This window comes from Terriglobus sp. 2YAB30_2 (genome assembly GCF_052114765.1).
GTDB lineage: Bacteria > Acidobacteriota > Terriglobia > Terriglobales > Acidobacteriaceae > Terriglobus.
The window spans coordinates 57,672-115,342 of sequence record NZ_JBFRFJ010000013.1 but is presented as its reverse complement, the minus strand read 5'-3'; the positions used below and the strand labels follow the sequence as shown (position 1 = coordinate 115,342).

The 57,671-nt window shown below is 57.3% G+C and carries 38 protein-coding genes and 1 pseudogene (2 of these 39 cut by a window edge); 18 read left to right on the top strand and 21 right to left on the bottom strand.

From position 1 onward, the window contains the following. On the top strand, positions 1-653 hold the 3' portion of the coding sequence (locus tag AB4Y89_RS18320; protein WP_442302383.1) for a sugar phosphate isomerase/epimerase family protein. Its footprint begins 109 nt before the window's first position; 653 of the gene's 762 nt are visible here — the last part of the coding sequence; its start codon lies beyond the left edge, outside the window; the stop codon is at positions 651-653. A 157-nt stretch (positions 654-810) separates the two neighbouring features. Here the strand turns inward: AB4Y89_RS18320 and AB4Y89_RS18315 are convergent, their stop codons facing one another. The 4 genes from AB4Y89_RS18315 to AB4Y89_RS18300 all read right to left on the bottom strand — a co-directional run bounded on the left by AB4Y89_RS18315 (position 811) and on the right by AB4Y89_RS18300 (position 7,573). Beyond that, positions 811-2,865, bottom strand: coding sequence for a hypothetical protein (locus AB4Y89_RS18315; protein ID WP_442302382.1), 2,055 nt, complete (start codon positions 2,863-2,865; stop codon positions 811-813). Continuing rightward, positions 2,850-5,318: a glycoside hydrolase family 31 protein gene (locus AB4Y89_RS18310; protein ID WP_442302381.1), complete on the bottom strand. Its 2,469-nt coding sequence runs from the start codon at positions 5,316-5,318 to the stop codon at positions 2,850-2,852. The genes AB4Y89_RS18315 and AB4Y89_RS18310 overlap by 16 nt, the downstream gene beginning before the upstream one ends. Continuing rightward, positions 5,318-6,667, bottom strand: a complete 1,350-nt coding sequence (locus AB4Y89_RS18305; protein ID WP_442302380.1) for an MFS transporter — start codon at positions 6,665-6,667, stop codon at positions 5,318-5,320. The genes AB4Y89_RS18310 and AB4Y89_RS18305 overlap by 1 nt, the downstream gene beginning before the upstream one ends. A gap of 81 nt (positions 6,668-6,748) precedes the next feature. Further along, the gene (locus AB4Y89_RS18300; protein ID WP_442302379.1) at positions 6,749-7,573 is read right to left on the bottom strand and encodes a phytanoyl-CoA dioxygenase family protein; all 825 of its coding nucleotides are present in this window, start codon (positions 7,571-7,573) and stop codon (positions 6,749-6,751) included. Positions 7,574-7,629: 56 nt separating this feature from the next. Between AB4Y89_RS18300 and AB4Y89_RS18295 the strand changes: the two genes are divergently transcribed. Both AB4Y89_RS18295 and AB4Y89_RS18290 read left to right on the top strand, forming a co-directional pair. Then, positions 7,630-8,478 (top strand): helix-turn-helix domain-containing protein, encoded by an 849-nt coding sequence (locus AB4Y89_RS18295; protein WP_442302378.1) that lies wholly within the window; start codon positions 7,630-7,632, stop codon positions 8,476-8,478. A gap of 93 nt (positions 8,479-8,571) precedes the next feature. Then, entirely contained in the window at positions 8,572-10,749 is a 2,178-nt protein-coding gene (locus AB4Y89_RS18290) for a tetratricopeptide repeat protein (protein WP_442302377.1), read from the top strand. Here AB4Y89_RS18290 and AB4Y89_RS18285 read toward each other — a convergent pair. The 4 genes from AB4Y89_RS18285 to AB4Y89_RS18270 all read right to left on the bottom strand — a co-directional run bounded on the left by AB4Y89_RS18285 (position 10,737) and on the right by AB4Y89_RS18270 (position 15,110). Then, positions 10,737-11,786: a glycosyltransferase gene (locus AB4Y89_RS18285; RefSeq protein ID WP_442302376.1), complete on the bottom strand. Its 1,050-nt coding sequence runs from the start codon at positions 11,784-11,786 to the stop codon at positions 10,737-10,739. The two genes, AB4Y89_RS18290 and AB4Y89_RS18285, sit on opposite strands and share 13 nt — an antisense overlap. Next, positions 11,783-12,571 (bottom strand): tetratricopeptide repeat protein, encoded by a 789-nt coding sequence (locus AB4Y89_RS18280; protein WP_442302375.1) that lies wholly within the window; start codon positions 12,569-12,571, stop codon positions 11,783-11,785. The genes AB4Y89_RS18285 and AB4Y89_RS18280 overlap by 4 nt, the downstream gene beginning before the upstream one ends. Positions 12,572-12,593: 22 nt before the next feature. Beyond that, positions 12,594-13,946 (bottom strand): hypothetical protein, encoded by a 1,353-nt coding sequence (locus AB4Y89_RS18275; RefSeq protein WP_442302374.1) that lies wholly within the window; start codon positions 13,944-13,946, stop codon positions 12,594-12,596. Positions 13,947-14,057: 111 nt separating this feature from the next. Next, positions 14,058-15,110 carry a hypothetical protein gene (locus tag AB4Y89_RS18270; RefSeq protein ID WP_442302373.1) on the bottom strand — a complete coding sequence of 351 codons (1,053 nt, stop codon included), beginning with the start codon at positions 15,108-15,110 and terminating at the stop codon, positions 14,058-14,060. Between the two features lie 192 nt (positions 15,111-15,302). On the opposite strand from AB4Y89_RS18270, the gene AB4Y89_RS18265 reads away from it, so the two are divergent. Then, positions 15,303-17,228: an alpha-L-fucosidase gene (locus tag AB4Y89_RS18265; protein ID WP_442302372.1), complete on the top strand. Its 1,926-nt coding sequence runs from the start codon at positions 15,303-15,305 to the stop codon at positions 17,226-17,228. A 164-nt stretch (positions 17,229-17,392) separates the two neighbouring features. On the opposite strand, the gene AB4Y89_RS18260 is transcribed toward AB4Y89_RS18265, so the two are convergent. After that, positions 17,393-17,974: a CGNR zinc finger domain-containing protein gene (locus AB4Y89_RS18260; protein WP_442302371.1), complete on the bottom strand. Its 582-nt coding sequence runs from the start codon at positions 17,972-17,974 to the stop codon at positions 17,393-17,395. 111 nt (positions 17,975-18,085) lie between these two features. Here AB4Y89_RS18260 and AB4Y89_RS18255 point away from each other — a divergent pair, with 111 nt between their 5' ends. After that, positions 18,086-19,516, top strand: coding sequence for a pyridoxal phosphate-dependent decarboxylase family protein (locus AB4Y89_RS18255; RefSeq protein ID WP_442302422.1), 1,431 nt, complete (start codon positions 18,086-18,088; stop codon positions 19,514-19,516). Between the two features lie 9 nt (positions 19,517-19,525). Here the strand turns inward: AB4Y89_RS18255 and AB4Y89_RS18250 are convergent, their stop codons facing one another. Continuing rightward, complete coding sequence (locus tag AB4Y89_RS18250) at positions 19,526-21,424, bottom strand: alpha-L-arabinofuranosidase C-terminal domain-containing protein (protein WP_442302370.1); 1,899 nt, start codon at positions 21,422-21,424, stop codon at positions 19,526-19,528. Between the two features lie 500 nt (positions 21,425-21,924). On the opposite strand from AB4Y89_RS18250, the gene AB4Y89_RS18245 reads away from it, so the two are divergent. After that, positions 21,925-25,110 carry a carboxypeptidase regulatory-like domain-containing protein gene (locus AB4Y89_RS18245; protein ID WP_442302369.1) on the top strand — a complete coding sequence of 1,062 codons (3,186 nt, stop codon included), beginning with the start codon at positions 21,925-21,927 and terminating at the stop codon, positions 25,108-25,110. A 58-nt stretch (positions 25,111-25,168) separates the two neighbouring features. Here AB4Y89_RS18245 and AB4Y89_RS18240 read toward each other — a convergent pair whose 3' ends face one another. After that, positions 25,169-26,032, bottom strand: a complete 864-nt coding sequence (locus AB4Y89_RS18240; protein WP_442302368.1) for a FadR/GntR family transcriptional regulator — start codon at positions 26,030-26,032, stop codon at positions 25,169-25,171. A 90-nt stretch (positions 26,033-26,122) separates the two neighbouring features. On the opposite strand from AB4Y89_RS18240, the gene AB4Y89_RS18235 reads away from it, so the two are divergent. From AB4Y89_RS18235 to AB4Y89_RS18200, 8 genes are all read left to right on the top strand, one after another. Continuing rightward, positions 26,123-27,841: a GH39 family glycosyl hydrolase gene (locus tag AB4Y89_RS18235; protein WP_442302367.1), complete on the top strand. Its 1,719-nt coding sequence runs from the start codon at positions 26,123-26,125 to the stop codon at positions 27,839-27,841. 12 nt (positions 27,842-27,853) lie between these two features. Beyond that, positions 27,854-29,137 carry an MFS transporter gene (locus AB4Y89_RS18230; RefSeq protein WP_442302366.1) on the top strand — a complete coding sequence of 428 codons (1,284 nt, stop codon included), beginning with the start codon at positions 27,854-27,856 and terminating at the stop codon, positions 29,135-29,137. Beyond that, positions 29,134-30,306 carry an L-rhamnonate dehydratase gene (locus AB4Y89_RS18225; protein ID WP_442302365.1) on the top strand — a complete coding sequence of 391 codons (1,173 nt, stop codon included), beginning with the start codon at positions 29,134-29,136 and terminating at the stop codon, positions 30,304-30,306. Before AB4Y89_RS18230 ends, AB4Y89_RS18225 begins: the two co-directional genes overlap by 4 nt. 3 nt (positions 30,307-30,309) lie before the next feature. Then, complete coding sequence (gene araD1, locus AB4Y89_RS18220) at positions 30,310-31,317, top strand: AraD1 family protein (protein WP_442302364.1); 1,008 nt, start codon at positions 30,310-30,312, stop codon at positions 31,315-31,317. 13 nt (positions 31,318-31,330) lie between these two features. Continuing rightward, positions 31,331-32,323 (top strand): NAD(P)-dependent oxidoreductase, encoded by a 993-nt coding sequence (locus AB4Y89_RS18215; protein WP_442302363.1) that lies wholly within the window; start codon positions 31,331-31,333, stop codon positions 32,321-32,323. Between the two features lie 699 nt (positions 32,324-33,022). Beyond that, positions 33,023-37,042: a right-handed parallel beta-helix repeat-containing protein gene (locus tag AB4Y89_RS18210; protein ID WP_442302362.1), complete on the top strand. Its 4,020-nt coding sequence runs from the start codon at positions 33,023-33,025 to the stop codon at positions 37,040-37,042. Between the two features lie 379 nt (positions 37,043-37,421). Then, entirely contained in the window at positions 37,422-39,482 is a 2,061-nt protein-coding gene (locus tag AB4Y89_RS18205) for a DUF1800 domain-containing protein (protein WP_442302361.1), read from the top strand. Positions 39,483-39,500: 18 nt separating this feature from the next. Then, the gene (locus AB4Y89_RS18200; protein ID WP_442302360.1) at positions 39,501-40,841 is read left to right on the top strand and encodes a DUF1501 domain-containing protein; all 1,341 of its coding nucleotides are present in this window, start codon (positions 39,501-39,503) and stop codon (positions 40,839-40,841) included. 182 nt (positions 40,842-41,023) lie between these two features. Here AB4Y89_RS18200 and AB4Y89_RS18195 read toward each other — a convergent pair. After that, a pseudogene (locus tag AB4Y89_RS18195) lies at positions 41,024-41,892 on the bottom strand (putative bifunctional diguanylate cyclase/phosphodiesterase). 131 nt (positions 41,893-42,023) lie between these two features. After that, a complete protein-coding gene (locus tag AB4Y89_RS18190) occupies positions 42,024-43,898 on the bottom strand; it encodes a PAS domain-containing protein (RefSeq protein ID WP_442302359.1) in 1,875 nt (624 codons plus the stop codon). Positions 43,899-44,161: 263 nt separating this feature from the next. On the opposite strand from AB4Y89_RS18190, the gene AB4Y89_RS18185 reads away from it, so the two are divergent. Then, a complete protein-coding gene (locus AB4Y89_RS18185; protein ID WP_442302358.1) occupies positions 44,162-45,217 on the top strand; it encodes an alginate lyase family protein in 1,056 nt (351 codons plus the stop codon). 77 nt (positions 45,218-45,294) lie between these two features. Here the strand turns inward: AB4Y89_RS18185 and AB4Y89_RS18180 are convergent, their stop codons facing one another. The 6 genes from AB4Y89_RS18180 to AB4Y89_RS18155 all read right to left on the bottom strand — a co-directional run bounded on the left by AB4Y89_RS18180 (position 45,295) and on the right by AB4Y89_RS18155 (position 53,202). Beyond that, complete coding sequence (locus tag AB4Y89_RS18180) at positions 45,295-48,597, bottom strand: carboxypeptidase regulatory-like domain-containing protein (RefSeq protein WP_442302357.1); 3,303 nt, start codon at positions 48,595-48,597, stop codon at positions 45,295-45,297. Positions 48,598-48,989: 392 nt separating this feature from the next. After that, entirely contained in the window at positions 48,990-50,315 is a 1,326-nt protein-coding gene (locus tag AB4Y89_RS18175; protein WP_442302356.1) for an enolase C-terminal domain-like protein, read from the bottom strand. 15 nt (positions 50,316-50,330) lie between these two features. After that, a complete protein-coding gene (gene fucP / locus AB4Y89_RS18170) occupies positions 50,331-51,659 on the bottom strand; it encodes an L-fucose:H+ symporter permease (RefSeq protein WP_442302355.1) in 1,329 nt (442 codons plus the stop codon). Between the two features lie 2 nt (positions 51,660-51,661). Continuing rightward, entirely contained in the window at positions 51,662-52,567 is a 906-nt protein-coding gene (locus AB4Y89_RS18165; protein WP_442302354.1) for an amidohydrolase family protein, read from the bottom strand. A 4-nt stretch (positions 52,568-52,571) separates the two neighbouring features. Next, positions 52,572-52,955, bottom strand: a complete 384-nt coding sequence (locus AB4Y89_RS18160; protein WP_442302353.1) for an RbsD/FucU domain-containing protein — start codon at positions 52,953-52,955, stop codon at positions 52,572-52,574. A gap of 4 nt (positions 52,956-52,959) precedes the next feature. After that, a complete protein-coding gene (locus tag AB4Y89_RS18155; RefSeq protein ID WP_442302352.1) occupies positions 52,960-53,202 on the bottom strand; it encodes a hypothetical protein in 243 nt (80 codons plus the stop codon). Positions 53,203-53,301: 99 nt separating this feature from the next. On the opposite strand from AB4Y89_RS18155, the gene AB4Y89_RS18150 reads away from it, so the two are divergent. The 3 genes from AB4Y89_RS18150 to AB4Y89_RS18140 all read left to right on the top strand — a co-directional run bounded on the left by AB4Y89_RS18150 (position 53,302) and on the right by AB4Y89_RS18140 (position 55,826). After that, the gene (locus tag AB4Y89_RS18150; RefSeq protein ID WP_442302351.1) at positions 53,302-54,072 is read left to right on the top strand and encodes an SDR family NAD(P)-dependent oxidoreductase; all 771 of its coding nucleotides are present in this window, start codon (positions 53,302-53,304) and stop codon (positions 54,070-54,072) included. A gap of 9 nt (positions 54,073-54,081) precedes the next feature. Continuing rightward, complete coding sequence (locus tag AB4Y89_RS18145) at positions 54,082-54,867, top strand: SDR family oxidoreductase (protein WP_442302350.1); 786 nt, start codon at positions 54,082-54,084, stop codon at positions 54,865-54,867. Between the two features lie 155 nt (positions 54,868-55,022). Beyond that, positions 55,023-55,826, top strand: a complete 804-nt coding sequence (locus AB4Y89_RS18140; protein ID WP_147647462.1) for an IclR family transcriptional regulator — start codon at positions 55,023-55,025, stop codon at positions 55,824-55,826. A 131-nt stretch (positions 55,827-55,957) separates the two neighbouring features. Here the strand turns inward: AB4Y89_RS18140 and AB4Y89_RS18135 are convergent, their stop codons facing one another. Continuing rightward, a complete protein-coding gene (locus tag AB4Y89_RS18135; RefSeq protein WP_442302349.1) occupies positions 55,958-57,130 on the bottom strand; it encodes a glycoside hydrolase family 88/105 protein in 1,173 nt (390 codons plus the stop codon). Between the two features lie 150 nt (positions 57,131-57,280). Further along, positions 57,281-57,671: the 3' portion of an alpha-L-fucosidase gene (locus AB4Y89_RS18130; protein WP_442302348.1), read on the bottom strand. 965 nt of this gene lie beyond the right edge of the window; only the last 391 of its 1,356 coding nucleotides appear in the window; its start codon lies off the right edge, out of view; the stop codon is at positions 57,281-57,283.

Here is a 57,671-nt window from a genome sequence, read left to right as displayed (position 1 = left end):
CGCGGGTGAACGTGCCTGAGGATGCTGTCCGTGTTGCGCAGGAGGCCCATCTGATGGGGCTGGAGTGCCTGACGCTGCACGTGGGCTGGGGTCTGGAAGACGACGATCAGGCGGTGCGATTGATTGAGGCCGTACTGAACGCTTCGGCGAAACATGCCGTTCCGATGTATGTGGAGACACATCGGGCTACGCTTTTTCAGGACATGTGGCGTGCAGTGAGCTTTCACCGGCGGTTTCCCGCCCTGGAGTTCAACGGAGACTTCTCGCACTGGTACACCGGACAGGAGATGGTCTACGGAGGCTTCGAGACCAAGTTTGCGTTCATCAAACCATTGCTGGAGTGTGTGCGGTTCATGCATGGACGGATCGGCAATCCAGGATCGATCCAGGTCGGTCTCGGCTCGGGAGACCCAGCGGAGCATCCATACATCGACCACTTCAAGGCGTTGTGGACACACGTCTTTGCCCGCTACCTGCGGGCAGAGACGGTGAAGCAGGAGTTCTTCACGTTTACGCCGGAGCTGCTCGCTCCCGACATCTACTACGCACGGACCTTCCAGGGAAAGGAAGAGAGCGACCGCTGGCAGCAATCGTTGCTGCTGCGCACGATCGCTCAGCAGTGCTTTGCCGAGGCGGCAAAGTCCGCGAAGTAAACGGCCCGGGATGTGCAATCCGGAGTGCATGGTTCCGTCTAGCGGACTAGAGCATTTCTCTGTTGCTGGGTATCCCAAAAGGGCGTGCAGCGGCGTTTTCATTGCGGAAAACGCCCATAGATGCGGAAGCCCTACCCTACACCTACAGGGAAATGCTCTATGGTTTGGCAGGTTCGCCGGCTCCGGGTTGTGCATCGCCATAGGCGACTGGACCGGCTTCAGGCTCGATGCCTGCCTGTTTCATGACCTCCTGCGCCTCCTCGGGCCACTGGCCGTTGGTGATCAGATGGTCGTTGAGAATCAGGTCGTTCTGATAGTTGGTCCACATGCCGCCGATCTTGGTGCCGTCGTGCCAGTTGGAGTCGGCAGTGTTGTCGGGTGAGATGCGGAGCGGGTAGGCGGCTCTAACAGTGTTGATGTTCAGCCATTCGCTGTCGGGGTCCTGCACGACGTTCCGGCGAACCGTAATGTAGCGAGAACCCTCATCGAGATAGAGACCGATCATCTTGCTGTTGTCGAAGATGTAGTTTTCGGTGATCAGCGTACCAGGGCTGGCGGAGAGGTTATAGATGGCTCCCCCGTCGTGGAAGAAGCGCTTGGCTCCGTGGACACGGTTGCCGGCGACGACGGTGTCACGATGCGTGGTTGGCGTAGCGTAGACGAGATTGGCCTTCCAGTCATAGCCGTGCATCCGCACGCGGTAGTTGGGGTTTCCGCCGGCATCGTGCATCCCCCAGCCGTAGCCGATGTCGATGGCATCGTAGGGCACCTCGGAGATGTCGTTGTGCAGAATGATGGCCTGTGTGATGTAGGTGCTGAGAATCGCACTGTTGTCGCGGAAGGTCTTGCTGACCAGACGGATGCGATTGTTGCGGATGATGAGCTGGCGGTTCACCATCTCCGGGCGCCGAGGATGGTGAGCGTCGCGGCGAACGCCACCGGCAAGAATGGCGCCTCCGCCAAGGTCGGTGAAGACATTTGCGGTCACCGTAACATCGCCGGTTCCTAGGCCAATGCCGCTCAGCATGGCGTCGGCGTCGTTACCGATGCCAAGGGCGTATTGGCCGAGATGCGCGAAGACATTGCCATCGAAGGTGATGCGTTCTGCTGCAGAGACCTGCACGCTTGCCGGCATCTGCTGCCATTCGTTGCGTACGCTCTCGAACTCGGTGCAGCCGAATCTGCAGGTGCTGAGCGGATCGGCAGGATAGGCGATGGCGCGGCCCGTCAGGTACGAACCGCTCTGCTGGCTGGCATAGCCCTCGGAAGAAGAGGGACCCATCCAGGTAGTGTGCGAGAAACGAATGCCGCGGAAGCTCAGATTCCTGACCGGTGTGTCATAGCTGCCGCTGATGGAGAGCAGGACTGTCACCAGGGGAAGTTCGACATCGGCCTTAGCGACGTCGACGCCGGCTGCGGGCTTGAGATACAGCTTGCCTCGACGTGGATCGACGTCCCACTGCCCAGGCTCGGAGAGAAAGGCGAATGCATTGCTGAGATAGAGATGCGCAAGTTCCGGATGGTAGGGGAAGGCAAGGCTGTCGTATCCCCATAGGTTGTTGTCCCACGCAGGCTGCTGCATGACGATCTTCATCCCGTCAATGCGTGCAACCGGAGAGAAGCGTTCGGTGAAGAAGCCGGTACCGCTGACGAGAATGCGGGATGGGTCGGGAAGAGCGGCCAGATAGTTGTATTTGGCGTCGCGTAGCGTCAGCCCTTCGCGCGTAAACGTGACATCGGCTCTTGGAAGTTCGACGCGTGCGCGGGGCGCCAGATGGCCATCGACCCATAGATCGCTGCTGTCGGTTCCCACGGGTACGTCCGCAACCCAGATGTTTTTGGCGAGGTCGAAGACCTTCCATCCGGTAACTGCGATGCCGCCGGAGATCACAGGCTTTGCATCTTTCGATGCACGCCACACTACCTGATGGTCATTCTGCCCGCCATCCGCGGCATGGAAGACCAGCGGCTGGGTGATGCGGTACATCCCATCGCTTAGTTCCACCACGACATCGTGTTGGAGGTTGATCTCGCGTACGGCTGCCTCTGCGCGTTCGAAGGTACGGAACGGCTTGCCGGCTGAGCCGTCATTGCTGTCGTTGCCGTTCGGCGCGACGGAGAGAATGACGGCATCGGGAGCCAGCTTTTGAGCCAGGGCCATCGGGGCGCCTGCGGTCAGCAACAAGGTGATGGCGGTTATGGTTCGGTGCATCGTATGTGGACCTCTGCGCCGTCGTAGCGCACTGTTTCTGTTTTCATACCCGCATCGGTGTAGATATGAATCGTCAACTCGCGGGAAGCAGTCATCGTGGGGAAGCTTCCCTGGCGAGGCAAAATGGTCAATTGTTGTTGCGACTGATCCCAGCGGAGGCGGGTGAGGGCATACTCGCCGCGCTCGTAGGCGTAGCCATCGCCTGCATCTTCATAGAGCGTGAAGGTTCCATCGGCGCCGGGATAGACATGGACGGTGTATGGCGCATCAGAGAACTGGCCGACGAACTGCCGTACCGGACCCAGCACAAGGATGGAGCCGGAACGGACAAAGACTGGAATCGTCTCAAGCGGTGCATCAGCGTTGACCCACATTCCACCCGCGTAGGGCATGCCTGTCCAGAAGTCGAACCAATCGGACGGTGCGGGCAGATAGACCCGGCGGGTATGCCGGCGTCCTTCAAGTGGCCGCGATGAACGGTCGTAGTACATCGGCTCAGTTACCGGAGCAACGAGAAGGCAATCTCCCAGAAGGAAGGTATCGTCCACCTGTCGAGTAATAGGATCATCGGGGAACTCCAATGCAAGCGGGCGAAGCATCGGTGCACCGGTGCGGCAGACGGCAGCCATCAGGGAATAGAGATGGGGTACAAGGCGAGAGCGCAGCTGGATGATCGCTGCCAGCGCGTCATAGAAAGGTTCGCCCGGTTCGCCGAAACGCCAGATCTCACGCGCGGCATCGGTGCCATGAGAACGCATCATTGGAAGGAAACAGACATACTGCATCCAGCGAACGTAGAGCTCCCAGAACCCCTTATCGCGGCAGCCGGTGTCAGCGACGTCAGGCTGCAGAGTATCCATGGGAGTGAGGCCACGGCAGCCGTCGTTGTAATCGCCTCGCCAGAACCAGAGAGTGGGATCGTTGGCGACAAAGAACCCTCCAACGTCAGTCGTCCAGAAGGGCTCGCCGGTCGCGCAGAAGTTCACGCCTTCAGGGATACACCGCCGTAGCGTCTCCCAGGTGCCGCAGATATCGCCGTTCCAGGTGACGGTGCCATAGCGATGCTGGCCGGCGTAGGATGACCGCGTGAGGTTGAGTACGCGGCGATCTTCCGTGGCATTGCGCTGGCCATCGTAGATGCCTTGCGAGTGCAGAAGAGAAAAGCTATTGATGCGGGCTTCGTCGATGTATTTCTTTGCGGCATCAGTATTGATGCGCAGTCGGGTATGCGGTTCGGGTTTTACAGCGCCTGCCCAGTCCGCTTCAAAGGGTTCGGTACAGTCGCACCACCATGCATCGACGCCATGATCGAAGAGTCCACGTTTGGCCTGCCGCCAGTAGGTGGCTCGTGCCTCGTCGTCGAAAGCGTTGTAGGTCGATTGATTGCCGAGCACCTGGCCATTCTGCTGTAACTCGATCTGGTTATCGCATCCGCCGGTCATGATGGGCCAGATGGAGGCCATCAGTCGCACATCCATGTCGTGCAGCGCCTTGGTCATGCCGGATGGATCAGGGAAACGAATTGGGTCAAAGCTCTTCTGGCCCCAACCGGAGCCGTTGGGCCAGCTCTTCCAGTCCAGCACGATACAGTCGAGAGGAATCTCGCGTCTGCGGTATTCTCCGGCGACATCGAGGAGTTCTTCGGCATTAACGTAGCGTTCCTTAGACTGCACGTATCCCAGAGCCCACTTTGGCAGCATTGTGGGCTGGCCGGTTAGGGCGTAGTACTGCCCATAGAGCTTTTCGAGGGTGTCTCCGCTGAAGATGTAGTAGTCCAGTTCTGCGACGGTCTCCGCCCACCAGTAAGAGCCCAGGGCATCGTCGTGGAAGGTCATCAGCGATTCGCAGTCGAGCAGGACTCCGTATCCCCGCGATGAGATCAGTACCGGGACGACCGCCTTCATATTCTGCTGATACAGCTCGCGGTAACGGCCGCGAAGATTGCCGTATCCTTCTTCGTGCGATCCCAGACCGTACAGCGCTTCGTCGTCGGCGAAGGAGAACTCCAGCTTGGCCTCAAAGGCTTCGCGGTCGAAGAGGGTCTCGAAGGATTCCGCTGCTGCACGCGCGCCGTCGATGCTTTGGTCAGTGGCGATTGATTGTGTCGCGGAGAAGAAACTGCGATAGACCTTTTTGCGCGTCAGCCACTTGCCGCCCCGGCCAGGCTCTTTGAGAAGAACTTTGCCCCGGGAATCCGCTACTGTTAGAGCTCCGCTCGCTTTCGCGATCAAGACCTCGATCGCGTTTGTGGAGAGACGATAGAGCTCCTGCTCCTCCGCAATGTTGAAAGACACATCTTCGCGGGCTATGACGATGGCGGAGGTGCGCTCGGCAAAGGCGCTGTCTTCCGTGTACGTGACGCGGACCGTGGCTTCGGTCGGGAAGCGCAGACGAAGGCGGTGTGTGCCCGAGACGAAGATGGCATCGCCGTAATGGCGTTCAAACTGAAACATCAGATACCCGCACTCATGGCTACGGCCGCGGCGCGGCGCAGCTCAAGATCTTTGCGGATCTGCGGTTCCAGCCGCTCATACCGCTGGTAGAAGAGAACCGGAATGGTCGCCAGGGCATAGGCTATTGCCGGCAGCCATACAAAGCTGAGGCTGATGCCGTGCAAAGACGCTGCCGTCTGCTGGGCGTGCGGGATGTAGTGATAACGGTCCAGAATCCACGCGGGAATTGCACCACCAAGACCGCTACCCGCCTTCAGGCAGAAAGAGAAGCCGATAGCTGTAAGAAAGCCGGTTGCCCGAATGCCGCACCTCCATTCGCCGTAATCAACACTGTCGGAAAGAATGGTGAAGGGCATCGCCATCGCCGCGCCGCTGGCAAAGAAACCAAGCCCCCAGCCGGTCAATATGAGGGGTACGGAATGTGCGTGTGCTCCGGCTGCAAGCAGGAGTTGTCCTGCGACGCAGCCAAGCAGCCCTGCGGCCCACAAGTTGCGTTTCGATGTTTTGCGGCAGAGCCATGGAAGCAGGAAGACTGTTCCCAGAGAGACAAAGTCCAAACTGTTGGCGACGGAGATGAGGTCGCGGCGATGCAGCGTGTATTCAAAGAAGTATGGCGCGGCCGAGATGCGGGCGATGAAGGCGATCCAGAAGAAGAGGCCACTTGCGAAGGTGATCAGCCATGGATGGTTGCCACGGATCGCGCGCAGGCTTTCGCGCAGGGCGATCTTCCTGTGTTCTTCTACGACGGTCTCCCGCAGATTCCGAAATGCGGTCAGATAAAGTAGCACGGAGCCGATGGCGTAGAGGGACATGACAATCAAAAATCCCTTACGGTCATTACCGCCTCCAGCCCGATCCACCAGGCGCAGGACGGTCAGATTCACGAACAGGACAGCGAGCTTTGAGCCGAACATGCGGAAGGTGGTAAGCGTGACCCGCTCGCGGGATTCCGAAGTCAGCCCGGAGAGGATCGATGTGACCGGCGTATTAATACCCGTGTACAGGATGCTGCAGATGGCATAGGTAACACCCGCGTAGAGAACCTTCGCCGTTCCGCTGAGATGCGGCGTGAGGAAGGTAAGCACGCCAAAGATGGCGAACGGCCCACACAGCCATAGGAACCACGGCCTGCTCTTTCCAAGCGGACTATGGGTTCGGTCAAAGAGGATGCCCCACAGCGGCGCGTCCACCGCGTCCAGGCATCGGGTTGCCAGCAGAATGGTTCCCGCCGCAGCCGCGGAGATGCCGTACACATCGGTATAGAACTTCAGCAGGTAAAACGAGACGACGCAAAAGATGAGCTGGCCCGCGACTTCGCTGGCAGCATAACTTAGACGTGTCTTCAGCACACCCTTCTCCCTTTTCTTCTAGCGGCTACAAAGCATAAAGGCCGCTGACGGAGATTCGCCAGCGGCCCTTTATGCCGAAGACTAAGCTACCTTTTCCTTCGACGATTCGGGGAAGGGGCCGTATTGTTCCGGGGTATCGTCCGCGTGGTCGTAGATGTTTTTGCCATCCTTCAGAAATGGAGTGGCCATGGCCCAGGGCTTACCGTCCGGACGGTCGATCGGTGTTGCGCTGTACTGCGGCAGATAGATCCGCCGCATGTTGTTCGTCCTGTTCGGCCCGCTGCGATGGAAGACGTAGCTGTCGAAGGCGACGATGCTTCCGGCGGGCACGATGACTGCATCACCGGGGTCGTTGCCGGTATAGCCGATCAGGTCGTTGGTGCCGTCTTCTTTGGTGTGGTCGATGATGCTGTGCTGGGTTCCGCCACGCGAGTGGGGCAGCAGGTAGACGGTGCCGTTTTCTTCGCTGACGTCGTCCAGCGTGCACCAGCAGGTCACGTAGGGCTTGTGCTGGGTCGTCGGGTTGTACCACTTCACGTAGCCGGAGTCCTGGTGCCAGGCGAACTTCATACCCTGTTCGGCGCCCTTTACCACCCATTGTTCGTGGAAGAGATAGGCGTCAGGACCGACCGTGGCCGCTGCCACTTGTGCCATCAGATCGCTGAAGACGAAACGCCACAGGCGGGAGCTGAGACGGTAGCGGTTATTGATGAAGTATCTCTTGCCGCGGTGGCTGATGTTTTCCGTCTGAACGCCCTTGGCGTCCATCATGGAATCGTAGTAACCGAGGTAGTAAGAGCACTCCTCACGCAACATGCTCAGCATCTCCGGAGGAATGACTCCGGGCAGGATCATGTAGCCTTCTGTGCGGTACAGTTCGCGTTGTTGTTCCGTAATGATCGCCATACGCATTGCAATCTACGTAGTAGAGATTACCTTTGGCTTCTCATTTTTGAAATTAGTTGTTATCGTATTTTGTCGTAGCGATCACTGTCATGCGCGAGCGCCTGCAAATTCGTCCGGAATTCGATGGAAACGTCTGGCTGTACCACAACCTGGGCTGGACTAACCGGCGGCACCACCATGCCGAGCTGGAGCTCAACATCGTCACCCGGGGAACGGGCAGTTATCTTCTGGGGAGCCGGAAATATCAGATTCGGAGCGGCGATCTGATCTGGCTGTTCCCGACGCAGGAGCATGTGCTCTTTGAAGAGTCGGCAGATTTTGAGATGTGGATTGCTGTCTTCAAGCGGCGCGCCGTCAAGCGTTTCGCAATCGACGAGTTCAGTGCCCCGTTGCTGAAACTCACCCGCGAGGGCGAGTGCTGCCGCCGTCTGACATCGCAGGAATTGTCGCGTATGGAGGCCCATTGCGCCGATCTGCTGGCAGGAGCAAAGCAGCCCGGATTTCTGAATGCCGGCCTCAGCTATCTGTTGCTTTACGGCTGGCAGTGTTTTGAGCGGGCGGGCACGGTGCCGGTACGTGACGTGCATCCCGCTGTGGAGCGGGCCGCCCGCCTGCTGCGCGACGAGGACAATACGTTGAACCTCGATGAATTGGCGCGGCGGTCTGGACTTTCGGCGGCACGGCTCAGCCGCTTGTTTAAGCAGCAAACCGGCTTTGCGATGGTTGATTTCCGCAATCGTCAGAGGATCGATCGTTTTCTGGATATCTATGGTAACGGGCAACGGCAGACGATGCTCGACGCCGCCCTGGAGGCTGGGTTCGGTAGCTATCCCCAGTTTCATCGCGTCTTCCGGCGAATCATGGGGTGCGCTCCAGGAGAATATCGCCGTGGTGATGCGAGCTGACAGACGGCAGGTAGCCAACGGTTCCTGACGGCATTGCACTGTTCATCGTGATGGCCAAGCTGGCACAATGGTGCTGTCTGAACCGACCTTGCAATGGCAGAGAACTCCGGCTCAACCTTGTCCCGCTTGACGCATAGGCTTTTGCTGGTTGCCCTACTGGCTGTGGTGACCGCGACCTACGCGAACCACTTTCACAACGGCTTCCACTTCGACGACGCTCACGCCGTTGTCGATAATCCCTCTGTCCGCAGTCTTACCAATCTGCCCCGTTTCTTCAGCGATGCAACCACGTTTAGCGTATTGCCGGCAAACCGTACCTACCGCCCGTTTGTTTCGGCATCGCTGGCTTTGGACTACGCGCTTGGCCGCGGGTATGTGCCCTTCTGGTTCCACTTCTCTACCTTTATCGTCTTCCTGCTGCAGCTTACGGGAATGTATCTGTTCTATGTAGCCGTACTAAGGCGGATCCGGCCTGCGGCGGAGTATGAGACCGGCAACCGGATCGCATCCCTTCTGGCGGTAGCCTGGTATGGACTTCATCCCGCGATTGCGGAGACTGTTAACTACATCATTCAGCGGGGCGATGTCTTCAGCACTGCCGGAGTTGTGGCGGCACTTGCCCTCTATGCTCGTTTTCCAAGGATCCGCAGGCGCGGGCTGTATCTGCTCCCGTTCGCCATCGGACTTCTCAGTAAGCCACCGGCCGTTGTCTTTCCGTTTCTGCTATGGCTCTATGTAGCATTCTTCGAGCCAGCCCGCGAACGCAGGTTGTATCGCTCTTTCCTGGCCGCTCTTCCATCGCTGGCGGTCTGTATCGTGCTTCTGATCTTCGAGTCGTTGATGACACCGAAGAGCTATGCACCTTCGATCCTGTCGGCAGCCGACTACCGGATGACGCAGCCGTTCGTACTGCTGCGTTATTTCGGTTCGCTCTTTCTACCGCTTCATCTGAATGTCGATACCGATCTGACGGCTTTTCATACCTTTAATGCGGCTGCCCAGGCTGGCTTTCTGTTTGTCATCGCGATTTTTATTGCCGGTTGGCTTGCTGCGCGAAAAGAATCGACACGGCCGATTGCGTTTGGACTTTTCTGGTTCCTGATCACCTCCGTGCCCACCTCGTTCTATGTCCTGTCAGAGGTGGAGAATGACCATCGGATGTACTTCCCCTTTGTGGGACTGGTGTTTGCCGTTGTCTGGTCGCTCTGGCTGGCATTTGAGTCTCAGCTGCAACGTATGTCGCAGCTTCAGGCCACCCGTCACGTTGCGTTTGCCGGTGTCCTGGTGCTGCTGGCGGCGTATGCATTCGGAACATATCAACGGAACAGGGTCTGGCGTACCGATGAGTCTCTCTGGAAAGATGATGTTGCGAAGAGTCCTCACAATGGCCGCGGGCTGATGAACTATGGGCTTACGCAGATGGCCAAGGGCGCCTATCCCGAGGCCCTGGATTCGTTTCAGCGAGCGTTGCTCTATACGCCTGATTACTCGACGCTGGAGATCAACCTGGGCGTACTCTATGGCGTCATGTTCCAGGCGAAAGAAGCGGCGCAGCATTTTCAACGAGCGATTCAATTGGCCCCCGGTAGCGATGAGTCTCATTATTTCTATGGGCGCTGGCTCTATCAGAGTGGAGATCTGCCGTCTGCCGTCCGCGAATTGGAGACCGCAACGCGCTTGAATCCATCCAGGCAGGCTGCGCAGTCGCTGCTCACGGTTGCACAGGCGACCGGCAATACGGTGAACTACTGGGTGGATGCATCGCTCTATCAGTATCGAAGCGGTAATTACGCGGCATGCATTGCAGATGCCCAGAAGGCGTTGGACATCCAACCTAATACGGCGCCGGCGTATAACAATATCGGCGCAGCCTATGCTGCGCTACAGCAATGGGATCTCGCTATTCAGAATGAGCGTGAAGCCTTGCGCATCGATCCTTCGTTCGCCGTGGCGAAGAATAATCTAGAGGCCTACACGCGGCAGGTCGCACCGTCTTCTCCCAAGACGGCTGAGGATTGGCTGAATCTTTCGCTGCATGACAATCAAGCCGGCCTCTTTCAGAAGAGCATTCAGGATGCGCGCGAGGCGCTCAAGCTACGTCCAGATTATGCGGAAGCGTACAACAATATCGCGGCAGGGTACGAGGGACTCCACGACTGGGACCGTGCGATTGAAGCTGCGCAGAAGGCAGTGAGCCTGAAGCCCGATTTTCAATTGGCAAAGAACAATCTCGCCTGGGCGCAGCAACAACGCAGTGTTCAGCCGCGTTGATCGTTTCCGAAGACAAGCAGCCGCTGTGCTGAGAAGCTCAGGAGAAAGAGCACACTCTCGACAAGGATCTTGGTGAGGACGACGTTCCAGCCAAACCCCTCAGAGAGTCCACGAATGCCTTCATACGAGATGGCTGCCAGCAGAATCGCCAGAAGGTAGTAGCGCCACAGAGTCGAGGCGACTGATCGATGGCTCTGAAAGACGAGCTTTCGGTTCAATGCAAAGTTAACGAGAGAACTCAGCCGTCCGGCGATCATGGCAGTGAGCACGTTGTGTGTCAGCCAGAAAGCAAAGGTAAAGAACACCAGATCGAGACCCGCGGAGATAAGCGACGACGCGAAGAAACGCAGCAGCACAAAATAGATGCGCATCGAATCGCGAAGAGGCTGAAAGCTGGAGGAGCGATTCCCGTCGATATAGATCGTTTGAATCGGGATTTCGACAGGGTAAATACCTTTTGAGCTCAGGTGAGCGAGCACGGTCATCTCGTATTCGTAACGCTCCCCTGGAAGAGCCAGAAGCTCGGGCAGCAGTGCCGAGGAAAAGGCACGTAGTCCGGTCTGTGTATCGGTGACCTTGTGCCCGCTGAAAAAATGAAAGACGACTCGGGTCAAACTATTGCCTAATCGGCTGCGAAGCGGAACATCGCCGGCGAAGGCGCGGCAGCCCAAAACCGCTGTTCGCGGACGAGTGCCCAGGGCCTCTGCGACGCGCACAATGTCGCTTACCGTATGCTGGCCATCTGCATCGGCAGTAATCAAGCCTGAGAAGCCGGTCAGCTTGTCGAGAAAGAAGTTGATGCCTGTCTTCAGGGCTCGTCCTTTGCCAAGATTGACGGCGTGGCGCAGGAGATGAACCTGAGGGATCTGCTGCAACGCAGCGAAGGCGGGATGGTCCGTGGCGGACATGCCGTCATCGACGACAATAATCGCCCCAAACCCCGCTTCGCTGAGTTCGTGAATCATGGGGGCAAGACCAGGCTCCAGCCGGCGCGCGGGTACAAGGACAGCCATCTGTGTAAGATCGGCCGCGGTCATTTGGTCTCGGGTTTCCTCGGTGTGGGCGTTTGCCGTTGTTTCGCAATCTCCTCATTTGCCCATGCGATGTTGTTCTGTGCGAGGGCGAGGGTGGGATTCAATTGCAAGGCCTTTCTGAACCAGTCCAGCGCCTGCTTCGGGTCGTGCTGGAACATGTAGGCGGTACCAATATTGTTGGCAGCCAGTGGACCCTGTGTGTCATGTGGAGGAACGCGCCGCCACGCGGCGATGGCCTGAGCGTAGTCGCCGAGATGGAGCAAATTGAGGCCCTCTTCCAGATAGAAAGCTGAGTCTCTTTTGGCAGGCGCGGTCTGCTCCTGATCGGCCAGAATCTTTTGCGTTTTACGAACCTCACCTTGCGCCCATGCGAGATTATTGCGAGCCAACTGGAAGTCCGGTTGTATGGCGAGCGCTTTTCCGCAGTCCTGGATGGCAATGTTGTAAGACATCAGCATCGTGTTGGCTGCGCAAAGATTGTTCCAGGCGACGGCATTCCGCGGATCTGATGCGACCACTGATTCCAGGAGAGGAATCGCCTTACCGGGCTGATTGGCTTGGATCAGGTGAAGGGCCTGGTCGATGCGAGCAGCGACGGATTCAGACATTGGATCGGTGGGAGCACTCTTTGGCGCGAGACGGAGTTCCTGGGTTGAAGCCTGTGTCCGGTCTGGGAAGAGGTAATAGCCGGTGAGGTAGTATGCCGGCCATACGAGTAAGACAGCGGCCACGGCGAGAGCACGCAGCCACTCGGAGTTCCACGAACCGAATTTGCCGGGTGTGTTCATATCCGAGGGAACGTTGCCATCCTTATCTTGGATTGGAAGCGGCAGGCTGAGCCGGAGGCTCGCCGAGAACCGGTCTCAACGCGAGGTCCTGCATCCCTGTATTGAGCAGGGAGTCGCGGGCGAAGTTTACGTCGCGTAATGCTGCTACTCCGAGGACGACACTTAGGATGCCCCATGCAAGCGGACTGCCGAGCGGTCGCATCATGCGATGGAGCTGTACGGTTATCCAGCCGCATCCTGCACCGGAAAGCGTACAAAGCGCGGAGTAGATGGGAGCGGTGTACCGCAGGTTCATCCGCTCGGAGACGATCTGTGCCAGCAGCAACACGATGCAGTATCCCGCGAGTACCAATGGCAGACCTGCCGCGCTCAGGCTTCGGAACGTTACAGCGCGGTAGATCGCGATCACCATACCTGCAAGTGCGCCGAGAGCCACCAGGGGGCAAACTCGAACGATGGCTGCGGGCAACATCCAGGCTGGACCCACGCTATAGGTTTGGTCGTATACATTCATGGCGGAGACGTTCTCTGCAATCCGCTGAAGGGCCATATATTTTCCCAGCCCCCCGAAGATGGATGCCAGGATGGCTGCCGTGACCATCATTGCCGCACCCAAGCTTACCGCGGTGCCAACAACCGTGGCACGATCTTTTCGTAGAATTGCCGCTCCTAACAGGCCCATCGTGCAGAGCAGGAAGGCGATGCCGATGTTCTCCTTGGTCGTGAGCGACAGTACGCCGCCGATGATGAAGGCGACATACGCACACAGGCGCGGCAAGCCACGTAATCTCGGAAGCTCGACTGCTAAAACAAGCAAAATGGTTGCGAGCAGCGAGATGATGGCTTCCTGCCAGGCTCGCCGCCCGGTCATCAACTCAAATGGAAGAACGGCATAGAACAGGACTGCGATCACTGCCGCTGTGGGTGAGAGATTGCGGCACGTAGCGAAGGCTACGAGGATCAGGGTCGCAATACTCGCGAGGAGTGAAACCTGCGCGCCGGCGAGTACCGTGCGGTTTCCGGTTATGCCCATATATCCCGCGAGGATTCCGAGATACCCAACACGCACCGGGGATGGAGCCATGCCGACTTCCATCGGGTTGCGAACGAGTTCCCCGCCGAGCATGCGAAGGCCGGAGAAACCCTGTTCCAGCAGGACGTTTGCCTGCCGCGTATAGGTTCTCTCGTCAGGGCTGCGAGCGATCCCAGGCTCAAAAGAAGAAACGCGAAGCAGGATTCCGGCACACACGATGACGAAGATCAGCCAGCCGGTAACGGATGAGATCTTTGCGTCCCGATCATCGGCACGAACCTCGGCGGGCGGAGTTGCCTGCAACGGCCCGGAGGGGGAACGCTGGCTCTTGTCGATAGGCATCGTGCGGTGTGCAGCCTCTGGCCCTGGAATCGAATACGTCAGCCATTATCACCCAGGTCCGGCTACATTCTCCCGATGCCGCAGCAGAGCGCATTGGGATCCGGAGTTTGATTATGCCTTGGCTTCTCTCGGGAATGCTTTGTTGACAGCCATCAGTTGATCGAGAAAGACATCCCGGATGGTCCCGTCAAGCGCCACCGGGACATCCCAGGTGACGGAGCCACCGGCGTTCAGGATATTTCCCGTGAAAGCCACCACCTGCTCGGAAGTGAAGCGGGGTGCACCGGAGCCCCACTTCTCGCCGAGAAAGCTGAGCATTTGGAGCTGTGTTCCATCAACCTGCCCCTTTTCGGCTCGGCGGATGGCGACAAGTTCTGGTTTGTCGATCTCTCCGGCAGTGAAATCTTCTTCAGGAGTTACCGATAGAAAGCGATAGAGCACGCCGGGATTGAATGAGACGCAGGAAGCAGCATTTCCGGCCCGGGCGGCTGCTGCGAAGCTGGTGAAGTTGGGTGCGTCTGCGCTGCGATACATCGTATTTGGGAAGTAGCAACCATCGAACCACCAGCCGGAGACCTTCTGTCCCCACCGGCGAGACCACTCCTCAATAATCTGCTGCCACTTGCGTTGGAAGTTCTTGTTCGCATGTGGCCCGTTTGCCCACTCCAGAGCCGCAACGGCGGCCTTGTCCTGCGCGGGTGCACCGGAAGGCAGGTACACCATTAATTTGATGTCATGCCGGCTGAGCGGCTCATAAAGGTCGGCTACCAGGTCGCGATGCGAGCAATTACTCGGACTGTTACCCACAATCCTGTCATAGGCTGCGTTGGGTGAGAGATAGTAGCCGGAGTTCTGGCCGATGCTGATCTGATAGCGTCCCGCGCCGACGGAATGGAGACGTTTTGCCATCGCCTCTACATCGAACCCATTTACCAGCTTGTTCCAGAGCTCGACGGTCATCTCAAGCTTGTGATCGCGCGCCTGCCAGTCTGACAGATAGTGCGTCATCACTCCCCAGCGGTAACGCTGGTCCTGCATCCATGAGGCCCGGCCGGTGAGAGGGGCAGCTTCTTTTTGTGCCGGCTGTGAGGCATGGAGCGACAGTGATCCTGCAGCAAGGGCAGCACCGCTGCTTACGAGGAAGTTACGGCGCGTGATGTCCATCTTGCTCCTTTGCGGACGTTATGAATCAACGCGGGTGAACTGACCCACTATGGACCCCATGTAGATTGCCCGTCAATCCTCCTGTGAAAAATATATTTCACAAGTGAAATTATGGCGTGATAGGCTGTGTGCGCTCAGAAGAGTAAGGAGTTGTGTGTGCGCATGATGTTCCGCGTTCGAGGTGCTATGGGTATGCGAGGTTTTGTCCGGTCCGTCTGCTGTTCGTCCGCCATGGTTCTGGCGCTGCATGCTGTGGGGTACGCGCAGCACATGACGCCGGATGAAGCGCAGCGGCAACTGGATACAGGCAATGAGCCGATGAAGGTCGGCGATGCCGCTCCTAAGGATGCCGCCGCCGTCAAAGATGCGACTTCAGGCTGGTATGCAGCCTCGCTGGAGACGAGGGAGCAGCGGCTGGAATGGTGGAGGGAGGCCCGCTTTGGCTGCTTTGTCCACTGGGGCGCCTACTCCGTTCTGGGGGGAGAGTGGAAGGACCGTCCGAACCCTGGATATGCAGAGCACATCATGCGGGTGAACCGCATTCCGGTTGAGACCTACAAAAACGAAGTTGCGGCCAGATTCCATCCGGATGCATACGACGCAAAATCGTGGGTACGGCAGATGAAGGCCGCCGGTATGCGGTATGTCATCATCACGTCGAAGCACCACGACGGGTTCGCGATCTGGCCTTCGGAGGTGAACAAGTACAACATCCGCGATGTTGCGCACTTCCAGCGTGATCCTTTGAAAGAGCTTGTGGATGCTGCCCGGGCAGAAGGTCTGCACGTCGGCTTCTATTACTCGCATGCCTTCGATTGGGAAGACCCCAATGCTCCAGGGAACGACTGGGACTATACGAATCCCGCCGGCGATAAGGGACTCTTTGGTGGGCTCAACTGGTACAACGCCCATCCGGAGCTGGTTGCCAAAGTTGATAAGTACATCGATGGAAAAGCGATTCCCCAACTGAAAGAGCTCATTGCCAGATATCACCCGGACATCCTCTGGTTCGATACCCCCAGCAAGCTGCCTTTCTACGAGCAGGCGAGGATTGTGAAGGCGGTCCGCGAGGCTGATCCCAATGTGGTGATCAACGGACGCGCCGCACGGACCAAAGGCGTGAATCTCGGAGACTACCTGGACACGGCCGATCGTCCTGAGGAATTGCGGCCGACTCCGGGAGACTGGGAGGCAATTCCGACAACGAACGAGTCGTACGGTTACGACAAGCTGGACCCGGTTCATAAGCCGGTACCGTACTTCATCCAATTGCTGGCGAAGACCTCCGCAAAGGGCGGCAACATTCTGTTGAACATCGGACCGAAGGGAGACGGAACCATCGACCGGCCGGACGCGGAGATCCTGGCTGGTATCGGAAAGTGGATGGCGGTGAATGGAGAAAGCATTCACGGTACGGAAAGGACTCCCTTGGACCGGCAGGCTTGGGGGGATTCCACCGTTAAAGGAAATACCTTGTACCTGCACGTCATGAACTGGCCGTCCGACGGAAAGCTTGTGGTTGGAGGGCTAACCTGCAAGGTGACGGAGGCCTATCTGCTGAGCGATAGCGCAAAGCATTCCTTGAAGACCGCGGTGGAAGGAAACGACCTGCTGGTGCATGTTCCGGCAACAGCTCCGGACCCGGTCGATACCGTAATCGTGCTCAAGACCGATGGTCCTGTTCGTGGGCAGATGGGACGGCTACTGCAGGCGACGTCAGGGCCGAACCGGCTTCTGGGCTTCGATGCTGCCTCGCATGGAAATGGCTTTGTCTACGGCGACGGTAAGACCGCACAGTACTTCGTGGATGGGCTGGAGAAAGCGGGGAACTCTCTGACCTGGAACGTCCGTTCGGACAAGCCGCGGCGGTATGAGGTTGAGGTGAAGTACTCGACCCCGAAGGGCTCCAATCCCACAGGAGAAAAGTTCGTGGTCAAGATGGGCGACCATGTTCTGACCGTTCCCATGGAAGCGACCCCCGGTCCGAAGCAGATCAAGACCGCAAATGCCGGAACATTTGAGATCGCATCAGGAAACCTGCAGGACATCACCGTTACCGCGGAAGGGTCTGCGGAACCCGTGCATTTCTTTGAGTTGAATCTGAAGCCGGTGAAGTAGAAGAAACCGGGCCTGGTCGTTGCAGAGCCTTGCGGGGCTGTGATGACCAGGCTAGAGCATTTCCCTGTTGCTGGGTAGCCCGGAAGGGAAGTGCAGCGGCGTTTCCATTGCGGAAAACGCCCATAGATACGGAAGCCCTACTCTACACCGACAGGGAAAATGCTCTATTCCTTTTTCTCCCTGAATCTTTTCGCTTTCAGCCGGTTGCCGCACAGCTTCATGTCGCACCATCGTCTTGAGCGGTTCTTACTGATATCGAGAAACAGCCAGCGGCACTCCTGGTTGCTGCATGCTTTGAGCGTGCTCATGTGATTGGACGTCAGCAGCGTTACAGCTTCGACGGAGAGCTTCCAGAGTGGGAGCTCTATTGCATCTGCCGATTTTGGGCTCCACATCCATACCAAACGGTTCTCCTGCCGCCCCAGTTCCCGTTCGCGCTGGGCGGACGCCACATAGGCGTGCAGGGTGGCAACGGCTGCCGCCGCAGGAGATTGCAGGTCCAGAATGTCGTAGAGGATGGCTGCGAGCGTCTCTCGTAACCTTCTGCTTGCGGTCAACACTTGCTGTCCTGCGCCTGGAGTCCCATTTGCGCGGATGCGGGAGACCTCCGAGCGGTTCAACAAGCCGCACTGGGCGGTAAACCGCAGAAGATCTCCATAGTCTTTGATCAGTTCTTCCGCTCCCGACGGCCGAAAGCGCCAGTCAAGCGTATTCACGAAATCGAGGATCGGATGTCCGCCGACCATCTGGAAAGGGACATGTCCTGATTTTTTCTCTGAACCCGGTGCCTGCACGAAGATATCGTACCTCTGAAAAGAGGGTATCGATAGTAACCGGTGTGTGCTATTTTGACGGTTATGGGTGATACGTCGTTCTTATCGGCTTTTACTGTTGGGGATGCCGCGAAACAGCCACGTGGAAATCCGTATGCTCCGCTTCTGGTGCAGGCTGCGGCATATGCCCAGACATACCTCTCAACGATCAATGACCGTCATGTCGGTATTCCCGAAGCAGCGTTTCAGGCAATGCATGTGTTGGGAGGTGAGATGCCGGAAGAGGGGCAGGCGGCGGAAGCGGTGCTGCGTCTGCTGGATGAAGCCGGTTCGCCGGCCACGATGGCGGTGATGGGTGGCCGCTTTTTCGGTGGAGTGATCGGCGGGTCCATTCCGGTAACGGTTGCCGCGCACTGGCTGGCGGATGCATGGGACCAGAATGCGTGTCTTTGTGAGCTGTCTCCTGTCTCGGCCTATCTCGAAGAAGTGGTACTCGCATGGCTGATCGATCTTTTTGAGTTGCCTGTGGATTCAGGTGGAGCGCTGGTAACGGGAACGCAGATGGCCGATGTGACGGCGCTTGCCGCGGCCCGGCACGCGTTGCTTCAAGGCGTTGGATGGGACGTAGAAGGCGATGGCATGTTCGGCGCGCCGCCCATCGCGGTGATTGTGGGCGAGGAAGTGCATGCCACCATGCTGAAGGCGCTTGCCCTGCTGGGTTTTGGCCGGGAGCGCGTCCATCGAGTGCCAGTGGACAACCAAGGTAGGATGCGTGCTTCGCTGATCCCGCGGATCGAAGGGCCAGCAGTGATCTGCGCACAGCTTGGGAATGTCAACTCGGGGGCCTGCGATTCCATTGCGGAGGTCTGTGAGATTGCAAAGGCAACTGGCGCATGGGTTCATGTTGACGGAGCGTTCGGGCTCTGGGCGAAAGCTACGCCGAAGCGAAGTCATCTTGCGCACGGTCTGGAGCAGGCGGATTCATGGGCGACCGACGGCCATAAATGGCTCAACACGCCGCAGGACTGCGGCATCGCAATTGTCCGCGACAAAGAGGCGCTGCGGAGAGCGATGGCGATCTCCGCGGCCTACTATGGGCCGCTATCTAAACGGGAGCCGATGCAGTGGTGTCCGGAGTCTTCCCGCCGCGCACGTGCGGTGGAGTTGTGGGCCGCCTTGCGCAATCTTGGCAGAAAGGGCATCGCCGCACAGATCGAACGTACCTGTAGCCATGCCGAAGCGTTTGCAGAAGGCCTGCGCAAGGGAGGACTTCGGGTTCTGAACGATGTGGTCCTGAACCAGGTGATGGTTTCTTTCGGCTCTGACGAAGTGACAGAACGGGTGATCGACAAGGTGCAGCGCGATGGCGTTTGCTGGTGTGGAGGGACGGTCTGGAAAGGACAGAAGGCGATGAGGATCAGTGTTTCGTCCTGGGCAACGACTGAGGAGGATGTGCGGATGAGTATCGCAGCCATCCTGCAGGCCTATGAACGAGAGACCTGCAGGATGTTGTAACTCCGGGTCTTACTTCAACGGAATATCAATGACCTCAATCGTGTTTGCAGGCACGTCGTGAGAGAGTTGTGGCTTCCAGGTCGCACTCGACTTCACCGGCTTGATGACGTCAGGGTGTTCGATGGTGTTTGTGATCCAGCGGCTGGCTCCGTGCAGGGTATAGACCGTAGCGCTGCCTGACGCGGCATTGGGAATCTCGAGCGTAAGCGGTTGAGCCGAGCTCGATCCGTTAACCAGTTTGAGGTGGAGGACTTTTTCCGCAGTGGAAACGGTGGCCGACCAGAAGAAGCGTGGGTTCTCCCCGCTCGCTGTGGTCTTCACCGTGTGGTCGCCCAAATGGTTTGCGAAGAGGACCTGGGCATAGTACGAAGGTGATCCATAGGAGCGTATGGCATCGTAGCCGATCAGGTCAGACGACCATTGCATACCGCCTGGATTGACGTTGACCATCAGCGGGGCATATGCGGCCATGACGATCAGGTCGCTATTTCGTTCCATGCCCGCCATGAAGGCGGCGTCTCCGAGCGCGGCGCCGAAGTCGGGTGTTGGGGATCCAGTGCGCGTGGCCCACTCTCCCACGAAGATCTTCGGGCCCTTGCGGTCCGCGTCGTCGTATTTGTGGACCAGGAGGAACATCTCCTCCGGATTCCTGTAGTAATGGTCGTCCTGCACATCAGGATCTCCCTTGGTGTTGGGCGCCGTTGAGATCAGTTTGTATTGGGGGTATTTGGCACGGATCGCCTTTGCGAAGGCCTGGAAGCGTTCGTCATAGGAACCGGATTTATCGAAGTAATCTTCGTTGCCGATCTCGATGTAGTGCAGCGGGAAGGCCGCGGGATGGCCGTTCTTTGCCCGGACCGCGCCCCACTTGGTGCTGGTGTCGCCGGTGACGTACTCGATCTCGTCGAGAGCATCCTGGATGAATGGCTCGAGGTCCTTTCCGGTGACGTGTTCTCCTTTGAGGGAGTAGCCGGCGTAGACGGCCAGTACGGGCTCGATCTTCAGGTCTTCACACCACTCTAGAAACTCGAGCAGGCCCAGGCCGTCGGATGAGGTGTAGTTCCATGGGCTTCGGTGCGTAGGACGATCGACGAGAGGGCCGATGGTCTCCTTCCAGTTGAAGCGCTCCTTGATAGTGTCGCCTTCAAGATAGTTCCCACCGGGAAGCCGCAGAAAGTTTGGCTTCATTGCGGCCATGAGCTCCATCAGGTCGGGACGGTTTCCATTGGCGCGATTGTGATACGTCGGGCCCATCACCGAAACCAGCTGCAATGAGACTGTGCCGGGTTGGTCGAACAGAATCTCAAGGTGATGCTGTGCGGAGGCGGCGATTCCAGACTTCGAGGTCATCTTGAACTCGTATTGCTTCCATGCTGCGCCACTCAAATCTGCTGTGGCCTCCGCAACAGCTTCACCTGTCTGATCGGCGATCAGGCGAATATGCGCTTTCATGGGGGATTCAGCCTTTGCATAGAGTCCGCCGGCGTAGGTGGTGGATGGTTTGACTCCCATCCCCCAGAAACCGGTATTTGCCACGCCTGCTTCATCGCCGGCGCCATGGACCTTGATGGTCACTTTCATGCTTGAGCTAAGTGCCGCCCCGGGGCCATCCAACCCCGCGTCGATCTCAACCTCACCATTGCCGCGAGAGGCCGGCAGCCAGGAGGCGAAGCTTTTGCCCCGGTGCTGGAAGGTGCGGTTGCGAATCAGCTCTGCATAGAGGCCGCCGTCATACGAGTAGTTGATCTCCTCTGTCATCAGGCCATAGAGGGTGGGGCTGACGGGAGAGAGGATTGCGTCGGTTTCGACTTTGAGGGTTGGGCTCTGTGCGGATATCTGGCTGGAACCGAGACCAAGAAACACGGAGGCGATGAGCGGCGTGAGAACTGTCCTGGCGAGGGGGTTCATGCTGTCTCCCGTTAGATTTGGGTCGTGGATCTTTGGGGTAAACGTTTTCTAGAAAGACGACGATACGAGCCGCCATTAGCCTTGTCAAGCAACCCTTTTCTGCGGCTGCCTAGGATTGGCATCGAATGGGCCTACCAATAGATAAGGCGCTCGCACCTGTTGCAGGGCTGGGCTCGTATCTACGAACGAAAAAATGGAACCCGCCTGCCGTGGCTGGAGCAGAGGGCTGCGATCCGCGAAAATCCTTGGGTTTTATCCATCCAGAGTCGCAGGTGAACTGTGGATGATTGGCTAAGAGCTCCTTGTTCCCGGCTGACAAAAGGCCCGCTTCGAAAACTCCCGTTGACACCTTTTCTTCAAAGGTAGTACCTTTTGTCCCGATTTTGAGGGAGGCGGATTTGAAAGCCTGTACCTCGCATCGGGGGGAAGTGATGGTTCGCTATATGCTGCTCAAAAAAATTGCCAGGTCGCTAGGAAGCGCCGCGTTTGCATCTCTCTTCATGGCTGTATCCGCACTAGGGCAGGTAGATCAGGGGCGCTTCGTTGGCCATGTAGCCGATCCGCAGGGAAGTGCTGTGGTCAACGCCGCTATCAGCGCCACGAATCTCGATACCAACATCACGCAGACGGCAAAGACCGACGAGAACGGCGACTACGTGATTACGTCGGTTGTGGCTGGCAACTACACGGTAAAGGTCGCTGCACAGGGTTTTGAAGGGGCGGTGACCCAACGGATTGAGGTGCAGGTCGCGCAGATCGTTCGCCAGGACTTCAGTCTTAAGATCGGCTCAACCAGCGAGACGATTGAGGTGAGCACCACTGCTCCGCTGTTGAGCACGGACAGTGCAACAGTCGGACAGGTGATCACGAATAAGCAGTTGACGGAGCTTCCGATCAACGGGCGAGGATTCTATCGTTTGGCATCTCTGACTCCGGGAGCGGCGCTGTTGCCGCCTACAGGGAATTCGCTTGCCATCCGTCCGGAGGTTGTGAACGGAAACGTTATCAGCGGAATCCGCGGCAGCGCTACCTCGTTTCTACTGGATGGCAACGATGTGAGCGAACAGCACCAGGGCGGAACCTTCATTCAAACATCCATTGATGCGCTGCAGGAGTTTTCTGTGCAGCAGAGCCCGTACTCCGCTGAATATAACCGTGGCGGCGCCTTCTTCAACGCAACGGTGAAATCCGGAACCAATCGTTTCCATGGTGGATTGTTTGAGTTCCTGAGAAACGAGAAGCTCGATGCACGTAACTTCTTTTCTCCTACCCGGGCAATCCTGAAGCGCAATCAGTTCGGAGCCTCGCTTGGCGGGCCTCTCTTCATCCCGAAGTTTTACAGTGGCCGGGATCGCACCTTCTTCTTCGTCAACTATGAAGGGCAGCGGCTGCGCAACGGCCTGGTGGTCAACATGATTGTTCCCTCCGATGCGCAACGCTCCGGGAACTTCGGCTCGAAGACGATTCGGGATCCGCAGACTGGACTGCCGTTTACAAGCAATACGATTCCCACGAACCGTCTTTCGTCCCAGGCATTGGCCATTCAGCAGTACATCCCGCGGCAGAACACCTCTTCGGGAACCTTTGCCGCCGTACCCTCGCAGGCAATCGACTTCGATCAGTACATCGTGCGGCTTGATCATCAAGTGACGGCGAAGAACCGTCTCTTTGCGCGCTGGGTATATGTGACGAACCATGAGGTCGATCCGAACAATGCGCCCGCGCTGGGGACAGCCAATCTGACCTCGATCGGACAGGATATTGCGGCGGGGCTGATCACGAATTTCGGGTCGACGATGGTGAACGAGATTCGCTCGCACTTCCTGCCCAGCCATGTGCGGCTGCAGGCGTTTTTGCAGGGGCCGGACTTCAACGCAAAGTTTGGCGTCACCGGGTTAAGTGAGACGCTGAGGGATGGAAAGAGCTCATTCCCTGACTACAGTTTCAGTGGATATTCCTCCATCCAGGGATCGACCTTCGACCAGCGTCCGAAGTCGCAGGATCGCAAGGCATGGGAGATCAGCGATAACTTCACCATCTTGAAGGGAAAGCAATCCATCAAGATGGGCACGCTGGTCCGCTACTACCAGTGGCTAGGCTATGACAGCCAGATCTACGCCGGCTCTTTCGGTTTCAGCGGAAGCGCCAGCGGAGACGCCTATGCAGACTTTCTGCTGGGCCTGCCGAATACTGGAAGCCGCGCCTTCCCCGCGATCAACTTCGGAGGGCGGGTCTGGTCGAAGCAGTTCTATGTGCAGGACGACGTCCGCCTGGGACGGCTGACGCTGAACCTCGGCCTTCGCTATGAGTACACACCCTGGCTGGATGGCTACAAAGGCCAGGTTGGAACCTTCGATCCATCTCAGTCGAGACCGATCATTGTCTCCGGTGACGGCACCGCACCGGACCTGACGGCGCAGCCTGCAGCCCCTACGGCCTATCAGTTCTTCGGCCAGTACATCCAGACCACGGCACAGGCAAAGCTTCCGAAGAATGCAACCTATACGGACAAGACCCAGTTCGGCCCGAGAATCGGGCTCGCCTATTCCCTGGATAACAAGACCGTGATCCGTGGTGGATTCGGAATGTTCTACGAGCCGGAGGGAACCAGCGGCCGAGTTAACCTGAACACTTTGCCGTTCCGCCTCTCGGAGACGGTAGCGCAGACCCAGTACTCCGTGAATCCAAGGACCCTTGCCGACTACTACCAGGGTTCGAAACTTGGCTCGACGACGGCGAATCCCACCCTGTCGCCTACACGGCTCTATCTAAACATGGGAACAAACATCCACTACAGCCTGAATATTCAGCGGCAGTTTTCGAACCACGATGTCCTGGAGATCGGCTATGTGGGCAATCGCGGAGTCCATCTGAACGGGACGAACGATATCAACATCCCCGCTCCAACCACCGGTACGGCTTCGGTACAGTCTCGCCGGCCGTATCAGCCATGGGGAAATATCACGTACAACACGCAGGATGTCACCAATCACTATGACTCACTGCAGACCAAGTACGAGCATCGTTTCCATGGCGGCTTTAGCCTGCTTACTGCTTATACCTATTCGAAGACATTGCAGTACAACCAGGCCTCTGCGCTTGGTGGCAACTCTGCGTACGAGTATGCGCTTGCTGCTTATGACGTGCCCCATAACCTGGCCATGAGCGGACAGTATGAGCTTCCGTTCGGCCGTGGAAGAAAGATGTTGGGCAATGCGAACGGGTTCGTTGACTCCTTCATCGGGGGATGGCAGGTGCAGGGTATTGTCATTCTGCGCAGTGGAACGCCGTTTACACCGGTTGTGTCGGGTGACGTGGCAAAGACCGGCGTTGGGAGCCAGAGACCGAATCTGAATCCTGCGGGAGGTTCGACGAGCTTTAAGAAATCGCTGACAAAGTGGTTTGATACCTCGCGCTATGTGGTCGCTCCAACCGGAACCTATGGCAATGTGAGAGCCAATACGCAGCGCAGTGACATGTTCCGTCAATACGACGCATCGATCTTCAAGAACTTCGCCCTTCCCGGCGAAAGCATTCTGTCGTTCCGTGCGGAGTTCTTCAATGTGTCGAACACGACCAGCTTTGCAGCTCCGAATGCGACTATCGATGCAACGGCTGGAGGGCAGGTCAGCTCGACTGCGGTGAATCCTCGCAGCATTCAACTCGCACTGAAGTATCGGTTCTAAACCGAAGAAGGCCGCCCGCGATATATGCGGGCGGCCTTCGCGTGGACAACGACTTTTGTCAGGTCGAAGCTTTCAAACGGCGAGGTGCAGCGGTCTTGATGGGCTTTTCTGAAGGACGCTTCGTGCGCAGATGTTCGTGCAGGACGCGTTCCGACTCGCGCTGGCGGCCCCTGAGCAAGAGATTGTTGGCATCGTTCAGGTGGTCCGTCATCAGCTTCTGTGCCAGCTCCGCATCCCGCTGTTTAATCGCGTTGAAGATGGGCTTGTGAAATGCCAGCGTGTGTTCCAGCTCAACCAGCTGTGATGTCACCAGCATGACATTGAGCATGGCCCGGTGGATAAGGTGAAACAGCCGCTCGCTCAAACGATTGCCCGAGGCAATGAAGATGGCTCGATGGAACAACAGGTCCGAAGCGACCATTTGAAAGTGGTCGCCCTTGCTGTTTTCGAAGTCATCGAGAGATTGCTTGAGGAGCGCGATATCGGCCGAGTTGGCATGCTCGGCGGCGCGTGCCGCCAGTGCCGGCTCCATGATCAGACGCATCTCCATCAGCTCCTGCCAGGAGATGTCGTCCAGCAGGAAGAGAAACTCCATCGGTACGGCCAATACGGAAGAAGCGTCGGGATTCAGGTAGCTGCCGTCTCCGACTTTCTGTTGGATGACGCCCATGATCTCCAGGACTTTAAGTGCTTGTCGAAGAGACGACCGTGCAACACCGAAGTGCAGCGCGAGTTCACGTTCAGAAGGCAGCTTCGACCCCGGCGAGAGCAATCCGTCGCTCAGCATTTGCTGAAAACGAAGGATCAGAAGATGAGTGACATCTCCTTTGTCCTTGCCCCCGGGCGTCATCAGAGACAATCTCGTTTTACCGCGTCCACGCATGTCGTAATGGTGCACGAAGAATCCCGGAGCAGCAAGCATTCTTCTGCGAAGACCGGGAAAGAGCTTGACAGGAATTCTCTAATGGTACTACCTTTGGCGCATTCGAATACCTCGCATGAAGGGGATGTAATGCAGCTCAACAAACTCAGCCAGGTGGCTTTTGTGTTGGCGGCGTCTGCCGGTGTCGTGAGTGCTCAGGGTACGGTTCCCGCGCCGTTGCCGGCGTCGAGTGAAAAGCCGGTTGCCATTTCTGTGGATCTATCCAAGCCGGTTGCGCCCAATAAGCCGATCTATAGCTGGTTTGGCTATGACGAGGGCAACTACACCACCATGCGCGATGGGAAGAAACTACTGCGGGAGCTGCGTGACCTTAGTCCGGTGCCGGTCTACATTCGCGCGCATCACCTGTTGACCTCTGGAAATGGAGTAGCGGAGCTGAAGTGGAGCTCGACCAACATCTACAGTGAAGACGCCAACGGGAAGCCAGTTTATGACTTCAAGATCATCGACGGCATCTTCGACGAGTACAAAGCGGCCGGTGTGCGGCCGATGGTGGAACTCGGCTTTATGCCGAAGGATCTGGCAGCGACGCTTCCGGACCGGAAGGAATATCAGGTCCATTATCCGAAGAGCGCCATCTCCGGAGCATCCAACAATCCTCCGAAGGACTACAAGAAGTGGGGCGAGCTGGTGCGTGTGCTGACCGCCCATCTGGTCGAGCGCTACGGCCGTGAGACGGTTCTCCAGTGGTATTTCGAGGTGTGGAACGAGCCCGACATCGACTACTGGCACGCCACCCCCGAGGACTACTGGAAGTTGTATGACTATGCGGTTGCTGGTGTGCGGTCTGCACTGCCCGGCGCCAGGGTAGGTGGCCCTGCGACGACCAGCCCGCGTTCGGACAAGGCGCAGAAGTTTCTACAGAACTTCCTGGAGCATGTGAACACGGGTAAGAGCGCGGCAACGGGTGGCGTGGTGCCTTTGGACTTTATCTCCTTCCACGTGAAAGGGCAGCCCACCATTACCAATGGTCACGTACAGATGGGCATTGATCGGGAGCTGAAGGATGCGGACCGCGGGTTTGCGACGATCGCCTCGTTTGTTAAGTTCAAGAACCTGCCGATCATTCTAAGCGAGGCGGATCCGGAGGGATGCGCGGCGTGCTCCAGCAAGGTCAACCCAGCCAACAACTATCGCAACGGCACGCTCTATCCCGCATATACAGCAGCGGCCTACAAGGCGCTCTTCGAGCTGCAGGACAAGCACAAGGTCAACCTGATCTCGATGCTGAGCTGGTCGTTTGAGTTTGAAGACCGGGAATACTTCGAGGGCTTCCGTTCGCTCTCTTCGAATGGAGTCAACAAGCCCGTTCTCAATCTCTTCCGCATGCTTGCCCTGATGGGGCCCACTCGAGTGGCGACGTCGAGTGACGGAAAGGTACCGCTGGAGAACCTGGTGGCGAGTGGTGTGCGGGAAGCCGCCGATGTCGATGCAATGGCCACGACCGGAACGCGTCGTGCCGATGTGCTGCTGTGGAACTATCATGATGCCGATGAGCCGGCTGCCGCGGCACCGACCAGCGTTTCTATTACCGGACTTCCGGTGACGGCGAAGCGCGTGCTGGTCAAACACTTCCGCATCGATGCCAATCACAGCAATGCATACACTGTGTGGAAGGCGATGGGATCGCCGCAGCATCCGACCTCGGAGCAATATGCCGAGTTGGTGAATAAGGCAGGCCTGCAGCTTCTCGATTCACCTGTCTGGATGGATGTGGTGAACGGACAGATCAAGGTCAGCACGGAGCTGCCGCGCGAGTCCATCTCTCTACTGCAGGTGAGCTGGTAAAGGTAAAGGGCGATGACGATGGCCACGACCATGCGGGGTGAGCGCAACCGTCTGCTGGAGACGCGCTGGTACTACATCGTACTGGTGACGGCGGCCATCGCCGTCAGCTACTTCGATCGGCAGACGATTTCGGTAGCGATTGCCGCCATCCAGCATGTGATACCGATATCAGAGCAGCAGTTTTCCTATCTGCAGACAGCATTTCTACTCGCATATGCGGTGATGTATGTCGCCGGGGGACGGCTTCTGGATCGCATCGGTACGCGGCGCGGATTCCTGCTGATCATGCTGTGGTGGTCGTTGGCATGTGCGCTTCATGGCTTCGCGCGCAACTTCACCTGGTTATTGGGGATGCGGTTCCTGTTGGGCATGGGCGAAGGCGGAGCGTTTCCGGCTGCAACCCGTGTTGTGGCGGAGTGGATGCCGCGAGAGCAGCGTTCGACGGCGATGGGACTGATCAATGCCGGCACGGCCTTCGGCTCCGTATTGGCGCCGCCGTTGATCGGAGCCCTCATCCTCAATACCGGGTGGCGTTCCGTCTTCTTTGTCGCCGGGGCTATCGGTATGGCGTGGACGCTCTGGTGGACACTGAGTTACCGCAATAATCCCGCAACCTTGACGATGAGTACGCAGGATGCTCGCCTGCTCGCGGAGAAGTTGTCGCTGCGTGAGATCGTAGGCGTGCGTAGCGTCCAGGTGCTGGTCTTCGCTAAGTTCATGAGCGATTCGGCATGGTTTTTCCTGCTCTTCTGGTTGCCGAAATATCTCTATGATGCCCGTGGCTTTGATATAAAACACGTCAGTTATTACGCATGGATTCCTTATGCTGCGTCAGGTGTGGGCAGCTTTCTGGGCGGATACTTTTCCGCTCAGCTGTTACGACGCGGGCGCTCACTCAACTTCTCGCGCAAGCTGGTGCTTGGCATCAATGCGGCGACCATGCCAGTGGTGATGCTGGTGCCCTTCGTTCCGGTAAGCGCAGCGATCTTCCTCTTCAGCCTCGCCTTCTTCTCGCAGCAGTCATGGTCGGGATTGATCATGACTATTCCCGCAGATGTCTTTCCGCTTTCGGCGGTCGGGACTGTCGCCGGATTGGTTGGCTTCGGCGGATCGATGGGCGGAGCGATCTTCGGCATAATTGCGGGTCGTATGTTGCAGCACGGCTTCAGCTATACGGCGTTATTTTTTCTTGTCGGTACCTTCCACCTGATCGGCTTCCTGGCTCTGGCATGGCTGGGAGGCAGGATTCAACCACTTCGTTCAAAAGACCTCCGGGAGATAGAGAGCCTCGCATGAAGATCACTGAAGTCCGTACACGTGTTGTGCAATGGGAAGGTGAGACGGTTCCGTTGCCCCCGCATTTCTGCACCAACCCCATGGACCTGGTCAGCTTTCGGCAGGCATCGATGGGTAACTTCGCTTTTCATGGGTGGGTGCTGGTAGAGATCTTTACGGACAACGGTCTCGTAGGACTTGGCAACGCGGCGCTGTCGCCGCAGGTGACCAAGACTCTGATCGATACCTATCTGAAACCCTTGTTGATCGGAGCCGATCCCTGGGATGTTGAGTTCCTCTGGCAGCAGATGTATCGGCGGACGCTGGCTTTTGGGCGCAAGGGGGTAGCGCTGACGGCGATCTCGGCGGTAGATATCGCGCTCTGGGACCTGTTGGGCAAAGATGCAAAGCAACCGGTCTTCCGTCTGCTGGGCGGACGCACCAAAGACCGGATTCCCGTCTATGCCAGCCGCCTTTATGCGATGCCGATTCCTGAACTACGTGCTGAAGCACAGCGCTATAAGAATGAGGGCTACAAGGCGATGAAGCTTCGCTTTGGTTGGGGTCCGCTGGATGGCGCGGAGGGCATGCAGAAGAACCTGGAACTCATTCGCACGGTAAGAGAGGTGGTCGGCGACGGTGTCGATATCATGGCCGATGCTTACATGGGATGGACACTGGACTACGCCAAGCGAATGCTGCCGCTGTTGGAGCCATTTCATCTGCGCTGGCTGGAAGAGCCTGTCATCCCAGATGACACCCGCGGATATAAGGAATTAAAAGCGTATGGCCGGGTCCCGATCGCGGGCGGCGAGCACGAGTTCACCATCTTCGGCTTCCGTGAGCTGCTTGAGAATAACGCCCTCGACTACATTCAGTTCGACACGAATCGCGTGGGCGGCATCAGCCAGGCCCGGAAAATCTCGGCCCTGGCGGAATCATTCCAGATTCCGGTCGTGCCGCATGCAGGACAGATGCATAACTATCATGTCGTGATGGCGAGCCTGAACTCGCCGATCGCCGAGTTCTTCCCCAAGGTCGATGTTGAGGTAGGAAACGAGCTGTTCTGGTACATCTTCGATGGCGAGCCAGTTCCGACAGATGGTCATATCAATCTGGATGAGAGTAAGCCGGGACTCGGTCTGACGGTCAACGAAGATTCACTACGGCAGTTCCACGTGATTGGATAAACGATGGCTCTTCATCTGGTTCAGCTCACAAACGGGGTTCAGCGCCGGGTCGCACGTGTCGATGGCGACGGACTGATGTGCCTCAGCAACGTGTCATCCGTATACGATCTGGCGCGTGATTGTGTTCGCGTACGACAGCCACTCGCGGCGTATGCCGAAGCGCTGGATGTGGACGCGACGTTACGGTATGAACCGATCTACTCAGGGCAGTCGGAGTGGCGTCTGCTGCCACCGGTGGATGTGCCGGGGAATCCGTCGCGCTGCATCGTTTCCGGAACTGGTCTTACGCACCTGGGCAGCGCCGCATCGCGCCAGGCCATGCATGCGATGCAGGCTGAGGCGATGACAGACAGCATGCGCATGTTTCAGTGGGGCCTGCAGGAAGGGAACCCCGGAAAAGGAAAGGTCGGCATTGCTCCGGAGTGGTTCTACAAAGGAACCGGCACGATGGTGCGTGCTCATCTTCAACCGCTCGATGTGCCGTTTTATGCCGAGGACGGTGGTGAAGAAGCCGAGGTCGCCGGTATCTACTTCATTGACGATGAGGGCATGCCGCAAAGGCTGGGGTTTGCCGCGGGTAATGAATTTTCAGATCATGTTTTTGAGAAGAAGAACTACCTGAACCTTGCCGGCTCGAAGCTGCGGTCCTGTGCCCTGGGGCCGGAACTGGTGGTTACCGACGATTTCAAACAGGTACCCGGCAGGGTTTCGATCGAGAGAGAGGGCAAAGAGCTCTGGTCTGCGGCGATCGAGACGGGGGAAGAGGCGATGTGTCACAGCCTCCAGAATCTGGAACATCATCATTTCAAGTTTGAAAACCATCGTATTCCGGGCGACCTGCACGTGCACTTCCTTGGCGCCGCCGCGCTCAGCTTCAGCAACAACGTTAGTCTGGTAGATGGCGACTGGATGCGGGTTGCGTTCGAGGGCTTCGGGCGGCCGTTGCGAAATCCACTACGAGTGGCAACGCCGCAGCGTGATCGCTTGATCACTGTGCACTCACTCGCCTAGAGCATTTTCCCTGTTGCTGGGTATCCCGGAAGGGGAGTGCAGCGGCGTTTTCATTGCGGAAAACGCCCATAGATACGGAAGCCCTACACTACACCTGCAGGGAAAATGCTCTAGCCGATACCAGGAGAATGGCATGAAGAAGATTGCTTTGCTGGGTTTGGGGACGATGGGCGCCGGTATGGGAAAGCGCCTGCTGGATGCGGCATTCTCACTGGCGGTCTATAACCGTACGGCTGCCAAAGCCGAAACTCTTCGGGAGGCCGGCGCTGTTGTAGCTGCTTCCCCGGCTGAGGCTGCTCGCGAGGCGGAGGTCGTGATCTCCATGCTGGCTGACGACCAGGCGTCGCGAATGGTTTGGATGGGCGACGAGGGTGCGCTCGCATCGGTGTCCGCCGGCGCCATTCTGGTGGAGTGCGGTACGGTGACTCCGGGCTGGGTGCAGGAACTGTGTCATGCAGGGCAGGAGAAAGGGTGCGTCCTGCTGGACGCTCCTGTGACCGGCAGCAGACTGCAGGCCGCGGGAGGAGAGCTCACCTTTCTCGTAGGTGGGCCTGCGGCGCAGCTTGAGGCGACTAGGCCGGTACTGGAGGCTATGGGAAAGAAGATCGTCCATGTAGGTCCTTCAGGCAGCGGAAGCCGCCTGAAGTTAGTCAACAACTTCCTGTGTGCGGTGCAGCTCGCCTCCCTGGCGGAGGCGGTTGGATGGATGGAGCGCGCCGGGCTGGATATGCACCTTTCTCTGGATGCGTTGTGTACCGGTGCTCCCGGAAGTCCGCTGCTGAAGGGAATGTCTCAACGCATGATGAAACGCGACTACCAGGTCAATTTTCTACTCCGGCTTCTGGGCAAGGACGTCCGGTATGCGCAGAAAGACGCCCAGGAGACCGGCATTCCTCTCCACACGGCGGGCAGCACGCTGGACCTCCTGGAGAGAGCGAAAGAATTGGGCTACGGAGAACAGGACATGTCCTCCGTCGTGGAACAGTTCCGCAACGGTAAGGGATAGAACAGCTTTAAAGCAAGGTGAAACGCTTCTCCTGGCGGGTGATTCGATGTCCTTACAGGAGGGTATGATACTACCAAGGCGCAAACACAAACGTTTGTCTAAAGCAAACGATGCGACCTGTCTTCCTGAAACAATGGCTGGATTTCGGGGAATACTGAGCTGTTACGTTATGTAACAGCTTGGAACTTCCCGTGGGCAGGACTCAGGAACGATAGTTCTCAGCCATGCGGAGAATGAGGAGGTTTAGCCTCGTCTCCACACTGGTTTTGAAAACTGGACTTCCGACAAGGCTACCCATGAAGCATCTTTCGAGATGTACCTCCACCCCTCTGGCCCTCTTTTGTTTCCAGCCCCAAGATGTACGCAGCCTGCAAACGGCATTAGAGCATTTTTCCTGTTGCTGGGTGTTCCGAGAGGAGCGTGCAGTGGCGTTTTCATTGAGGAAAACGCCCATAGATGCACAAGCCCTGCACTATACCGACAGGAAAAATGCTCAATCGCCAGACGGCTGATAGACCCTCGCTGTCTTATTTGAACCAGATCACATCCCAGATCCACCCCAACGGAACATACAAGGAAGCGCACCGAAGACTTCCTGACCTCCCGTCTGCGGCTTCCTGCGCCCCTGCACCTTTGGCGGCGTTCGGATCGCCCGCGATACAGCAATAGCACCATCGAAGTTTATTTCTGGAGGAGCTTATGAAAAGGCCCATGCAGGTCTTTTGGCTTGCGGCGATGATGATGATTTTTGTGTCATCCCTGGCAGCGCAAACATACTATGTTTCGCCGAATGGCAGTGACAGCAATAATGGGACCTCGACCGCTACCCCCTGGCAGTCGATCAGCAAGGTCAACAGCTTTGTCTTCCCGCAGGGAAGCTCGGTTTCGTTTCAGGGAGGGCAGACCTTTACGGGATGTCTGGTCTTCAATACGGCGAATGTCCCTGCGTCGTCAGCTTCGACGCCATTTACCGTGAACTCCTATGGTGCAGGTGTTGCGACGATTCAATCGAACTGCTCCGGAACAACCGGCGCCGCGGTCACGGTCGATAACGTCAGCGGTTTCTACTTCAACGGGTTGAAGGTGGTGAATGGAAGCAGCACCATCTATGGGATCCTGTTGGAAAACCAGACCTCGAATTCGCCGACCCAGACCATCGTGATTGAAAACTCTGAAGTGACTGGGTTCGGGCCGGTAAGCGGAAGTGCGAACGGTGGAGAGATCTGGATCATTGGATACGCCCTGAACGGCAACAATGGTCCACTGAACAACATTCAGATCCTGAATAATTCACTGCATGGCGCCACGGTGACTTCCGCCGATGGCGGTGGCGTCAATGGATGGGGCTACGGAAAGAACGTCACGAACGTCCTGGTTCAAGGAAACACCATCTACAACAATGGCATGGTGGCCGCGGCTACGTGGGCAGGCATCGGCGCCGATGGATGGAACGGAGGCCTGATCCAGTACAACATTCTGCATGACATTGGCGCCAATGTGACCTCGTGCGGTGGAACCTCCGGTATCGAAGTCTATACTTCGAATAACATCACGATTCGCTATAACGAGGTCTATAACATTCAACCGTCGCCGAGCTTTACCAAAGGGTGCGACTGGGATGGAATTGACCTGGACGGTGGCACCACCAACTCTCTGGTTGAGTACAACTACACGCATCACAACGCCGGCAGCGGATTTCTCGCCTACACCTCCAAGCCAAGTGGGTACACCTGGGGGCCGAATGTCTATCGCTACAACATCTCAGAGGACGACGACTGGGCTAAGGCACAGGGGGCTCTGTTTGATGTGGTGCCAAATGTGCCGGCGAATGCGCTCTCCATCTATGGCAATACGTTCTTCAGCAACATCTCGCAGAATACGAAGTCGACCTCCAGCGCCTGTTTCAACTTTGGGAATGGTGGTGGAACCTGGGCAAGCGGCTCTCTGATTGCAGACAACATCTGCTACATGAATAACCATGACCAGTACGGCAGAAGCGGGAACTTTTATTACAACCCATATAGCCAGAGTGGGATGACGCTTCAGAACAATCTGTATTATGCGGGAACCACGCCAACCTGGCGTTGGGGCGGGACGTCTTACACCACGCTCGCCGCATGGACGGCGACTGGTTTGGAAACGAGTCCGGCGTACGGTAACCCTCTGTTCAGCAGCGGTGGTAACGGCGGAACTTGCAGCTGGTCTCCTCTTCTGGGCAATGGACCACAACCGTGTCCCTCGGCCTATGCACTTCAGTCCGGTTCTCCCGGATTGGGGACGGGAGCTGCCATCACAGGCAACGGCGGCGTGGACTACTACCAAAGTGCCTTGACCAGCCCGCCGAGTATCGGCGCCTACTCTGGCACAGGCGGAGGGGGCGGCGGCGGAAGCACCACACCTCCGGGAACGCCGACGGGTCTGACGGCGACGCCGACATCCGTGAGCAAGGTAAGTCTGACATGGTCTCCATCCACGAATGCGTGGAGCTACAACATCTATCGCAGCCTGACGAGCGGATTCACTCCGTCCCCGTCGAACCTCGTCGCGCAGGGAATTGCTGGTTCTCCCTATACCGATACTGGTCTAACGCATGCCACGACCTATTACTACGTCGTGCAGGCAGTGAACGGGGCCGGTACTTCAAGCCCATCGAACGAGGCATTCGCGGCGACCTTCAGTCAGCAGCAACTGCAGTACTATGTCTCTCCGAATGGGAACGAAAGCAATGACGGCACAACGTCATCAACCCCATGGCAGACGATTGCTAAGGTGAATAGCTTTACTTATCCGGAAGGAAGTACTGTTTCCTTCGAGGGAGGCCAGACCTTCGTTGGATGCCTGGTCTTTACCAGAACCATCGTGCCGACCTCCTCGGTACAGAATCCCTTTACCGTGACCTCCTATGGCGGAGGAGTGGCTACCATTCAGTCCTCGTCGAGTTGCTCCGGGAAGAACACCGCTGCGATTATCGGGGACAACATCAATGGATTCACCGTGGATACTTTGAAGGTCGTGAATGGAGCGAGTACGAACTGGGGCATCCTGTTGCAGAACAGTTCCGTCAGTTGGGCGACCCAGGGAATCACCGTCAAAAATTCCGAGGTGTCGGGATTTGCAACGACCGGCGGGCAGAGCGGAGGAGAGATCTGGATCCTTGGCTATGCCCTGAATGGGAACAATGGTCCCCTCAACAATATCCAGATCCTGAACAATACTCTCCACGGAGCAGATCCGACATCTACGGATGGGGCTGGAGTGGCCGGCTGGGGATATGGGCGCAATATTACCAACGTGCTAATGCAGGGCAACACCGTTTACAACCTGGGAAGTCCCGCCCCTTATGCCGGCTTAAACGCCAATGGTGTGAACGGTGCGGTTATTCAATACAACCTTATCCATGATGTTGGGGCAAACGTTACCACGTGTGGTGGAACGAGCGGCATCGAGACCTACAACGCGAACAATATCTTCATCCAGTACAACGAGGTCTACAACGTGCAGCCGTTGCCTGCGTTTACGACAGGCTGCGATTGGGACGGCATCGATCTTGATGGAGGCACAACCAACTCGACCGTTCAATATAACTACACCCATCACAATGGCGGCGCTGGAATACTGGGGTATGATGGCAACCCCAGCGGCACCACATGGGGACCAAATACATTCCGCTACAACATCTCTGAGAACGATGACCTGGTGCGAGGTATCGGCGGGCTCTTTGGCCTGACGCCGAATCCTGCACCGAATCCCGTGTATGTCTACGGCAATACCTTCCTCAACAACATTGCACAATCGTCTATCTCGACAGATCCAAGTGCGTGTTTCTATCTGCCGATGTGGAACGGTTCCGGCACATTTGCATCGGGATCGATGATTGAGAACAACATCTGCTATATGGCGAATCCAAACTCCGCCAACAATGTGGAGTTTCTCCGTGACGTGAATACGATCAGCGGGCTCACGTTCAGCAATAATCTCTACTACACTCCCAACAATCCACAGTGGATATGGAATGGAATAACTTATACCACTGCATCTTCGTGGGCCTCTTCTGGCAGCGAATCAAGTCCGGTATATGGTGACCCTCTGCTCAACAGCGCCGGTAATGGCGGCACATGCACCTGGACGGCTTCGCTGGCGAACGGTCCGCAGCCATGCCCTGCAGGATATGCGTTGCAGCCGGGCTCTCCAGCAGCAGGGGCAGCTGTGGCTGTCTCTAACAACGGCGGGGTGGATTACTATCAAAATCCGCTTACAACACCTCTCAGCATTGGCGCCTATTCGGGAAGCGGTAATTGCCGGACGGGACTCTGGTGCCTGCAGGTTGCAGTGCCGTCCAGCCCAAACTGGACCTCTACGCATCAGCAGATATCGGTGGCAGCCAATCAAACCTATGTAGCCAGCGTGTGGATCAAGGGATCGGGTTCGGTGGAACTGGATGCAATGTACAACTCCACCAACCTGGCTAGTGTGAAATGCACGGCGACTTCCACATGGACACAGTGCTCAACTCCGGCATTCAGCACGGGAAGCTATACCAGCTTGAGGTTCCAGCTCAAGGACTCCTATTCGGGCGTCGGGACGCTGATCGCCGACGACTGCTTTATGGGGGTTGCTGGAGGAACAAATGTCTTGTCAAATCCCGGATTTGAAAGTGGTCAGACGGGATGGGGCATTGACGCCGGCGGAGCATCGACCTGGGTGATTGCGCAGTTCTAACCTGGTACGTGCGATAGCTAGAAGGGCCCTGCCGGTAACCCGGCAGGGCCTTTCTGCATTTTGAACGAGGGAATAGAGAATTGTGCGTAGTTTGATGTGTGCGGCACGCGACAGAAAAGACTTGGATAACTTTTAAAAAAAATCGCAACTTGTTTTACAAACAGATGTTATATCTGTTGCCTCTTCCCAACAGGGCAGCCTCGTCGCCGACTGCTGAGCATTGGGCGCCCCGACGTACAGACAGGAGTCTGGCGCTATGCGTTCTTGTGTCTCTTTTCACCCTGGTTCCTGTTGTCTATTTCGCATCGTGTTGATGAGTGTGGTGTCTCTGCCGCTCCTTACTGGATGTGGAGGTGGCCGATCCGCACCTGCGGGTCCCGTGACGGTCACTATCACGGGAGGGGGCCAGGTTCGCCTGGGTTCCACCACGCAGTTAACCGCAGCGGTCTCGAACACGAGTCAGACTAGTGTTACCTGGCAGGTGAACGGAACCGCAGGCGGCTCGTCGGCAATCGGGACGATCTCGGCTTCCGGACTCTACACCGCACCGATCATCCTGCCCAGCCCGAATACAGTAACCATCACGGCGGTAAGTCAGGCATCTTCGTCGGCAACAGCTTCTGTGACGGAGTCAATTCTTAACCCGCTTCCTGTTGTCAGTTCTGCCACGGTGATCGGTCTTGGACCGGCGTATACCGTCACGGTCACAGGAACTGGCTTTGTAAGTGGAGCCCAGGTCCAGATTCAGGGGCAGACCGTTTCCCCCGCACTGACTACAGCAACGCAACTGACGGCAATCTGTACGTTGAACCTCGCCCAGGGTGTCAACACGATCCCCGTGACTGTTATTAATCCCGACCCCGGTGGATCGGCGTCATCTTCAGTGAATGCACAGGTGACAGTCCAGGCAGCCGTTACTGCCGCCGCCCGCCTGCTGGATCAGGCCACCTTTGGGCCGACCTTGCCCGATATTCAACACGTTGTATCCATCGGTGTTGACGGATATCTGAACGAACAGTTCGCGATGCAGCCCACGACGCTGGCGTTATTTCCAACGACTCCGCCGACCGTCTGTGCAACGACTCTTGTGCCCTGTCTGCAGTCGGAATGGTGGCAGGCAACACTTACGGCCCCCGATCAGCTTCGTCAGCGGGTCGCATTTGCTCTTGCCGAGATGTTTGTCATTTCGACGAATTCGGTTAATTCGCGTGCGGTCGCGGCCTTTCAGAACGTCTTGGTGAATGACGCCTTCGGAAACTTCTCCACCATCATGAAAGATGTAACGCTCTCACCGGGAATGGGCGCTTACCTCAATATGTTGAACAGCAACAAACCGGGCACTGTAAATGGAGTTCCACAGATTGCCAACGAGAACTACGCCCGCGAACTAATGCAATTGTTCACCACCGGTCTGTTTCTGCTGAACGATGACGGCACCCCTAAGCTGGATAGCAGCAATAATATGATCCCGGCTTATACACAGGACCAGGTGCAGGCGTTTGCACGCGCCTTTACGGGATGGACGTATGCCACGTCGACCGGCGGTAGTCCTGCGAAGTTCCCAAACGGGACCGCAAACTATACGATGCCGATGGCTGCTGTCGACGCCAATCACGACACTGCTGCCAAAATCCTGTTGAGCGGTACTACGCTGCCGGCAGGACAGAGTTCCATGCAGGATCTTGATGGTGCACTGAATAACATCTTTACCCATCCGAATGTGGGCCCGTTTGTTTGTCGCCAGTTGATCCAACATCTGGTGGCTAGTAATCCGAGCCCCGCTTATGTGCAGCGTGTCGTTGCCGTGTTCGCAAACAACGGGAACAATGTGCGTGGAGATATGAAGGCTGTCGTTCGTGCGATTCTCACCGACAAGGAGGCTCGCGCGGGCGATACCGATCCCGCGGCGGAGGGCGGTCATCTTCGAGAGCCCGTGCTCTGGCTGGCCAACATGATGCGCGGTTTGGGATTTACCAACAACGATGCCGTAGCGGGAAACGATGTTGTGGCAAACGCGTCCTACAACACTCTTGGGAATTACACGGCGAATCTCAGCGAAAAGCCGTATGCCTCCCCCAGCGTCTTTAACTTCTTCCCTCCGGAATATGTCATTCCCGGTACGTCTACAAATGCTCCCGAGTTCAGCCTGGAGAACACGGCAAGCGTGGTATTGCGTTTGACCCTGGCAAATACGGTTGTCTCCAACAAGATTTCGGGCTTTAGCGTTGATCTTTCAGCGAAGAGCTCGTGGGGTACGCTAGCGGCTAAACCGGGGGATCTTGTCGATGCGCTTGGCCTTCTCTTCATGCACGGTCAGATGCCATCCCAGATGCGTACGGCCATCGTCAACCACATCAGCTCGTTGACTGATATGGGGCAGCGTGTTCGCGTTGCACTGTACCTGGTAACTACGTCATCGCAATACAAGATTCTGCACTAGTCAAAAGGAGTTCCGGTTATGCGTCCTTCGCGCCGTAGTTTTATTCGCTATGCATCGCTGGCGGCTGCAGGCAATGCAGTAGGTCTTCGTCCATTTGGTGCACTCAACGCCCTGGCACAATCGACACAGGACTACAAGGCATTGGTCTGCGTCTTCCTGTATGGCGGCAATGACGCGAACAACACATTTATTCCGTACGACGCGGCTGGCTATAACAGCTACGCGGGCGTTCGGGGGCCGCTGGCGCTTGCTCAGAACCAGCTTCTTCCCTTGAATGCTCTTCCGGCTTTTGCCTTGAATCCGAATCTTCCTGACATTCAGGCGCTTTTCAACAGTAACAATGCCGCCATTGTGGCGAATGTGGGCACCCTGATAAAGCCGATTACGAAGGCCCAATACCAGGCAAACCAGTCGCTTCCCAGTAATCTCTTCTCCCACCCTGACCAGCAGTTGGAGTGGCAGAACGCCGCGCAGAGCGGTGCGACCCCGACGGGATGGGCCGGCCGGATTGCCGATGTGCTGAATACGACGTATAACCCAAACGGTCTGATACCAATGATTACTTCTGTGGCTGGCGACACACTCTTCTGCAATGGCCAGGCGAGCACACCGGTGTCCATTAGTCCGGGAAATCTGGGCGCTGCAGGATGCTCAGAAAGTACAGCGGAGTGTAACGCGCGGCAGGCAACGGCCCAGGCGTTGTTGACGTTCAGCAGCGGGTTAACACTGGTGCAGGCAGATGATGCAATTACGGCGAATGCGTACAACTATTCCAGGATTCTGGCTGCCGCCACGGCTTCGGTTCCCAAGCTGCAGACTGTATTTCCAGCGAACAACGGACTTGCCGCGCAGCTTGCACAGGTGGCGCAGGTTATCCAGGTTCGCGCGGCCCTGGGCGTGAGCCGTCAGATCTTCTTTGCCGGGATCGGTAACTTCGATACCCACTCCGATCAGCTCACGCTGCAGAGCACGCTGCTGTCTCAGATCAGCCCTGCAATTGCGGCCTTCTATCAGGCGATCCAGGAGCTAGGCGTGACATCCAATGTGACGACCTTTACGATGTCAGACTTCAGCCGGACGTATCAGCCTAACTCCAACACAGGGAGTGACCATGCATGGGGATCGCATCATTTCGTGATTGGCGGTGCGGTGAAAGGCGGAAAGATGTACGGAACCTTCCCGACACTGGCGCTTGGCGGTCCAGATGATTCCGGCTCCAATGGACGTTGGGTTCCGACGACGGGGACGGTGCAGTATGCTGCGACGCTGGCGCAATGGTTCGGTGTGAGTGCTGCGCAGCTTCCACTCGTCTTCCCGAACATTGGAAGCTTCAGCACCAGCAATCTGGGGTTTGTATAGAGATCGTGCTCGCCTGGAACTACTCCAGATAAGCCGTATGCAGCCATCCAGTTGATGGCGGAGACACGGCGTCAGACGGAACGCGAACATCGGGGCGCCAAAGCCTGAAAGCACGCAGATCGCTGCACCACACCAGCTGCCGTATTCAGACCGCGAACGTTACATTTTGCGTCCTGGCCTGTTTATTGAAGTGCGAGCAGGGCAGAAAGCTCTGTACCGGAATCTGGTTGAGAAAGGGAGTTTGTAATCGCTTCGGGCGCCAGGGGATAGGAGAAAAAATATCCCTGCGCGAATTCGCATCCCAGAGACCGTATCTTGTCGGCCTGTTCCTTGGTCTCGATTCCTTCTGCGACCAACTCCATCCCCAATTGATGACCGAGAGTAATGATCAGTTCAACGATTCTGCCTGGATTGCGGAGGGAGTCTACCGACGAGATGAAAGACCGGTCGATCTTAAATGTATCCAAAGGGAAGTGGTGGAGATAGCTTAGCGAGGAAAAGCCCGTCCCGAAGTCGTCGCAGCTAATCCCGACACCGATCTCCTTCAGCTTTTTGAGGGTGATTTCCGCCTGAGCCGCATTGGTCATGGTGAGGGTTTCTGTGATCTCAACGGTCATGAACTCCGGTGCAAGACGAGTCTCTTCCAGCATGGACGAAATAGAGTTCAGAAGATCGGGGTCCGCAAATTGCTTTGCCGAGACGTTCACCGAGTGTTGAAGCGGCGGTTCCACTCTTCGATCTGGGCGCAGGCCTGGCGCATCACCCAGGCTCCGAGCGGAATAATCAGCCCCATCTCTTCGGCTGCGGAAATGAAGTGCCCTGGAGCGACGATGCCGATTCCCGGCCTGTCCCATCGCAGGAGAGCCTCAAATCCATGCACGGTTTCTGTATCGAGAGAGACAATCGGCTGGTAATGGACACGGAACTGTTCGCGCTCAAAGGCGCTTCGCAGGTCACTCTCCAATTTACGCCGATTGACACCTCTGTTATGAAGCTCCGGATCAAAGAGCCGATGCTTTCCTCGGCCTCCCAGTTTAGCCTCGTAGAGCATTTCCCTGTTGCTGGCTATTCGGGAGGGGTGTGCAGCGGCCGTTTTCACTATGGAAAACGCCCATGAACGCAGAAGCTCTACAGGGAAATGCTCTAGCTCTATGAGAGCCTGGACCGGCCATAAGAAGAGGGTTATTCGAAGCTGTTCACAGGAAGCGTGAACGAGATGACCGTACCGCCGCCTGACTCAGCTTTACGGCTGCGGATCTGAATCCTGCCGCCATGTCTGGCGATGATCTCTCCGCTTACCCATAGCCCGAGACCCGAACCCTTTTCCCCTTTGGTTGTGAAGAAAGCGTCGAAGATACGTGCTTTGACTGCTGACTCCATTCCGGGGCCGGTATCGGCAACGGTGATGCGAACACGGTCTGTGCCGTCGGCGGAGGTGGAGACGCGGCGGAGCTGCAGCCGTAACTTCCCAGGCGTGCCGGCCATGGCATCAAGCGCGTTACTTAGCAGGTTGACCAGCACCTGGCGTATGTCTGAGGCGTGAATCAGAATGGCAGGCACGTTTGCGAAGTCTCGTTCTACCGTGATCTGCTGCTCGTTGAGCCGGCGGGCGAAGAGTGCCAGCGCAGACTCCAGCAGTTGTGATAGCGCGATGCGGGTCTGACGGTTGCTCTGACGATGGAACTGAAGGGTTTGTGTCGCAATCTGGGAGACGCGTTGAAGTTCATGCTGGGCATCTCTGAGGTATGACTGCGTCTCTTCATTGACTTCGCTGGAGGTTTCGGCCAGATAGATGAAGTTTGTTACGGCTTCAAGCGGATTGTTGATCTCATGGGCGATCATCGAGGCCAATTTGCCGACTGCTGCCAGCTTCTCGCTTCGGCGCAGGCTCTCTTCTGCTCTTCGCCGATCCGTAATGTCATCCACGGTTCCAATCGTCCCCATCGGCAGACCCGCTTCGTTGAAGAAGACGGTGGATCGGCCGAAGATCCATCGGGTCTCTCCATCGGGCAGCAGCAATCTGTATTCGATCTCGAAGGAAAATCCGCGGCTGCTTGCATCAGACCAGCCTTCGACAAGACGGGTGACGTCGTCTGGGTGGATGCGAGCGGTCCAGCCTCGTCCAAGGATCTCCGATTCATTCATGTGCCAGATCTCCTGGAGACGAGGGTTGGTATAGGAGACGTTCGCCTGCAGGTCGGCCTGAAAGATGCCTACCGGACTGGATGCGCTGAGACTGCGGAAGCGTGCTTCGCTGGCCCGAAGCGCTCGCTCTGCAGCCTTGCGATCGGTGATGTCGGAAGCTACGCCCACGATCTCTTTGACGGTTCCATCTTCGTGAAGATAAACACGTCCATGGCTCAGGACCCAACGTACTCCACCGTCGGGACGCACAAGGCGGTATTCCATCTTCGCCTCGGAGCCCTGCCGAATTGCCTCTGCCAAGACCTCTCGCCGCCGGACACGATCGTCGGGATGGATGAGTGATTCAAAGAGTTCTGGAGTGATGATGACTCCCGGCGAGACACCGGCTACGGCGTAACACTCCGCATCCCAATCAATGACATTGGCGGCAACGTTATAGGACCAGATGCCGAGATTCGCAGCTCCGGCGGCGAGGCGGATACGCTCCTCACTTCGGCGCAAGGCAAACTCGGTCTGCATTCTCGTTCGCCGTTCCGTTGCTGTTCGCAACTCACGCAGCACGACGAAGGGCAGGCGGGTGAGGTCGTCTTTCTGGAGATAGTCCTGCGCGCCTGCTTTCACCAGGGTGTCCATGTGCTCAGGGCAGGCCTTTCCGCAGATGAGGAGGAAGGGGAGTGCCGGGGCAAGCTCACGGACGATCTGAAGCGAAACCAGGACGGGGAGCTCCTGAACGGAATCTGCGCAGATGACGATATCCCAGCCGGAAGAAGCGAGTGCCCTTCTGAGCTGTGTTCCTGTAGCTGCGACGCGATAGGTATGCGGCAGGCCCGCTGACTCGAGCGCATGCCGGATCGGTAGGATATCCGCCTCGCGATTGTCAAGAAAGAGTACACGCAGCACGGCACATGACATAGAAACCTGGGCGACAGCTGACCTAGAACTCGGCACCTCAGATGCCCACAACGAATCGACGACAATCTTACCGCTTCATGACAGAAACGCCCTAGACCCATCTTTGATGGCATACCAACGCTCTTTGAGCGACACGTTTCATCAGGCCCGGTGCTATGATCGGCATGCTTCTGAGGAGCGGTGTTCACGCGCTCTGAACCTTCGTTCGATGTTACCGAAGAAGCCTCACATTCCATTACGGTTCAGCCCGGAGTTACCTTCCCATGACGATGTCTCGGTATGCGTTTGTCCTATTTGTTGCAACTTCGATCAAAAGCGTGGCGTTTGCCGCCCCCGCGTATCACTCGCCCTGGGATGCGCATCCAGTAAAGGAGACCAGCGCGGCATATAGCTGCCCGGAGCCGGCACATCTGCCCGTGGATTTTGTCACGGATGGCTTCTACGCAGACAACGATCCGACGCACTCCATCATTGATCCGGTGAAGCAGAAGGCATATGCGGAGTCCTCCGGTCCGGTAAAGCGCGAAGGTGATCTGATGGTCGCCGCGGCCGACGAGTTTCGAAAGACCGGATCTGCACAGGCGGCCAAGTGCGTCTTGCAGCACCTGGAAGTGCAGGCAAAAGAAGGTGCGCTGACAGGAAAGATGTCGTCCTCACAGGCCTACTTTGTCCAGGGATGGGTTGTGGGTGCGGAAGCCATTGCGTATCTGAAGGTCGGAGGGCCGGCAAAGACGACGGCGGCGCAGCGCACTTTGATTCTGCCATGGCTGGAGAAGGTGGGCGCGCAGACGATGAAGTTCTATGAGGACCGCGCGAAAGAGAGCGGCGGTAACAGAGCCCAGAACCACTTCTACTGGGCGGCAGTGGAACTGGCAGCCATCGGGATTGCGGCGAATAACCCCAGCGACTTTGATTGGGCGATGCAGCAGGCGAAAGCCGGGATCGCGGCAATCCGGCCCGACGGCACACTTGCGGAAGAGATGCGCCGTGGCAAGCGTGCCCTGCACTATCACCTGTATGCTGCATCACCGCTCGTGATGCTGGCAGAGCTTGGACTGCCGAACGGCGTTGATCTTTATGCGGAGGACGCCGGGGCGTTGAAGAAGTTGATTGCGATCTCGACGGCAGGTCTGGTCGATTCCTCGTTCTTCGATAAGCAGACGGGGATTCCGCAGGAGCGTCCTGATCCACCGACCGGGGAGGCGATCGGCTGGGCCGAACCCTACAATCGCCGTTTTCCCGATCCTGTCACGACAAAGCTACTCGCTGCGGCTCCTAGCCACAGCTACATGTACCTGGGCGGGCTTCCGCCACAATAATGGTTGTTCCGGTTTATGAGAGACAAAAGAGAAGAGGCCAGCTCAAAGCTGGCCTCTTTCCGTTGGAGTAGTGCTGGTTAGAAGGTCAGGCGAACACCGAGTTGCGTCTGGCGCATCGAATTTGCGCCAGTGATCTTGCCGTAGTTGGGTGAATTCAGGGTCGCATTCGGATTGCTGAGATTCACATTGTTCAGGACGTTGGTGAATTCGCCACGGAACTGCAGCGTGGTCTTCTCCCAGAGTGCAAAGTTCCGGAAGAAGGCAACGTCCACGGACTTCGATCCCGGGCCGTCCAGAGTATTTCGTCCTGTCGTGCCTTCGGTAGCGGTGGTTGGAGCAACGAATGCTGCCGTGTTGAACCAGGCATTGATGACGTCGTTCCGCGAACGGTGAGCATCAAGGTATGGGTTGCCGACGATATTAGGACGATCGTTGTTCGTACCATCAAGGTTGGTATCAGCACCGTTGGTGACGGTGAATGGAGCTCCACTGCGAAAGCGGACGATCGGAGAGACTTGCCAGCCATTGGCCGCGGTCTTGATGTAGCGGTTGTTGCCGTTGTAGTAGTCCAGCATCCACACGACGGAAGTGGTGAACATGTGGCGGTAGTCATTGTCAGAGCGGCCACGTTCCAGCCAGAGCTTCGTCTGGTTGGCCACGGAAGCGGTGCTGTTCTGCATGCCAAGGCTGGCCCAGTTCTTAGCCCACACGTAGAAGCTGCGCACCGTGAAGTGCTGACTCATGCGCTTGTTCRCCGTCACCTGCATCGCGTGATAGGCACTGGTCTGGTTGGAGCCGAAGATATTGATTCCCTGGTAGGTAATGGGAATGCCCTGGTAGTTGGTGGCCGTGCCGGTCGATAGCGGAGGATTCGGCTGGTACGGCCGGCGTTGATCGACGTTGCTGGTGGAAGGCGTAGCGGCGCCGACGTTCACCAGCATGGGGTAGTTGACGTCCGTTGTGTACGGAAGGTGCCGCCCCATGGCCCCAACGTAGCCCACGGAGGTTGCAAAGGTGGAGGTCCATTGTTGCTCGACGGTAAGGTTCGCCTGATAGGTCGACGTCCAGTCGAAGTTCGGATCCGTTCCAGGGACAGAGAACGGAGCGGTGAAGCGGGGAGCGGACGGTGTGTAGTTGTAGGGGAAAGGCGAGCCGCCCGCCACATTGGCGTAGGGATCGGTGATCGACTTCACGTTTGAGAAGGATGCCCGGAAGGAGAAGGGCTGACCGGCCGCTCCCCATTCGTTGCCGGAGATACTGCCCCAGAAGATACCGGCGCCACCGCGAACCGCGATCTTCGAGTTGCCAAAGACATCCCATGCAAAGCCGACACGGGGAGAGAAGTGATTCCAGTGGACCGGAACAATGCCGCGCGAGACACCCTTATCGCCAGGTACGAGCAATCCGATCGGAGCACTGGAGATGGTGGTTGATTGTTGACCGAACTTGAAGTTCTCCACCTTGTTGTCGGTGTCGACTGGAGGTGTCTGTATGTCCCAGCGCAGGCCGAGATTGAAGGTCAGGTTGGAGGTAATGCGGTAGTCGTCCATCAGGAACAGACCGGCATACCAGCTATTCATCCGCTGAATGCTAGGCGCGTCCTGGTTCATGGAATTGGGAAGTCCCAGGAGGAAGTCCGATAGAGCGTTGTAGCTGCGCGACTTCGCTGACGTGAAGTTGAAGATGCCGTAGTTGTTCAGCAGCGATTCCTGGATGTCTTTGTCGAGGGCTGCATTGCCGCCGAAACGAAGGGAATGTTTGCCCTTGGTCCAGATGATGGTGTCGCGCACCTCATAGTAGTTGGAGCCGGCGCGCGGGCCGGCGATGGCGTTACCGGCGGTGAAATAGCCACTGACGGCGATCTGAGGAAGCGATGGAGTCCCCTGAACCTGGAACTTCGAACCATACTCGCCGATCTGGTGTGCCGGGGTGTTCACACGGCCGCCCAGGTTGCGCGCAAATGAGATCCACGCCTGATTGATCAGTGTAGGGCTGATCGTATAAACGTGGCTTATGTTGGCATTCCACTGACGCCAGACATAGTTCTGCTGTGACCACGGCAGGTTGCCGCCGGCGTTCTGGGAGTTGATGCCCGCTGTTTCGAAGACTTCGCCGGTGAGCCTTTGGTTTGCGGTCAACTGGTGGTCGACCTTCATCAGGAATTCATCGGTGTTGTTCTGGTTGCGGATATATCCGGCGTACGTGTTGCCGGCGCCGTTCGGCAAGGGAATCGATGGCAGACCGTTGGCGCCCTTGAGGATGTTCTGCACTGTCGCGTCGAGGTCAGATGCCGGAATGATGTTGCCGGCGTACGGTTTGTTGGTCTTTGGGTTGCAGACGTAGAAGGTGGTCGATGTGCCGCTTTGACAGGAAGACGCCGCCGGCCCCGAAGGCAGATTCTCGCTGAAGTTACCCGACCGCTGGGCTGCTGAAGGAACCACGGCTGCACCGCTGCTGATCGGCGTTGTCGTGATCTGGCGCAGGCCACCATAGCTGAAGAAAAAGAAGGTCTTGTCGCGCTTGATCGGGCCGCCGACGGTACCGCCGAACTGATGGCGGTGCAACGGCTGCGCCGCAGGAGCGGACGCTACAAAGCTGCGGTCAAGAGCATTGAGGGCATTCTCTCGCCAGAACTCGAAAAGTGAGCCGTGAAAGGCGTTTGTGCCCGACTTGGTGATGACGTTGATGACGCCGTTCGGGAAGCGGCCATACTCTGCGCTGTAGTTATTGGTCTCCACACGGAACTCATTGACGGCGTCTGGATTAGGCTGCGTATTCCCGGTATTGCGCAGGCCCGTCATGTTCGTGCCGCCGTCCATGTAATAGCTGGTGGAACCGGCATTGCCGAGCATGACACCACCATTGATCTGAACAGTCTGCTGCGGAAAACCAAGAGTGTAGGAGGTGGTGTTCGTCTGTACGCCGGGAACCAGTGTCAACAGGTCATAGACGTTACGGTTCACGATGGGCAGATTGACGATCTCGCTGTTCTGCACTGTGGCGCCGACTACAGAATTCGTGACATTTACCAGCGGGACGTCCGAGTTGATGCTGATGGTCTCAGAAGTGTCGCCAATCTGGAGCGCCGCATTGACCGTGGCAAACTGCCCCAGGCTCAGGACGATGCCTGACTGTGCGAAGGTCTTGAATCCCTCAGCCTTGATGGTCAGGCGATATCCGCCAACCGGAAGCAGATCAATGCGCCAGGCTCCCCGGTCATTGCTGTCTGTGCTTTGGGTAAAACCGGTGTCTGTATTGACGGCGGTGATGTGAGCTTTCGGAATGAGCGCTCCGGTATTGTCCTGGACCTCTCCGGAAAGGGTCGCCGTGGTGAGCTGTCCAACGGCCATGGACGAGAAGAAAACGAGACACGTGGCCACACAAAGGATGCGTACTGCAGTTCGGATCATTGTTTTTATACCCCCGAGGGATGTTGGCCAGTCTGTTTGTCAGGATTTTCGATTGTCAAGGGTAAAAATTAATTCTCGTATATGGAATAAAGACAAGAATTGCAATGGAATCAAAAGGGTGCCAGTGCGCGCGTCGATATTCCAAAAGATGGAGAAATGTCCCGTTATTTGTAGATTTGACGTGCGGCAGGAAGCTATCGCGTATGAGAAAACGAACAGGTGAAAGACGTCGTTTCTCTCAATTTCTTCTGTCGCTAAGGAAAAACAACTCTTCATAAATGAAATAAGGGAGATTTCGTTTATTTAAAGCAAAACTGCCGCCTGGAGAGGCGGCAGTTGCAGGGTAATGGCGTTGCTCAGTATTAGCGGACGTGCTGCTCCTGATACGACGGCTCGGCCCACGCAGCGCCACCGGGATACTGATAGGTCTCCAGCGATTCCGGATAGATCTGAATGCTGTAGCCGGGTGCTTCCGGCAGAAGGTATCTGCCCTTGCGGATGTGGACAGGATGCAGGAAGTGCTCGTGGAGGTGATCGACGTACTCGATCACGCGGTTTTCGAGGCTCCGCGAGACACGAAGATAGTCGAAGAACGAGAGGTGCTGGACATACTCGCAAAGTCCTACACCGCCTGCGTGCGGGCATACCGGGATGCCAAACTTTGCCGCCATCAACAGGATAGCGATGTTCTCGTTGACTCCGGCGACGCGGCAGCTATCGATCTGGCAGACATCAATGGCTTCGGCCTGCATGAGCTGCTTGAACATCACGCGGTTATGGCAGTGTTCCCCAGTGGCAATGCGTGTCGGTTTGCACTCTCGGCGGATTCGCGCATGGCCAAGGATATCGTCAGGGCTGGTGGGCTCTTCCATCCACCAGGGCTCGAGCTCTTGCAACTGGTGAATGCGATCGATGGATTCGGAGACGCCCCACTTCTGGTTTGCATCGACCATCATGCGATTCTCCCAGCCGATCTCCTCGCGCACGATGCGTCCGCGGCGCAGGTCGTCCGCTGGATCGCCGCCAACCTTCAGCTTGAAGTGAGTCCAGCCATCGGCCAGGCCTTCATGGCACAGGCGCCTGATCTTCTCGTCGCTGAAGCCGAACCATCCGGCTGAGGTGGTGTAAGCCGGGTAACCTTCCGCCTGAAGCTGGGCAAGCCGTTCGCTTATGCCGGCCTTTCCGGCATCGAGGATCGCTTTCGCCTCGTCGCGGGAAATGGCGTCGTCGATATACCGGAAGTCGACTGCTGAAAGCAGCTGTTCGGTCTCCATCTCCGCAAGCAGCTTCCAAAGCGGCTTGCCCTCCACCTTGGCGTAAAGGTCCCAGACCGCATTGATCAGGGCGCCGGTGGCAAGGTGAATCACGCCTTTTTCCGGACCGAGCCAACGGAACTGGCTCTCATCGGTAAGCTCGCGGGAGAAGGCGGCAAAGTTGGAGACGATGGAGGAAAGTGTGCGGCCTTTGACGGTCCTGGCAAGGTAGTCGAGAGCCTGGACAACGATGTCTGTGCCGCGTCCGAGAGTAAACGTCAGCCCATGACCTTCCAGTCCGGAGTTTGTTTCCAGGATGCAGTAGGCGGCGGAATAGTCAGGATCCTTGTTGACCGCATCCGAGCCAATGGCCTCGCGAGATGTCGGGAAGCGAAGGTCGATAGTTCGTATACGTTCAATGCGAAGATCGTTCACGGTGTGTTCCTTCCACTAGTGGGTAATACCGGTTGCAGGTTGTGCTGTAGCTGCTTGTTCGGCGACTGGAATGCTTTTTGCCATCATCCACGCGTAGAGAACGACAAACAGATAGCAGACCGCTGTAACGGAATAACCGAGGGCATAACTGGAGTAGCGATGGGCGACATAACCGAGGAGCGGCGGAATAATAGCGCCGCCCACGACTGCCATGACAATGGTGGAGCCGCCAAGCTTCGCTGCTGGGCCGAGGTCCGACACGCCAACAGCGAAGATGGACGGAAACATCGGGGCCATAAAGAAGCTGGTTGCGAGAATCGCGCCCGCGCCCACCAGGCTGGGATGGGTGATGCAGACTGACAACAGGCACAGATTAATCACGGCATAGGCGAGAACCAACCGCATGGGCCGGATCCAGCGCATCAGGGCGGTTGCGGCGAAGCGGCCGACAGAGAATGCGATCAGATTTCCGATCAGCCAGTAAGCTGCCTTCTTCTCTGTAAGTGTCGTGTACTGACGGAGATAAGGGATCAGAGAGGACCATGTGCTGATCTGCGCTCCGCAATAGCAGAACTGCGCCGCCACAGACCACCACAGCCGCGGAGCATGCAACAGATCCGAAAACATCGCGGCTTCTCCGCCGGCAGCCTCCACAGATTGGTCGATAGCCGGGAAGCGGACTCGCCAGATCAGAAACGCCAGAAAGAAGACGACGCAGCCAAGTCCCAGATAGACCGGGACAACGCGCATGATCTCGCTATGCAGGTAGCTCTGATAGGTTCCCTGGAGCTTCATGGCCGCGACCTGCGCAGGCTTGAGCTCGATGCCGGAGAAGATGAAGGTGGCTCCGAGTATGACACCGGTAATCGTTCCGGGGGGATTGAATGCCTGAGAGAAATTGAGCCGCTGTACCGAGGTTTCAGAGGGGCCAAACTGCGCGATGAACGGATTGGCGGCGGTCTCAAGCACGGCTGATCCGCAGCCGACAAAGAAGAGGGCCGTCAGGAACGTCCAATACTTTCCGACGACGGCCGCCGGCCAGAACATCAGCATGCCCGTGCCGAAGAGAAAGAGTCCGCCCAGGATGCCCGCTTTGTAGCCGCGCCGCTCCATCAGGAAGGCTGCCGGCAACGCCATACAGAAATATCCAAAGAAGACAGACGTCTGTACCAACTGGGCCTGCATCTGCGTCAGCTCGAACGACTTCTGGAACTGCTGTACCAGGATGTCGGTGAGGTTATTGGACATGCCCCAAAGGAAGAAGAGGACGGTCACAAGGACAAAGACCGCCATGTTTCCCTTGGGGAAGATGCCCGGTGCGTGCGATTTCTGTGAAGCGGCCATCGTCAGATCGCCTTTCCCTGTGTTGAGAGTCTGGGCATGGAAATTTTGTAGGTGCGGCAGCAGGTTCCGGCAAAGAGGCTCTGTTGTTCGGAATCGCTGAGGGCGGCAAAGTACTGCCGCAGGAAGCCCCACCATTGTTTATAGTCCGTCGCCAACAGGCAGACAGGCCAATCTGACCCGGCCATGAGTCTGTCTGCGCCAAAGGCTTCAAGACAGACGTCGAGATAGGGCGCCAGTGTTTCGGTGGACCATGACTTCCAGTCGCCCTCCGTAACCAGGCCGGAGATCTTACAGACAACGTTGGGCCGTCTCGCCAGCTCGTGGAGATTGGCCGCCCAGGGCTCGATCTCCCGCGCGGCGATGCGTGGTTTGGCGGCATGGTCGACAACAAACTGCTGGTTGGGATGACGATCGACGAAGCGGATCGCCTCCTCGAGCTGATGCTGAAAGATGAGGATGTCGTAGATGAGGCCGCAGGTTTGCAGGCGCTCGATACCGCGGTTGAAGGCCGGTGCATCCAGAAAGCCGGCGGGCTCGGCCTGAACGACGTGGCGCAGACCCAGGAGCTTCGACTCCTGACTGAGCCGTTCCAGAAGCGCAGGGAAGCTGTCCTCCGCAATGGGAGCCCAGCCTACGACCCCGTAGAGAAAAAAATGCTGCGCCGCAAGCTTCAGCAGCCACTCCGTCTCCCCAATCGTTTGTCTCGCCTGCACTGTCACGGCCCCGTCGACGCCAGCCTCTTCCATCCTAAGCTCCAGATCCGATGGAAGAAAATCCCGTCGCAGTTCCGGCATTTCCGGGGAGATCCAGTCATACTGGATCTCGTCATACTCCCAGAGATGGTGGTGTGCATCCACGCAGACTTGCCTGGAATTGCTGTCATGAGGCTTGGTGGAATCCGAAGGCATCGTGTCAGGCAGACTCCAAAATCACATTTGCATACTGGATCGTTTCTGCCGTCCGGATCAGGCCGATGGCATGTGGAACCCGCTTCTTGAAATCGATGTGTGGTTCCCAGCCGATGGGAGGAAGAAGCGATGTGAACCGCGCCACGGTAGCTGCGTCGTTCATCTCCTGGAACTCCCGTGCCATCCAGCATTTTCCGGCAACGAAGTTAGGAAGCAACGCCTGAAGCACATCGGTCACGCTGGGAATGTTGTCCACCAGGGATATGTCCACTGTCTCAATCATCGGCCAGTAGGGAAAGCCACGGTCGGCGATGACGAGAGTATTGGTGTGTCTGACCCTGCTAAGCAGCGAATTGATATGAGGATTGAGGATTCCGGTTCGCAGCATACGTTCAACGCTTTCTGGTCATACCGATAGCGGTTAACGGTGCGGACAGTGACATCTCGTCCTTCGGCAGGGAGAGATGATGCGGTAACGCAACCGTCAGGCTGCCCAAACAGATGGCAGTGAGCATGTTATCGCACTCCAATGTCACGCTTGCTCCAACATGGGCGCGTTCAGACTGCCCCTCGGTAAATTGCTGGCAGTTTATGTTTTTCCATTGTATTTCGTCAATAAAAATATTTTTTCGCATACGGTAATCTGCCCAACTATTTCTCAGCCTGCGAAACGCCGGATTCTTATTTGGCAAGCGGTCTTTTGCGATGCTATAACTCCGGGAATGACAACTGGAATGCCATCCTCTCCATTTCGCCTTGAAGGGAAATCTGCGGTCGTTACGGGCGGTGCAAGCGGCATCGGCAATGCGATCGCCACTGCCTTCGCCGAGGCCGGAGCACGCATCACTCTTCTCGATATCAATCCCGCGCAGTTAGAGGCCGCGGCTGTGGCGATTCCGGGGGCAAGCGGTATTCCGTGCGATGTAAGTGACCCAGCGCAGGTGCAGCAGGCATTTGCAGCGATCGGCGAGGCAGGTGGAACCGACATCCTGGTAAACAGTGCCGGCGTTTCACATATCGGAACGCTGCTTTCGACCGATGTCGCCTCGTTTGACCGTCTGTTCCGGATTAATGTTAAAGGCTCATACCTGGTGATGCAGTCCGCGGTTGCCCAGATGGTCGAGAAGAAGAGCGGAGTGATTCTGAATATGGCGTCGATTGCCGCCACTGCCGGGCTGTCAGACAGATTCGCGTATTCCATGAGCAAGGGAGCCGTACTGTCGATGACACTCTCTGTTGCAAAGGACTACCTGCAGCACGGCATTCGGTGCAACTGTATCTCGCCTGCACGTGTGCACACGCCGTTCGTCGACGATTTCTTGGCGCGTAACTACGCCGGCAAAGAGGCGGAGCAGATGGCCCGTCTGGCAGCCGCCCAGCCGGTCGGCCGCATGGGGACTCCCCAGGAGATCGCGCTTCTGGCGCTATATCTCTGTTCGGACGCTTCGTCGTTCGTGACCGGTGCCGATTATCCGATCGATGGTGGCTATTTCAATCTCCGCTAAAGGGCGCATATGGATCTGGGACTTAAGGGGAAGGTGATTGCCGTCACCGGCGGGGGCTCTGGCATCGGCGAGGGAATCACCCGTGCATGTCTGGCCGAAGGCGCCAGGGTGGTGATACTAGGCCGTGTAACATCGGCCGTGCGGCAACTGATGGAAGATGTGGACCAGAAAGGTCTGCCCTGCGAGCTGGTTGAGCTGGAACTGGGAGAGACCCGCCAGTGCCGGACGGCGATCGACCATATACAGGCCAAATATGGTGAACTCTTCGGCCTGGTCAATAACGCCGGAGCGAATGATGGAATCGGCCTTGAAAATGGCACGCCGGAGCGGTTTATGGAGAGCCTGCAGCAGAACCTGCTGCACTATTACGCTCTGGCCCAGTTCGCATTGCCTCTTTTAAAGGCGTCGGTAGGCGCGATCGTGAATATCAGCTCGAAGGTCGCGATGACGGGGCAGGGCGGAACCTCAGCCTATGCGGCCGCCAAGGGAGCACAGCTTGCCCTGACCCGCGAATGGGCGGCGGAGCTGCTGCCATACGGTATCCGGGTAAATGCCGTGGTGCCGGCGGAAGTGATGACCCCTCTATATCAAACCTGGCTGAAGACTGTAGGCGATCCCGAGAAGGAGCTGTCGCGCATCAAATCCCGCATTCCCCTTGGTCATCGGATGACGACCATCGAGGAGATCGGGGCGCTGGCCGCCTTTCTGCTATCTCCCACGATGTCTGGCCATACGACCGGGCAACATCTCAGCGCTGATGGCGGCTATGTACATCTGGACAGAGCCCTTACCTAGCAGGCAGGGCGGATGTGCGCTAGAGCATTTCCCTGTAGGTGTCGTGTAGGGGTTCCACATCTATGGGCGTTTTCCGTAATGAAAACGCCACTGCACGCCCCCTCACGGGCTACCCAGCAACAGGGAAATGCTCTAAAGTATCCAGATAACTCGCCATGAGCCTTAAACAGACCGCCAAGCAGACCAGCCCGCGCACCAAGCGCAACCTCAAAAACGATTATGCCGCGCCCGCCCTCGACAAGGGGCTCGACGTAATCGAACTTCTGGCTCATCAGACCGTCGGTCTGAGCATGAGCCAGATCGCGCGTGAGTTGAACCGCAGCGTCTCAGAGATCTTTCGCATGTTGCTCTGTCTGGAGCATCGGGGTTACATCGCACAGGCGGGGGCGGAGAAGTATTCCTTGACTCTGAAGCTCTTCAAGCTAGTGCAGGAGCATCCGCCTACCGAGCGTCTGATCAGCGAGGCATTGCCGGTCATGCACCGGCTGGCGTCGCAGACCATGCAGTCCTGCCATCTGGGTGTGGTCGAGAGCGGTCGTGTCGTGATTCTGGCGCAGGTCAATGCGCCTACTTCCGTCGGCTTTTACGTCAAGCTTGGCTCGACCGTGGACATCATGGAAGCTTCGTCCGGATACGTCATTCTGGCTCATCAGAATAAGGCGGAGCAGGAGCGGACCCTGACGGAGTGGCAGCGTGAGACCGGCCGCAAACCGCCGAAGAACCTCGAAGCCCACCTGGCGCTCATCCAGAAGAAGGGTTTTGAGAAGCGCGAGAGCTACCAGGTACGTGGCGTCGTCAACTTCAGTTTCCCCGTGCTCGATCACACCGGCTCAGCCATCGCGGCGATCACCATTCCGTACATCGACCACATGGACGCTCATATCTCGCCGGCAAGCATTACGGAGATGCTGCGTGCCGGAACGCAGGAGGTGTCGAAAGCGATCGGACTGCACGTCTAGGAGCATTTTCCCTGCTGCTGGGTATCCCGGAAGAGGAGTGCGGCGGCGTTTTCATTGCGGAAACGCCCATAGATGCGGAAGCCCTACTCTATACCTACAGGGAAAATGCTCTGATCGCTTTCGACGTCCGATTAAGCGCTGCGCATGTGCTCGTTCATGATGAGGAAGGCTCCCAGGCCATGGAAGTCGTCCGTACGGCGCGGGCGGTTGTAGTAGTACGCGAGGTCGCCTACATTGGTGCCTTCGCAGATATTGGCGATATGGCCAAATCCGTCATCGTCCTTTGAAAGTTGCGTGAGTACGCCTTTGTAGCCTTTGACCGCGACGTCGGCATAGCGTTTTGCAATATAGCCACGTTTGGCCGCCATCGACATAGTGTAGGTGTACATGCACGAGCTTGAGGTCTCGCGCCAGTTGTTCGGATCGTCGCCTTTGTCCAGAATCTGAAACCAGAGGCCGGTCTCCTTGTCCTGGTAGCGGCTGTAGGCCTCGCAGAGCTGACGAAGCTGGGCAATCAGCTTTTCCCGTTGCGGATGGGAGTGAGGCATAAGTTCGAGAACCTCGATCAGGGCCATGCCGAACCATCCAATCGCGCGGCACCAGAAATAGGCCGAGTGATGCGTGGTGGGATCTGCCCATGGCTGCGCTCCGGACTCGTCATAGGCATGGAACATCAGGCCCGACTTCGGATCATTGAGGTGGCTGGCATAGATCTGGAACTGCTTTGCCGCTTCGTCGAGCGTATATTTGCTCTCTCCGTAGGCCGTGCCGTAGCGCACCAGGAACGGCATTCCCATAAAGATGCCGTCGAGCCATAGCTGGTGCTGGCGAGAGAGTGCGTGCCAGAAGCCGCCGTCCTCGGTGCGCGGATAGTTGTCGAAGGTGTGGCGAATGGTGTCGGCGGCGGTCTTGTACTTCTTCTGTCCGGTCTCCTTATGCAGGATGAGCAGGAGATTGCCGGGCAGCACATAGTCGAGCGCGGTGATCGGACGATCAATCACGCCCTCATCGTTGACGTGCTTATCGACCCAGCCCTGGATGTAGTTCAGATACTTCTTTTCCTTGGTTCGCTTATAGAAGAGATATTGCCCATAGAGGAAGAGGGAAACGGCATAGCCCCAGCCGCTCAGGTTGCGAGGGTCCGGTGTGCGGTGCAGCATGCCATCGATCACAAGGCGAGACCAGTCGGGCTGAGCTGAGGGCTTTTCCGCCTTCATCGCCCATGCGGAACGATGCAGGCCTGTGGTGAGCAGAGGCGCGGCTGCGAACAGTTTGAACGATTCTCTTCGAGTGAAATCTGTCATGTTTGTCTTCCTTTTGGGCAGGTAGCGATAAGGTTGCCGATGACCTGGCGATATTACGAAGCGGGCAGCGTGCTGCGCTTCTGATACAAAGCCGCCGGGAGTCGCCTAGTGATTTCGGCTCCCGGTGGCAGGTTGGAGGGACCATGCCAGCTAGACGCCGGCGCGCGGTTTTTCTTTCCGAACGCGGATGTTGTCCTGGGCCGGCTCGCCGTCGCATTCGATTGCAATGGTGGTTACCGGAGAGTCCGGCGCCTTCTCCGGCAGGTCGGTGAACTTGACGTGCCACTCATTCTGGGTGAAGGTTATGGGCTTGCCGGTCTTGAGGAACTTTGCGCTCTTCACCTTCACGCTAAGTCCTCCGATCGCGATGTACTCGCCCGGCCAGAAGTGAACGTGCATGTAGAGCGTCTTTCCTTTCCGCGTGAAGCTGGCGTAGTTGGAGCGGCGCGGCTGGCAGAGATCACTGCCGTAGATGCTTTCTCCATTGGCGGCCATCCAGTCACCGACTTCGGTGAGAATGCGTACCGACTCCTCCGGGATG

Bases quoted from the DNA above. Each gene is read 5' to 3' on its own strand.
- AB4Y89_RS18315 (WP_442302382.1), bottom strand. From the start codon at position 2,865: ATGCACCGAACCATAACCGCCATCACCTTGTTGCTGACCGCAGGCGCC.
- AB4Y89_RS18310 (WP_442302381.1), bottom strand. From the start codon at position 5,318: ATGTTTCAGTTTGAACGCCATTACGGCGATGCCATCTTCGTCTCGGGC.
- AB4Y89_RS18300 (WP_442302379.1), bottom strand. From the start codon at position 7,573: ATGGCGATCATTACGGAACAACAACGCGAACTGTACCGCACAGAAGGC.
- AB4Y89_RS18290 (WP_442302377.1), top strand. From the start codon at position 8,572: ATGGCAGAGAACTCCGGCTCAACCTTGTCCCGCTTGACGCATAGGCTT.
- AB4Y89_RS18285 (WP_442302376.1), bottom strand. From the start codon at position 11,786: ATGACCGCGGCCGATCTTACACAGATGGCTGTCCTTGTACCCGCGCGC.
- AB4Y89_RS18280 (WP_442302375.1), bottom strand. From the start codon at position 12,571: ATGAACACACCCGGCAAATTCGGTTCGTGGAACTCCGAGTGGCTGCGT.
- AB4Y89_RS18275 (WP_442302374.1), bottom strand. From the start codon at position 13,946: ATGCCTATCGACAAGAGCCAGCGTTCCCCCTCCGGGCCGTTGCAGGCA.
- AB4Y89_RS18270 (WP_442302373.1), bottom strand. From the start codon at position 15,110: ATGGACATCACGCGCCGTAACTTCCTCGTAAGCAGCGGTGCTGCCCTT.
- AB4Y89_RS18265 (WP_442302372.1), top strand. From the start codon at position 15,303: ATGCGAGGTTTTGTCCGGTCCGTCTGCTGTTCGTCCGCCATGGTTCTG.
- AB4Y89_RS18260 (WP_442302371.1), bottom strand. From the start codon at position 17,974: ATGGTCGGCGGACATCCGATCCTCGATTTCGTGAATACGCTTGACTGG.
- AB4Y89_RS18255 (WP_442302422.1), top strand. From the start codon at position 18,086: ATGGGTGATACGTCGTTCTTATCGGCTTTTACTGTTGGGGATGCCGCG.
- AB4Y89_RS18250 (WP_442302370.1), bottom strand. From the start codon at position 21,424: ATGAACCCCCTCGCCAGGACAGTTCTCACGCCGCTCATCGCCTCCGTG.
- AB4Y89_RS18245 (WP_442302369.1), top strand. From the start codon at position 21,925: ATGGCTGTATCCGCACTAGGGCAGGTAGATCAGGGGCGCTTCGTTGGC.
- AB4Y89_RS18240 (WP_442302368.1), bottom strand. From the start codon at position 26,032: ATGCTTGCTGCTCCGGGATTCTTCGTGCACCATTACGACATGCGTGGA.
- AB4Y89_RS18235 (WP_442302367.1), top strand. From the start codon at position 26,123: ATGCAGCTCAACAAACTCAGCCAGGTGGCTTTTGTGTTGGCGGCGTCT.
- AB4Y89_RS18230 (WP_442302366.1), top strand. From the start codon at position 27,854: ATGACGATGGCCACGACCATGCGGGGTGAGCGCAACCGTCTGCTGGAG.
- AB4Y89_RS18225 (WP_442302365.1), top strand. From the start codon at position 29,134: ATGAAGATCACTGAAGTCCGTACACGTGTTGTGCAATGGGAAGGTGAG.
- araD1 (WP_442302364.1), top strand. From the start codon at position 30,310: ATGGCTCTTCATCTGGTTCAGCTCACAAACGGGGTTCAGCGCCGGGTC.
- AB4Y89_RS18210 (WP_442302362.1), top strand. From the start codon at position 33,023: ATGAAAAGGCCCATGCAGGTCTTTTGGCTTGCGGCGATGATGATGATT.
- AB4Y89_RS18200 (WP_442302360.1), top strand. From the start codon at position 39,501: ATGCGTCCTTCGCGCCGTAGTTTTATTCGCTATGCATCGCTGGCGGCT.
- AB4Y89_RS18190 (WP_442302359.1), bottom strand. From the start codon at position 43,898: ATGTCATGTGCCGTGCTGCGTGTACTCTTTCTTGACAATCGCGAGGCG.
- AB4Y89_RS18185 (WP_442302358.1), top strand. From the start codon at position 44,162: ATGACGATGTCTCGGTATGCGTTTGTCCTATTTGTTGCAACTTCGATC.
- fucP (WP_442302355.1), bottom strand. From the start codon at position 51,659: ATGGCCGCTTCACAGAAATCGCACGCACCGGGCATCTTCCCCAAGGGA.
- AB4Y89_RS18165 (WP_442302354.1), bottom strand. From the start codon at position 52,567: ATGCCTTCGGATTCCACCAAGCCTCATGACAGCAATTCCAGGCAAGTC.
- AB4Y89_RS18160 (WP_442302353.1), bottom strand. From the start codon at position 52,955: ATGCTGCGAACCGGAATCCTCAATCCTCATATCAATTCGCTGCTTAGC.
- AB4Y89_RS18155 (WP_442302352.1), bottom strand. From the start codon at position 53,202: ATGCGAAAAAATATTTTTATTGACGAAATACAATGGAAAAACATAAAC.
- AB4Y89_RS18150 (WP_442302351.1), top strand. From the start codon at position 53,302: ATGCCATCCTCTCCATTTCGCCTTGAAGGGAAATCTGCGGTCGTTACG.
- AB4Y89_RS18145 (WP_442302350.1), top strand. From the start codon at position 54,082: ATGGATCTGGGACTTAAGGGGAAGGTGATTGCCGTCACCGGCGGGGGC.
- AB4Y89_RS18140 (WP_147647462.1), top strand. From the start codon at position 55,023: ATGAGCCTTAAACAGACCGCCAAGCAGACCAGCCCGCGCACCAAGCGC.
- AB4Y89_RS18135 (WP_442302349.1), bottom strand. From the start codon at position 57,130: ATGACAGATTTCACTCGAAGAGAATCGTTCAAACTGTTCGCAGCCGCG.